The sequence below is a fragment of the Pseudomonas sp. BCA17 genome, assembly GCF_004519405.1.
Taxonomy (GTDB): Bacteria; Pseudomonadota; Gammaproteobacteria; order Pseudomonadales; family Pseudomonadaceae; genus Aquipseudomonas.
Genome location: NZ_SGWI01000003.1, coordinates 1 through 55,937, shown reverse-complemented (window position 1 = coordinate 55,937; position 55,937 = coordinate 1). Strand labels below are relative to the sequence as shown.

Sequence of the window (55,937 nt, the reverse complement as noted above, 5' to 3'; positions counted from 1 at the left end):
ATACGTACTACGTACCAGCACAAAGCAAATGGCCCATAATTGCCACGTTTGGCATGTTGATCACGGTGTACGGCCTGGGCGTGTGGTTCAACGACCTCAAAGCGGCACGCCCGGAGTCCCACGGGCCGTGGATCTTTTTCGTCGGTGGCCTGCTGCTGGCCTACATGCTGTTCGGCTGGTTTGGTGCGGTGATCAAGGAAAGTCGCGCCGGTTTGTACAGCTCGCAGATGGACCGCTCGTTTCGCTGGGGCATGACCTGGTTCATCTTTTCCGAAGTGATGTTCTTTATCGCCTTCTTCGGTGCACTGTTTTATGTACGGCACATGTCCGGCCCATGGCTGGGAGGTGAGGGCCATAAAGGCATCGCGCACATGCTGTGGCCGAATTTCCAGTTCACTTGGCCGCTGCTCAATAACCCGGACCCGAAACTCTTTCCGCCACCGGAAGGCACCATCAGCCCGTGGGGTTTGCCGCTGGTCAACACGATCCTGCTGGTCAGCTCCAGCGTGACCATCACCCTCGCCCACCATGCGTTACGTAAGGGCCACCGTGGCCCGCTGAAGATCTGGCTGGCGCTCACCGTGCTGCTGGGTTGGGCGTTCCTGGGCTTCCAGGCCGAGGAGTACATGCACGCCTATAAAGAACTGGGCCTGACCCTCGGCTCGGGCGTGTACGGCGCAACCTTCTTCATGCTCACGGGCTTTCACGGTGCCCACGTGACCATTGGCACCATCATTCTGTTCGTGATGCTGATGCGCATCCTGCGTGGGCATTTCAATGCCGAGCACCAGTTCGGCTTCGAGGCGGCCAGTTGGTATTGGCACTTTGTGGATGTGGTGTGGATCGGCCTGTTTTTCTTCGTTTATGTGCTGTGAGGCGCTTACCACGGCGCATGAGAAACCAGCTGGCCGCTGAAAAAGCCCCAGGCGATCAGGCCTACGGTGATCGCGGCCAGTACGACACGCACGGTCAAGGCCGTGACGAGGCGATTGGAGTTGCCCTCGTCCTTGACCAGAAAGAACAAGCCACTGAACAGGCTCACGACAGTCGCGATCAGCATCAGGGCAATGGCGGCTTTGAGCATGGTCTGGCTCCAGGGCTATAGCGGGAGGGGTGATGAAAACCAGTATAGCCAGTGCCATTCAGCGCTTTCGTCCCGGTATTGCGCCGACACTGGTGGTGCTGGTGCTGCTGCCGTTGATGGTGGGCCTGGGGTTCTGGCAGTTGGCTCGCGGTCATGAAAAACAGCTGCTGGTGGACCGTTATGCCGAGCGGCGCGTGGCCGAGCCGATCAGCAGTGTGCAGCTCAGTGACATGACCGATCCCGCTTTTTACCGGGTGCGCCTGCGCGGTCAATTTGACGCCGGACACAGCGTGCTGCTCGACAATCGCATGCGTGACGGCCGCGCAGGCGTGGAACTGCTGCAACCGTTTCATGACCAGGCCAGTGGCCTGTGGTTGCTGCTCAATCGCGGCTGGCTGCCCTGGCCGGACCGGCGCACGCCACCGCTTTTCACGACGCCTGAACAACCGTTGAATCTGGACGCCTGGGTGTACGTCGCCCCGGGCGAAACCTTCCAGTTGCATGCCGACCCAGCGACCAGCCAGTGGCCACGCCTGCTCACTGCCCTGCACCCGGATGCCTTATGGGCGGAGTTGGGTCGCAACGGTTTTGCCTACGAGCTGCGCGCCGAACCCGGTCCCGGTACGTACGACACCACCTGGGCGGTGGTCGCCATGGGCCCGGAAAAACACTTGGGGTACGCCGTGCAGTGGTTCGCCATGGCACTGGCGTTGCTGGCGCTTTACCTCTACCTCGGATGGCACAACAAAAAGGAGAAGTCCCATGGGAGCGGCCATGAATCCACCCAACATGTCTGAAGCGCCTGACCGGCGCAAAGGCCGCTGGCAGCTGATGTTGATTCTGATGATGGTGATCGGCCCGATGGCGCTCGCCACCTTCATGTACAAGCTGCAGTTCTGGGTGCCGGACAGTCGCAGCTACCACGGTGAAATGATCGGCAACGGCCAGACGCGCGCCGACATCGGCGTGCAGGCGGATGAGCAGCGCTGGCAACTGCTGGTCACCGCGCCCGCCACCTGCGCCGCCGATTGCCGGCAACTGGTGTACCTCGCACGCCAGCTGCAAATCAGCCTGGGGCGCGATGCTTCCCGCGCCAGCCACGCCCTCGCCAGTGCCCAGCCTATGAGCGCTGAATACGAGGCCAAGCTCAAGGCCGAGTACCCGCAACTGCAACGTTATGCGCTGGACCTGTCAACCTTCACCAAAGAGGCCGCTGCACCGGGCGATGCGCAACTGTGGATCGTCGATCCCCATGGCAACCTGGTGTTGCGCTACGACGCCAAGGTCAAGGGCAAGGACCTGCTCAACGACCTGCGCCTGCTGCTGAAACTGTCGAACATCGGATAAGGGCATCGTCATGGCCAAACCTGGATTTCGCCTCGCGTTGTTTGCCACCTTGCTGGCGCTGCTGGTCGTACTGCTGGGCGCCTATACCCGCCTGACCCATGCCGGCCTGGGTTGCCCGGACTGGCCGGGTTGCTATGGCTTTATCAGTGTGCCCAAGACCGAAGCCCAGTTGGCCCATGCCGAGCTGCATTTTCCCGATACACCAGTGGAGGCAGGCAAAGGCTGGGCTGAAATGACTCATCGCTACTTTGCCGGCACGTTGAGCTTGCTGATTGTGCTGCTGGCGGCGCGTTCATGGAGCCATCGACGTGACCCTGGCCAGCCGGTGAAATTGCCGCTGTTCTTGCTCGCGGTGGTGTTCGCCCAAGCGGCATTCGGAATGTGGACGGTGACGTTGAAGCTGTGGCCGCAGGTGGTCACGGGCCATCTGCTGGGCGGCTTTGCGACCTTGAGCCTGCTGTTTCTGCTGACGTTGCGCTTGTCCGGTGTGCTGCCCGCCTTGATCGTGCCCAGGCGCCTGCAATATTGGGCGACGGCGGGGTTGGTGCTGGTGATCGGGCAGATTGCGCTGGGCGGTTGGGTCAGTTCCAACTATGCGGCGGTGGCCTGTATCGACCTGCCGACGTGTCACGGTCAATGGTGGCCGGCGGCGGACTTTGCCAACGGTTTTCATCTGACCCAGCACATCGGCCCCAATTACCTGGGCGGGCAGCTTGATAGCGAGGCGCGCACGGCCATCCACCTCACCCACCGTATCGGTGCGATCATCGTCACCGTGGCGTTGCTGGGCCTGGCCTGGCAGTTGCGCGCCGTGGGCATGACCCGGCTGGCGGGCTTGCTGCTGATCGTCCTGGCGGCGCAAATCAGCCTGGGCCTGAGCAATGTGTTTTTTCATCTGCCGTTGCCGGTGGCCGTCGCGCATAACGCGGGCGGCGCGGCGCTGTTGCTGACGCTGGTGCTGGTCAATTACCACGCGCGTACCAGCCTGGTCCGGGTACGTAATCAGTTGCCGTTCGGTTGGCGCTTCATTCCACGCAAACACGTGTCGGGCCTCATTACCCTCAAGGGAGAAATGCCATGGCGACCTTGATCGGCGCACGTCACGATCAGGCGATCTGGCGTGACTACCTGGAGCTGACCAAGCCCAAGGTGGTGGTGCTGATGCTCATCACGTCCCTGGTGGGGATGTTCCTCGCCACCCGTGCGGGTGTGCCGTGGACGGTGCTGGTATTTGGCAACCTGGGCATTGCCCTGTGTGCCGGTGGCGCGGCGGCGGTCAACCATGTGGTGGATCGGCGGATCGACGCGCTGATGGCGCGTACCCATAAACGGCCGCTGGCCGAAGGGCGCGTGTCGCCTCTCGCGGCGCTGGCGTTCGCATTGTTTCTGGCGGTTGCGGGCCTGGCCCTGCTGCTGGTGTTTACCAATCCATTGGCGGCCTGGCTGACGTTGGCCTCGCTGCTCGGCTATGCGGTGATCTATACGGGCTTTCTCAAGCGTGCGACGCCGCAGAATATCGTCATTGGTGGCCTGGCCGGCGCTGCACCGCCGTTGTTGGGTTGGGTTGCGGTCACCGGGCATGTCAGCGCCGAGCCGCTGCTGCTGGTGCTGATTATTTTCGCCTGGACCCCGCCACACTTCTGGGCCCTGGCCATTCACCGCAAGGAGGAATACGCCAAGGCCGATATCCCGATGCTGCCGGTTACCCACGGCGAGCATTACACCAAGGTGCATATCTTGCTCTATACCTTCGCCCTGCTGGCGGTGAGCCTGATGCCTTATGTGATTCATATGAGCGGCCTGCTGTACCTGGCCTGTGCGCTGGTATTGGGCGGGCGCTTTCTGCAATGGGCCTGGGTGCTGTACCGTGGCAGCAAGCCGCACGCGGCGATCAACACCTTCAAGTACTCTATCGGGTACCTGTTTTTGCTGTTTATCGCCCTGCTCGTAGACCACTACTTACTGTTGAACCTATGACTCGAACTCAAAAAACCGTCTTTATCCTGGTGGCCATCGTCGCGTTGATCATGGGCCTGACCGTCAACAAAGTGCTGAACAGCAAAGGCCAGGGCGATCCCACCGCGCTGATCGACGCCGGCATCATCCTGCTGCCGCAAGCACGCCAATTGCCGCCGGTGACGATGACCAATCAGGACGGTCAGCCAGTGGTGGTCAATGAGCTCAAAGGCAAGTGGAGCCTGTTGTTCTTCGGCTACACCTTCTGCCCGGACATTTGCCCGACTACGCTGGCCCAGCTACGCCAGATCAAGAGTGAGCTGCCCAAGGACGCCGTGGATAAATTGCAGGTGATTCTGGTCAGTGTCGACCCGAACCGCGACACACCCGCCCAGCTCAAGCAGTACCTGGGCTACTTCGACCCGCAATTCGAAGGTCTCACTGGCGCGAATGTGGAGGATGTGCAGAAGGTCTCGAATGCCGTGAGCATCCCTTTCATCCCGGCCGATACCAGCAAACCGAACTACACCGTCGACCACAGCGGCAACCTGGCGTTGATTGGGCCGGATGGTACGCAGCGTGGGTTTATTCGGGCGCCGTTGAACAACCAGAAGTTGGTAGCGCAGTTGCCGGGGTTGTTGCAGCGTAAATAGCAGGCAGCGCAAACAAATGTGGGAGGGGGCTTGTTCCCGATCGCGCAGTTTCAGTCGATGCATACGCTGACTGATCTATCGCTATCGGGAGCAAGCCCCCTCCCACATTTTGGATCTACGGTGTCAGATCAGAACGCCGGCTTGATCGCGCCCTTGTACTTTTCTTCGATGAATTTCTTCACTTCAGGTGTGTGCAGGGCTGCAACCAGTTTCTTCACCGCATCCGAATCCTTGTTGTCTTCGCGGGTCACCAGGATGTTCACGTAAGGCGAGTCGCTGCCTTCGATGATCAGTGCATCCTTGGATGGGTCCAGCTTGGCTTCCAGGGCATAGTTGGTGTTGATCAGCGCCAGGTCGACCTGCGTCAGCACGCGCGGCAGGGTGGCGGCTTCCAGTTCGCGGAACTTCAGGTGTTTCGGATTGCCGGTGATGTCCTTGATGGTCGACAGGATGTTGGTCGGGTCCTTCAGGGTGATCAGGTTGTGCTTGGCCAGCAGCAACAGTGCGCGGCCGCCGTTGGTGGCGTCGTTCGGGATCACCACATTGGCGCCGTCCGGCAGGTCTTCCAGCTTTTTGTACTTGCTGGAGTACGCGCCCAGCGGCTCAAGGTGCACGGCGCCGGCGCTCACCAGGTGAGTGCCCTTGGCCTTGTTGAATTCATCCAGATACGGCTGGTGCTGGAAGAAGTTGGCGTCCAGGCGCTTTTCAGCCACTTGCACGTTTGGCTGCACGTAGTCGGTAAAGACTTTCACCTGCAGGTCCACGCCTTCTTTGGCCAGGGCCGGCTTCACGAATTCGAGGATTTCCGCGTGCGGCACTGGCGATGCGGCGACCGTGAGGGTCTCGGCAGCATGGGCGGAAAACGCGGCAACGGCGGCGAAAGCAACCAGTAGTTTTTTCATCCAGCAAGCTCCTTGTTCGGGCATGTGCCGGCGAGGCCGGCAATGGCCGTTATTTTCGAGAAAAGTGCACCACCAGCTTGTCGCCGACGGTTTGCAGAATTTGCACCAGGATCACCAGCATCACCACGGTGACCACCATTACATTGTCTTGGAAACGCTGGTAACCGAAACGGATCGCCAGGTCGCCCAGGCCACCGGCACCGACCACGCCGGCCATCGCCGTGTAGGACACCAGTGTAATCGCGGTCACGGTAATGGCCGCGAAAATGCCGGGGCGTGCTTCGGGCAGTAGGGCGTTGGTGATGATCTGGCGCGTCGTTGCGCCCATCGACATCGTGGCCTCGATGATGCCTCGGTCCACCTCACGCAGTGCGGTTTCTACCAGGCGTGCAAAGAATGGTGTGGCGCCGATAACCAGCGGTGGAATCGCGCCCGCAACGCCCAGCGTGGTGGCCTCATCCATGTATATGCCAGTGATCAGTTTGGTTAATGGAATCATCACGATCAACAGGATGATGAACGGCAGCGAACGCAGGATGTTCACGATCAGCGACAGAAAGGCGTACAAGCCTTTCTGTTCGAATAGCTGACGTGGGCTGGTCAAGAACAGCAGCACACCCATGGGTAGGCCCAGCACGACCGTGAAGAACAGCGAACCGAACAGCATGGTCATGGTATCGCCGGTGGCGAGCCAGATTTCGGACCAGTCGATGTCGGCAAAAAAACTCAGGAAAACGTCCATTAGCGCAGCACCTCCATATGAACGTCGGCAGCGGTGAAGCGCGCGAACGCGGCTTCCATGTCACCGCCAGTGACAGCGAGGGTCAATTGCCCGTAGGGGGTCTCTTTAATGTGGTCGATACGACCGGCAAGGATGCTGTAGTCCACCCCCGTTTCACGGGCGACGGTGCCCAGCAGCGGCGCGTAGGTCGCTTCGCCTTGGAACGTCAGGCGAATGATACGACCCGGCACGTGAGCGAAGTCATCACGTTGCTCGCTTTCATCGATCTGATCAGCTTCCTGCACGAAGCGCTTGGTGGTCGGGTGCTGAGGGTGCAGGAACACATCGGCCACCGAGCCTTGCTCGACGATCACACCGGCATCCATCACGGCGACCTGGTCGCATACGCGACGGATCACATCCATTTCATGGGTGATCAGCACGATGGTCAGCTTCAGTTCGCGGTTGATCTCGGCCAGCAGTTGCAGGACCGAGGCGGTGGTCTGCGGGTCGAGTGCACTGGTGGCTTCGTCGCACAGCAGGATTTTCGGCTTGGTGGCCAGGGCGCGGGCGATGCCGACGCGTTGCTTCTGGCCACCGGATAACTGCGCCGGGTACTTCTTGGCGTGGTCCGACAGGCCGACGCGGGCGAGCAGCTCGGCCACGCGCAGGTCGATTTCCTTGCGCGACAGTTCGCCGGCAAGGGTCAGCGGCAGCGCCACATTATCGGCGACGGTCTTGGAAGCCAGCAGGTTGAAGTGCTGGAAGATCATCCCGACTTGCTGGCGGAAGCGACGCAGGCCGTTGGCATCCAGGGCAGTGACTTCTTCACCGTCGACATTGATCTGGCCGCCGCTGGGTTGCTCAAGGCGGTTGATCAGGCGCAGCAGCGTGCTTTTGCCCGCACCGGAGTGGCCAATCAGGCCGAATACCTGGCCGTTTTCGACGCGCAGGCTGGTGGGGTGCAGGGCGGGGATTTCCTTACCGGCGACGCGGTAGGTTTTATGGACGTTATGAAACTCGATCACGTAGCGAACCTTGTGGGGCGCATGGAAAAGGGATCAGCGGTTAGCCGGGCGCGCATTTTAGCCTGTCCGTATAGCGTTTCTTAGCATTTATTTCGTATTCAACCAGCGATTTGGCAATAACGCGATCAAAGGTCATAAAAAGGGAACGGTGAAAAAAGGTATCAGTCACTACTTAAGCAATTCGAAATCCTGAGGTGCCGTGCCTGGGGATTGTTCTAGAAGAGCCAGGGATCGCTCTGGCCACTTAAGAAGGAGTTTTTGCCTGATGAGTACTAAAAAGCCAGTCACCCCGCCAAAGAGTGAACTTGCGGGGACCGATACCTTGGACCGTGGCAACACCAACGCCAAGCTGCAGGCTTTGGAGGAGTTTCGCTCGGACGCCACTGGCCAGGCCCTGCGCACCAACCAGGGCGTGAAGATTGCCGATAACCAGAACACCCTGAAAGTCGGCGCCCGTGGTCCGTCGCTGCTGGAAGACTTCATCATGCGTGAAAAGATCACGCATTTTGACCATGAACGTATCCCGGAGCGCATCGTGCATGCCCGTGGTACCGGTGCCCATGGTTATTTCCAGACTTATGAAAACCATTCGGCGCTGAGCAAGGCCGGGTTCCTGCGTAATCCTGAGCATAAAACCCCGGTATTTGCGCGTTTCTCCACCGTTCAAGGTCCGCGTGGATCGGGCGATACGGTACGTGACGTGCGCGGCTTCGCCGTGAAGTTCTTCACCGACGAAGGCAACTTCGATCTGGTGGGCAACAACATGCCGGTGTTTTTCATACAAGACGCCATTAAGTTTCCCGACTTCGTGCACGCCGTGAAGCCTGAGCCGCACAACGAGATTCCCACCGGCGGCTCGGCCCACGATACGTTCTGGGATTTTGTCTCGCTCCAGCCGGAATCGGCGCATATGGTGCTGTGGGCAATGTCCGACCGCGCTATTCCAAAAAGCCTGCGCGCCATGCAGGGCTTTGGCGTTCATACCTTCCGCATGATCAATACCGATGGTGAGTCGAGCTTCGTGAAGTTCCACTGGCGCCCTAAAGTGGGTACGTGTTCGCTGGTGTGGGACGAAGCGCAAAAGCTTGCGGGCAAAGATACCGATTACCACCGTCGCGACCTGTGGGAAGCGATTGAATGCGGTGACTACCCTGAGTGGGAATTGGGTGTACAGATCGTCGCGCAAGAGGACGAACACAAGTTCGACTTCGACCTGCTCGATCCGACCAAGATCATCCCCGAAGAGCTGGTGCCGATTACGCCGCTGGGTAAGATGGTGCTTAACCGCAACCCGGACAACTTCTTTGCTGAAGTCGAACAGGTCGCGTTTTGCCCAGGCCATATCGTGCCGGGTATCGACTTCACCAACGATCCGTTGCTACAAGGCCGTCTGTTTTCCTACACGGATACCCAGATCAGCCGACTCGGTGGTCCGAATTTTCATGAGCTGCCGATCAATCGCCCGGTCACGCCTTTCCATAATGGCCAGCGCGATGCTCAGCACCGTACCGTGATCGACAAGGGCCGCGCCGCGTACGAACCGAATTCGATTGATGGTGGTTGGCCGAAAGAAACACCTCCGGCGGCCCAGGATGGCGGTTTCGAGACCTATTACGAGCGCGTGGACGCCAACAAGGTACGTGAGCGCAGCGAGTCGTTTGGTGATCATTTCTCGCAAGCCACGCTGTTTTTCCACAGCATGAGCCATCACGAAAAAGAGCACATCATCGCGGCTTACAGCTTCGAGTTGGGCAAGGTGGAACGTGAGTTCATTCGTGCTCGCCAAGTCAATGAGATTCTGGCCAATATCGATTTGGAACTGGCCAAGCGCGTCGCGCAGAACCTGGGTCTGCCGGCGCCAACCAAAGGCACGGTGCCGCCGCGTGAGACGTCGTTGAAAGTGTCGCCCGCGTTGAGCCAGGTGAACCTGCTGTCGGGCGATATCAAGACGCGCAAAGTCGCGATTCTTGCGGCTAACGGTGTGGATGGCGCGGCGATTGCGACGCTGAAGGCGGCGCTGGAAACCGAAGGTGCACACGCCAAGTTGCTCGGGCCGACTTCGGCGCCGGTGAAGACCGCTGATGGCAAGAGCCTGGCGGTGGATGCGTCGATGGAAGGCATGCCATCTATTGCGTTTGACGCAGTGTTTGTCCCTGGCGGTAAAGAGTCGATCAAGGCGCTGAGCGGGGATGGCGTCGCGTTGCACTTCCTGTTGGAGGCATACAAGCATCTGAAGGCAATTGCCGTTGCCGGTGATGCCAAGCCATTGCTGGACCTGCTCAAGCTTGAAGTGGATGCGGGGTTGATCGTTGGAGCCGATGCCAAGGCCTTCAAGGCCTTCTTCGCGGCGATTGCCCAGCATCGCGTGTGGGAGCGTGAGCCGAAGGCCAAGGCTATTCCGGCTTAAGTGATCTGCTGTTAGTCGGATCGCTATCGGAAGCGAGCCCGTCCGCACTTGAATGTAATTATCTTCACGTGTGGGACGGGGTCGCTCCCGATGCTTTTACTGCGTCTTGCGTGGAATCAGCACAACCTGCGCGGCAATGTTCTTCAAAATCTGCCGGTGAATCTTCAGGTCATATCCCGAATCAATTCGCTTAACCCGTTTGGTGAGCAATGTGGCCAGCCATGGGTAATCCTGGGTGCGCGGCACTTGAATGCTCACGTCGCACTGGTAATTCACCAGGTCGGTGGCGATCGCATCCAGTTGGTGGCGAAGTTCTTCTATATCGGTGAGGTTCAGCGCCACGGTGGTGCTTTCTGCGGCCGGGTCGATGACTTTGGCGGCAGGCTTGGTTTCAGCGGCTTTCAGGGCGGCTTCGGCTTTTTCCAGTTCGGCTTTGCGGGCGTGGCTGATGGCGCTGTTTACGCCGCCTGTCAGTGCAGGCGCCTTAGGCATCAGCGCACGTGCGCGGCTCAGTGCCGTGGCGGCGGCGTTGACGTCACCCTTTTGCAGCACGATCTGGCTGCGTTGCAGATAGGCTTCGGCCAATTGGCGTTGGTAAGGTTCCAGAGCCGGGTCATCAGGCGACTGTGCCTGCAATGCGGCGAGCTGATCCTCAGCGGTGGCCAGTTCACTGCTGGCCAGGTTTTGCTCCAGTTGCGCGATGGCCGTAGCACGCGCATCCGGAGCATCGGGAGCGGCCGGCGGTGTGCTTTGGCAGGCGCCCAGCAGCAGGGAAAATGCGGCAAGGAGCAGATAACGGGAGTTGAACGGCTTCATTCCTGCGACTCTCTAATTGCGCAAAAAGCGAGCAAGTCTACACCCCTCGACGGGGCAGGACAAAACTCAGCAGAAACAGGGCGGCCGCCGTTACAACAATCGACGGTCCTGCCGGCGTGTCCTTGAACCAAGACAGTGCCAGGCCCCCGCACACTGCCAGCATCCCCAGCAGGCTGGCGCCTATGGCCATCTGCTCGGGAGAGCGGGCGTGGCGCTGGGCGGCGGCGGCGGGAATGATCAGCAGCGACGTGATCAACAATACGCCGACTATCTTCATCGCAACAGCAATCACCACCGCGATCAACAACATCAGGGCCATGCGCAGGGCCGGCACCGGCAAACCCTCCACCGTGGCCAGTTCTTCATGCACCGTAATTGCCAGCAACGGACGCCACAGGGCCACCAGTAAAACCAGTACGGCCGCGCTGCCGCCCAGTATCCATGCGAGATCACCCGGGCTGATCGCCAGTAAATCGCCAAACAGGTAGGCCATCAGGTCGATGCGAACTTCGTGCATGAAACTCAGCACCACCAGGCCCAGGGACAGGGTGCTCGGCGCCAGGATGCCCAGTAGCGTGTCGGAGGCGAGCGGCTGGCGCTGTTGCAGGGTTACCAGCAGCACTGCCAGTAGCAGGCAGCCTACGGTGACGGCGATGGTCGGGCTCACATCCAGTAAAAAGCCCAGGGCGACGCCCAGCAGGGCGGCGTGGGACAAGGTGTCGCCGAAGTAGGCCATGCGCCGCCAGACCACGAACGAGCCCAACGGGCCCGCCACCAGTGCCAAAGCCAAGCCTGCCAGCAGGGCGTAGAGCAGAAAATCAGCCATGCTTGCAGCTATCTCCATGGACGTGGGTATGAGGTTTGGCGGGATCATCCACGACAGCGCCATGCAAATCATGAGCGTGATCGTGATGGTGATGGTATATCGCCAGGCTCTGGGCGTTATTGCCGAACAACTCGACGAACGCCGGATCGCCGCTGACCTGTTCCGGGTGGCCGGAGCAGCACACATGGCGGTTCAGGCAGACGACCTGGTCAGTGGTGCTCATCACCAGATGCAGGTCGTGCGACACCATCAGCACGCCGCAGCCATGGCGGTCGCGCAGGCGGGTGATCAGGCGGTACAGCTCGGCCTGGCCAGCGACGTCGACGCCTTGTACAGGCTCATCCAGCACCAGTAATTCGGGCTCGCGCAACAGTGCGCGGGCCAGTAATACGCGCTGCATTTCGCCGCCGGAGATGCTCTGCACCGGGCTGTCGATGACCTGCTCGGCGCCGACTTCCCTGAGCGCAGCCTGTGCGCGGGCACGGTCGACACCCGGTACCAGGCGCAGAAAGCGCAGTACGGACAGGGGCAGCGTCGGGTCGACGTGCAGCTTCTGCGGCATGTAGCCGACGCGCAGCTTGGGTTTGCGCCATACGCGGCCGCTGTCGGGCTTGAGCAAACCGAGTACGGCACGCACCAGGGTGGTCTTGCCCGCGCCATTCGGGCCGATCAGGGTGACGATCTGCCCGGGTTCCACGCTCAGTGCGATGTTATCCAGTACGTTTTGCCCGGCGAACGTGACTGCGACCTGCTCCAGGCGGATTAACGCGTTGCTCATCAAGCCCCCTGGCAACCCGAGCAGAGCCCGACCACTTCGACCGTTTGCCCTTCAACCTTGAAGCCGACGTCGGCGGAGCTTTGGATGATGGCGTCGCTGATGCTTTTCTGTTCAAGCTCGATGGCGGCGTGGCACTCGCGGCAGATCAGGAACTGCCCCTGATGCGCGTGCTCCGGATGGCTGCAGCCGACAAAGGCGTTGAGGGACGCGATGCGATGCACCAGGCCGTTGTCCAGCAGGAAATCCAGCGCACGGTAAACCGTAGGTGGTGCGGCGCGGCGGCCGTCCTGCTCGCTGAGCACGCCAAGAATGTCGTAGGCGCCCAGCGGCTTGTGGCTCTGCCACACCAGCTCCAGCACCCGACGACGCAAAGCGGTCAGGCGCAAGCCTTTCTGCGCACACAGGGTGTCGGCTTCCGACAGCGCGGTATGCACGCAGTGGGAGTGGTCGTGGGGACGGCTGGCAAGCGGTGTTTTAGGCATGGGCGGCGACAGACATTTGATAGAGACGTTATTATGTTACCCGTTCCTACGCCATCGAGTGGTCATCGTGTTCCGACTTTTTCCCGTTTTTGTCGTATTTGTCACCAGTTTGTTCGTTGCCGGGGCTGCTCAGGCAGAGGTCAAAGTGTTGACCAGTATCAAGCCGTTGCAGCTGATTGCCGCCGCTGTGCAGGATGGCGTAGCGATCCCGGAGGTGTTGTTGCCGCCTGGCGCATCGCCGCACAACTATGCCTTGCGCCCATCCGACGTACGGCGCGTGCAGTCGGTGGACCTGCTGTATTGGATCGGTCCGGACATGGAGAGCTTCCTGCCGCGCGTGCTCAAGGGGCGCAACCTGCCGACCGTGGCCGTGCAGGACCTTCCAGGCATGAAACTGCGTCGTTTTGCCGAAGATAGCCACTCTCACGCTGATGAGGCCGACGAACATGACCATGATCACCGCCCGGGCAGCCTGGATGCGCACTTGTGGTTGTCGACAGTAAACGCGCGCGTGATCGCGGCACGCATGGCGTCTGATCTCAGCGCTGCCGACCCGGCCAATGCCGCACGTTATCAAAGTAACGTGAAAGCCTTCGATGAGCGTCTGGATGCTTTGGATGCGCGGTTGAAGGCGCGCTTGGCGTCAATCGGCGACAAACCTTACTTCGTGTTCCATGAAGCCTTTGATTACTTCGAAGACGCCTACGGGCTCAAGCACGCCGGCGTATTCAGCGTGGCTGCCGAAGTTCAGCCGGGCGCCCAGCACGTTGCGGCAATGCGTACGCGTTTGCAGGAAGTGGGCAAGACGTGTGTGTTCAGTGAGCCGCCATTGCGTCCGCGCCTGGCTGAGACGCTGGTGGCAGGCCTGCCGGTGAAGCTGGCGGAGCTGGATGCATTGGGGGGCTACACGCCGGCCACGGCGCAGGGTTACGAGCAGGTACTGGAGAAATTGGGCAATGATCTGGCGGGGTGCCTGGAGTCGCTCTGAAAGCCGGCACTACGCATCAACCCATGGGAGGGGGCACGCCCCCTCTCACATTTTTTGCGCTTAGAGGGCGAACGGCAGTTGGACAGTGACTTGCTGACGCTGCATAAGCCGACGCTCGAATTCCGCTGGGTCGTGAATCAACACATCCTGGCCGGCAAATGATTCAGCGGCGATCAGGCGCGACAGCCAGAACCGCACGCACGCTACGCGCAGCATGGTCGGCCAGAGTTCCGCTTCCCTGGCGGTAAACGGCCGCAGGCTCGCGTAGGCGCCCAGCAGCGCTCGGGCGCGCGGCCCATCAATCACGCCGTGCGCATCCGAGCACCAATCATTCAGGGCGATTGCCACGTCGTACAGCATCGGACCGGAGCAGGCGTTGTAGAAGTCGATCAGGCCTGTGAGATGCGTGCCTTCAAACATCGCATTGTCGCGGAAGAGGTCGGCATGCACGTTGGCGCGCGGCAAGGCAAGGATCCCGGCTTTGTGGGCTTCGATCTCGGTCAATGCGTCCTGCAGAAGGCGTTGTTGTGCGTGGTTCAGGTGCGAAATCAGCTGTGCACCTTCACTGAGCATCCAATCCAGCCCGCGATCGGTCTTGCGTTCCAGCACCTTCTCACCTTGGGTGGCCAGGTGCAGGTGGCCCAGCAGGTCACCGACCTGGGAGCAATGCTGGGCGTTGGCGTCCTTGATGTGTTTGCCGGCCAGGCGCGGCTGCAGCAGCGCCGGTTTGCCGGCCAGCGTGCGCAGGGCTACGCCGTCGGTGGTGCGTAGGGCATAAGGCACCGGCAGGTCGGCGTCGTGGAGTACGTCGAGCAACTCGATGAAAAATGGCATTTCCGCGACAGGGCCGCGCTCAACCAGGGTCAGGACGAACTCGCCCTGTTCCAGGCTGATAAAGAAATTGGTGTTTTCACTACCAGCGGCAATCCCCTGGAAATCAAGCAGGCGGCCGAGCCCGTAAGGGGCGAGAAAGGTTTCCAGCTCGGGCCGAGCCAGGGGGGTAAACACAGACATGGTTAAAACTGCCAGTACGGGCGCCGCGGTGCGCGGCGCCAATTGAAGTTAAGAAATCATTTCCATTCGAAGATCTTCCATGACGGGATCAGCATATCCGGCTGGTCAGAGCGGATGAAGTTCGCGTCAGTTCCGTCCGCGCGCACCAGGAAATAGGGCGGGGCACCCTTTACCGTGACCTTGATTGCGTACAGGAAACCGTTTTGGCGGTATTCCTGGATGGTTCTGTCGCCTTCCGTGCGAATGGTAACTTCCGGATCGCCCGAAGGGGCGCTGTCTGCCGCCATGGCAGCCATCGGAGCGAGTGCAATCAAGCCAGTGAGGAGCAGGCGATTGAATGTACGCATGATAACCTTGTCCCTTTGTCGTCATTGGTCCGGCTATTCTAGCGCCTGACCCGCCGAAAAGGTTGATACTGCTCATGAGCCAAGCCCCCCTCGTCCTGGTGGACGGTTCTTCTTACCTGTATCGCGCCTTTCACGCGCTGCCACCGCTCACCACGTCCAAAGGCCTGCCGACCGGTGCGGTCAAGGGCGTGTTGAACATGCTCAAAAGCCTGCGCAAGCAGTACCCGGACAGCCCCTTCGCCGTGGTGTTTGACGCCAAGGGTGGGACTTTTCGCGATGACATGTATGCCGAATACAAGGCCAACCGCCCGAGCATGCCTGATGACATGCGCCTGCAGATCGAGCCGTTGCACCAGAGCGTCATCGCCCTGGGCTTCCCGCTGCTGTGCGTCGAAGGCGTCGAGGCCGATGACGTGATCGGCACCCTGGCCCGCAGCAGTGCAGCTGCCAACCGACCGGTGGTGATTTCCACGGGTGACAAAGACATGGCGCAGTTGGTCGATGGGCACATTACCTTGGTCAACACTATGACCGGTAGTTCGATGGACATCGAAGGCGTAAAGGAGAAATTTGGCGTCGCTCCGGAGCAGATCATCGACTATCTGGCGTTGATGGGGGACTCGTCCGACAACATTCCGGGTGTTCCGGGCATTGGTCCGAAGACCGCTTCCGGCTTGCTGGTGGGCGTGAATGGCGGGATCAAAGAGCTTTATGAACAGTTGGATATCGTGCCAACCCTGCCCATCCGTGGGGCCAAGACCTTGCCGGCCAAGTTGGAAGAGCACAAGGAGATGGCGTTCCTGTCGTACCAACTGGCGACGATCAAGTGTGACGTGCCGCTGGACGTCGGCCTGGAAGACCTGCACCTGATCGAACCCGATCGTGAAAAGCTGCTGGAGTTGTACACGCTGCTGGAGTTCAAGAGCTGGTTTGACGAGATTCAGCGTGACGCCAAGCGTGTGGAGCTCAACACCGCTCCCGTCGCTGAAACTGCTATTGAGGTTGCCGTGGCTGCGCCTGTCGAGGCGACTTACACGACAATCCTTGACCAGGCGACCTTCGATACCTGGCTGAAGAAGCTCAATGACGCGAAGTTGTTCGCGTTCGACACCGAAACCACCGGCATCGACGCGCAGCAGGCGCAACTGGTCGGGCTCTCGTTTGCGGTGCAGCCCCATGAAGCGGCGTACATCCCGCTGACTCATTCCTACATCGGCGCGCCGTCGCAGCTGGATCGCGACACCGTGTTGCTCGCGTTGAAACCATTGCTGGAAGATCCGACCAAGCTCAAGGTCGGCCAGCACGCCAAGTTCGACATGAACATCCTGGCCAACTGCGCCATCGGTGGCGACCCGGCGCAAGGCATTACCGTGCGCGGCATCGCATTCGACACCATGCTCGAATCTTATGTGCTCAATTCCACTGCAACGCGGCACGACATGGATAGCCTGGCCAAGAAGTACCTGGACTACGACACCGTCAGTTTCCAGGACATCGCCGGCAAGGGTGCCAAGCAGCTGACATTCGACCAGATCCCGCTTGAGCAAGCCGGCCCTTACGCGGCTGAAGATGCCGACGTGACACTGCGTCTGCATCAGGCGTTGTACGCGCAACTGGCGGCCCTCCCAAGCCTGGCCAGCGTGCTGACCGACATCGAGATTCCATTGGTGCCGGTGCTGGCGCGCATCGAGCGCCAGGGCGCGTTGGTGGATAAGGACCTGCTGGGCGTCCAGAGCATCGAGCTGGGCAACAAGATGGTTGAGCTGGAGCGCCAGGCATTCGAGATCGCCGGTGAAGCGTTCAATCTGGGTTCGCCCAAGCAGCTTGGGGCGATTCTCTACGAGAAACTGGGCCTGCCGGTACTGAAGAAGACCGGCAAAGGCCAGGCGTCCACCGCTGAGGAAGTGCTGGCCAAGTTGGCCGAAGACGACTTCCTGTTGCCCAAGGTGCTGATGCAGTACCGCAGCATGAGCAAGCTCAAAAGCACCTACACCGACCGGCTGCCAGAGCAGATCAACCCACGTACCGGACGCATCCACACGTCTTATCACCAGGCGGTGGCGGCGACCGGGCGTTTGTCCTCCAGCGATCCGAACCTGCAGAACATCCCGGTGCGCACCGCCGAAGGGCGGCGGATACGTCAGGCATTTGTCGCGCCCAAGGGCTACAAACTGTTGGCGGCTGACTATTCCCAGATCGAGTTGCGGATCATGGCGCACTTGTCCAAGGACGAGGGCTTGATGAATGCCTTCCGCAACAACCTGGACGTGCACACGGCCACGGCGGCCGAGGTGTTCAAGGTGGAATTGGCTGAGGTCACGTCCAACCAGCGGCGCAGTGCCAAGGCGATCAACTTTGGCCTGATCTACGGTATGGGTGCACAGAAGCTCGGTAAAGACATCGGCGTCGACACCAAGACCGCCAAGGCCTACATCGATGTGTATTTCGCACGCTACCCGGGCGTTCGCGAATATATGGAGCGCACCCGCGCCCAGGCAGCCGACCAAGGCTATGTGGAAACCTTCTTCGGGCGTCGGCTGTATTTGCCCGATATCAACTCCAATAAGCCTCAGGAGCGCGCGGCCGCCGAACGCACGGCGATTAACGCGCCGATGCAGGGCACGGCGGCGGACATCATCAAGAAAGCCATGGTGCAGGTGGATAACTGGCTGACGGAGTCGGGCCTGGACGCCAAGGTTATCCTGCAGGTGCACGACGAATTGGTGCTTGAGGTGCGTGAAGATCTGGTGGCGCAAGTCAGCGAAAGGATCCGCGAACACATGAGCGCGGCGGCACAGTTGGATGTGCCGTTGGTGGTCGATGTGGGGGTGGGCGATAACTGGGACGAGGCGCACTGATATCGCGGCTCTGCCATTACCAACCGTGATGGCAGAGCGCTTTAGATCGGAAATCGATGCCAGTTATTTCCAATAGTTTTTTAATCTGCCGGAACTTAACCCGTGAACTGCCACTCAGAGTTACTGAATGGGTGGTGAAGCCCTTCAATGCTCCTATGTTGTGTTAAGTGTTGGCAGATATCTGGACCCCGCCCTAGCGGTCCGGAACTTGAACCCCGAACTTCCCCTCCCCATACGAAGTCCGGGGTTTTTTTTGCCCGCAGAAAAGCTATTCCGCGACTTCAGCGCCCTTGTCCGCCAACTCCATCCAGCCGGCCAACACGGTGTAAGCCTCTTCCAGGCCCATACGCTTGGGTGCCGAGAACAATTGGATGGTGATTGCATCACCCCAGCCTTTACGGATATCCGATTGGACCTTCAGCAGCGTGTTCTTGGCGGCGCCGTAGGTCAGCTTGTCTGCCTTGGTCAGCAGGATATGCATCGGCATGCCGCTGGCCATGGCCCAGTCCAGCATCAGCAAGTCGAAGTCGGTCATTGGATGACGGATGTCCATCATCAGAATCAAGCCCTTCAAACTCTCGCGACCGCCCAGGTAGGCCTCCAGGTGACGTTGCCAGTGCAGCTTCAGCGGGATGGGTACTTTTGCGTAACCGTAGCCCGGCAGGTCGACCAGACGCCGATCATCGTCTAGCTTGAAGAAATTGAGCAGTTGCGTGCGGCCCGGAGTTTTCGAGGTGCGCGCCAGGCTGGCGTGGGTCAGGGTGTTCAGTGCGCTGGATTTACCGGCGTTGGAGCGGCCAGCAAAGGCGACTTCAAAGCCTTCGTCATCGGGGCATTGATCAACTTTGGCGGCGCTGAGCATGAACGTGGACTGTTGGCACAGGCCGAGGATGGGATTCTTGAGTTGCATGAGATTTCCGATGTGGGCGGTGCCGATAAAGGGTGCGGCAAGCGGTGTCGTTTCCGTTTCAGTAGCGCCAGTATATAATGCCGCAGATTTTGTGTGTGCTTTGTCCCAGCGAAGGATGAAGTTCACGGGAGCGAAAGACCTTCATTGCGCATTAGAACGCAAAACGCTCTCAAACCCTGAAAAGGTCGATGTATGACCCGATGGTTGTTCGTTTTTGGTGTCCTGATTCCGCTTTATGGCGCTCAGGCTACACAGGAACCGGAAGCGGTGTACAACCGAGTTTGCGTGGCTTGCCATGCCGGCCAACTGCCCAGCGCCCCTAAACGGGGTGATCAGGCAGCGTGGGCGCCCAGACTGGCGCAAGGCATGGACACGCTGGTGCAACACGTAACCCAGGGTTTCAAGGCAATGCCGCCGCGTGGTTTGTGCATGGACTGCAGTACTGAGGATTACCAGGCCGTCATTGAGTTGATGGTGAGTAAACCCGGTAGATAACTCTTAAACCCTTAGCCGTAGTTGGATTAGCTGATGAACAAACTGATCGTGAGTCTGCTGTTGACCTTGGGCATCACCGGTGTTGCCCATGCTGCAGGCGACGCTACAGCGGGTCAGGCGAAAGCCGCCGTGTGTGGTGCTTGCCATGGGCCGGATGGCAACAGCCCGGCGCCGAACTTCCCCAAACTGGCCGGCCAGGGTGAACGTTACCTGACCAAGCAGATGCACGACATCAAGGACGGCAAGCGCACGGTGCTGGAAATGACCGGCTTGCTGACCAATCTCAGCGATCAGGACCTGGCGGATATCGCGGCATATTTTGCCAGCCAGAAAGGCAGCGTGGGAGCTGCCGATCCGAAACTGGTCGAAAAAGGTCAGGCGTTGTTCCGAGGCGGCAAACTCGCTGAAGACCAGCCTATTGGCGGCATGCCCGCGTGCAAGGCTTGCCACATCCCGGACGGCGGTGGTCTCGCCGCAGCAGGCTTCCCCCACCTGAGTGGCCAACATGCCCAATACACGGCCAAGCAACTGAAGGATTTCCGTGAGAAAGTTCGCTATATCGATGGCGACGCTGGTAACAAAATGATGACCGACATTGCCGCCAAACTCTCGGATAAGGATATCGAAGCGCTATCCAGCTACATCCAGGGTCTGCACTGATCGGCCCGGCAACGTTAACGCTCGATTAATCCATCGATGCAAGCATAAAAAGGGTGGCTTAGGCCGCCCTTTTTTGTGGCCGGTGCCGTTACACTAACGAACTCATGCCCGCGTAGACCTGTCACAACAAAGGTCGCGTGAGGCGACTTTATTTGTCCAGGAGTAAAGCATGCGTAATCTGATCCTCAGCGCCGCTCTCGCCGCCGTCAGCCTCTTCGGCATGACCGCACAAGCTGCCGACGTGCCGCTTGAAGCCGGTAAAACCTATGTCGAACTGGCTAATCCCGTACCGGTGTCGGTGCCTGGCAAGATCGAAGTAGTGGAGCTGTTCTGGTACGGCTGCCCGCATTGCTACGCTTTTGAGCCGACCATCAACCCTTGGGTTGAAAAACTCCCGTCCGACGTGAATTTCAAGCGCATTCCGGCCATGTTCGGCGGCCCATGGGATGCCCATGGCCAACTGTTCCTGACCCTGGAAGCCATGGGTGTTGAACACAAGGTCCATAACGCCGTATTCGAAGCCATCCAGAAACAAGGCAAGCGCCTGACCAAGCCAGAAGAAATGGCTGACTTCGTCGCTACCCAGGGTGTCGACAAGGACAAGTTCATCGCCACCTTCAACTCTTTCGCTATCCAGGGCCAGATCAAACAGGCCAAGGAACTTGCGCAAAAGTACGGCGTGCAAGGTGTACCGACCCTGATCGTCAACGGTAAGTACCGTTTCGACCTCGGCACTGCCGGTGGTCCGGAAGCCGTCCTGAACGTTGCGGACCAATTGATCGCCAAAGAACGCGCAGCCAAGTAAGGGGCTCACCATGCGCCGCCGGGGTACCGAACGCGTCGTTGGCCTGCACGAGCCGCGGGTCAACGAACACCACCTGGAATCCACTGGCTTGCCGGCTGACAGCCGCTTGCGCCTGCTCAGTTTCAATATCCAGGTGGGTATCAGTACCGAGAAGTACCGCCACTACCTCACCCGTGGCTGGCAGCACCTGCTGCCCCACAACGGGCGGGCCGGCAACCTGCAAAAGATCGGCAACCTGCTCAACGACTTCGATCTGGTCGCTTTGCAGGAAGCCGATGGCGGCAGCATACGTTCCGGCTACATCAACCAGGTGGAGCACCTGGCACAGCTGGGAGCCTTTCCCTACTGGTATCAGCAGCTCAATCGCAACCTCGGGCGCCTGGCGCAGCACAGTAATGGTGTGCTCAGCCGCCTGAAGCCTACCGTCATCGAAGACCATCCGTTGCCAGGCCCTAAAGGGCGCGGGGCGATTCTCGTGCGTTTTGGCGAAGGTCCGGAAGCCTTGGTGGTGGTGATGATGCATCTGGCGCTTGGAGGGCGTGCGCGCAACCTCCAGCTCGCCTACGTGCGTGATTTGATTGGCAACTACAAGCACCAGGTGCTGATGGGTGACATGAACACCCATGCCAATGACCTGTTGCAGAATTCCCCGCTGCGAGACCTTGCGTTACTGGCGCCGCAAGTCGAGGCCACGTTTCCCAGCTGGCGCCCGCAACGCTGTCTGGACCATATCCTGCTAAGCCCGACCCTCACGCTCGAAAGTGTGCAGGTTCTGGCGCAGCCAATCTCCGATCACCTGCCGGTCGCGGTAGAGATTCGTCTGCCGGGTTCACTCACGGCTGATGCATTACCCGTGTTGAGCCCCGGCCCTCACGGACCTCTTGCATGAGCGACGACGCCCAGCGCTGGAAAGAGAAATACCTCAAGAGTATCGAGCAACAAGACAAGCTCGAACGCCGCTGGGCCGCCCGTCTCGACCTGCTGCGCCGTGGGCTCGTGCGCAGTACGCTGGCCGCCGAGGGGACTGATCGCGCGGTCGACCAATGCATGAAAGAGATGCGCGATGTCGTGCGCACCGACGACATGGACGCCGCGCTCGCCGCCTTGCTGCCGCGCCTGGAAAAAGCCGTGCTGGACTCGGAGCAGCGCCGCGAAACTCGGGTCGACCAGATGAGCACCGCGCTCACTGCCCTGGTCGCCCAGTTGCAGAAGTTGCCGCTGCCCCGTGAAGTGGCGCGCCCGCTGAAAACCTTCGCCAAGCAGCTTGATGGTCGTGTCGGGCAGGCGCAGGAGATACCGTTGTTACTCAGTGAGCTCAGTAGCCTGCAAGGTCAGGCACTGAACAACCTGGAGCCGGACAGCGAAAGCCCGCGTTCAGGGCCCGGTCTGCTGCAGCGTCTATTTGGCAGTAAAGATGTTGCAACCGAAGCCAGCGAGCCCGTCCCGGCAGTTACGCCGCTGCCGGGCGCGCCAAAGCCTGCGCCCGAACCCCAGGAGCAGGTGCAATCCGAGGCGCTGGCCCAAGCACTGCGGGCATTCGAGCCATTACCGTCAGCCCCGGCGACGCCACAGCCTGAACCCGTTGTGCCGGTCACGAAGGCGGATGTCGCCAGCGAAACGTTTGTTTTCGAGGCGCCTGCGCAGTCGGCTGCTGCTGCCCTGCCCGTCGAGGCGACTGACATCGAGGCGCCCGAACAGCGCCTGGAAGAGTCTGCACCCGAAAGTGCACTCGCCGCTTTTATCGAAGCGCCTGCGGTACAGGTCGACATAGTGGAGGCGACGGCCATCGGCAGCCTGTCGCTCCCGCCGGTGTTGGAAAGCGCTGAGCCCGACCCTGATGCGCTGCAGGCGGACGGTGTCTATGCCCTACCCGACTCGCCAGAGCCGTCCTACAGCTCGGTCGCTAAACATATCGAAGACACCTTGCTTGGCTTGCTGGAAGACCTGGCCCTGCCCGAACGCCACCGACCCCAGGCCGAAGCCATGCGTGAGCGTCTGGCCCATGGTTTGAACTGGTACGAGCTGCTTCCGATCCTCGATGACCTGGCGGTGCTGATGCTGGCGGTCACCGACAGCGGCCAGCATGAATTCGAGGCTTACCTCAAGCAACTCAATGAGCGCCTCGAAGCGTTTCAAGGTCATTTACAGGTCGCCAGTGAAGGCCACGCCGACAGCCGCTCGGCCGCGCGGGAATTGGATACACAGATTCGTGAACAGGTCGATGGCCTGCAAAGCAGCGTGCAGGATGCGGCCGACCTGAACAGCCTCAAGCAGGTACTGGAAAGCCATCTTGAAGGGTTGCTCGGCACCATGGACGAGCATCAGCGGCAGCGCGACCAGCGTGAGCAGGAAGTGGCGGCACGTTTGAAAGGTTTGGCCGAACGGGTTGCTAGCATGGAGCAGGAGGCTCAAGGCTATCGTGAGCATCTGGAGGTGCAACGCCAGAAAGCCTTGATTGACCCCCTCACAGACCTGCCTAACCGCGCCGCCTGGAGTGAGCGCCTGGACCTTGAGGTCAATGCCTGGCACCAGCGCGGCAATAACTTGTCGCTGGCCATGCTGGATCTCGACCATTTCAAACGCATCAACGACGGTTACGGTCACTTGGCTGGCGACAAGGTGTTGAAGATCATCGCCAACGTGCTGCGCAAGCGCCTGCGCCCCAGCGACTTTATCGCGCGGTTTGGTGGTGAAGAGTTTGTCCTGCTGATGCCCGATTCGTCGTTGGCCGATGCCTTGGCCGTGGGCGAGGTGTTGCGTGCGGCGATTGAGGCGTGCCCGTTCCACTTCAAAGGCGAGCCGGTGACGATCACAATGTCCATGGGTGTTGCACAGTTTCAGTCGGGCGAGCGCAGCGACCTGGCGCTAAAGCGTGCCGACGAGGCGTTGTACCGGGCCAAGGCGGCAGGACGTAACAACGTGCAGGCCGCTTAAAAGATGTTTCCATTTTGTGATTTGACCGCTGCGCTACACTTCATACGTTACACTGTTGCATTATCGTCTTCAGCGTAACGTGATCTGCCATGAAATCCTTGTACATCGCCTTTGTGTTTCTTCTACTCGCCGGCTGTGCCAGCGGCCCGCGCCTGAACACCAGCCACCCTTCGGCGAACCACGACAACCGCGTGCAATTCGTCATCGTCCATTACACCTCCGCCAACCTCGAACGTTCCCTTGCCCTGTTGACCCACGGCCAGGTCAGCAGCCATTACCTGATCGGCGACGATGCCTCGGGCACCATCTACAAGCTGGTAGATGAGAGCCAGCGGGCCTGGCATGCAGGCGAGAGCGAGTGGATGGGGCGCACCTGGCTCAACTCCAGCTCCATCGGTATCGAAATCGTCAACCCCGGGTATCGCGACACGCCGACGGGCCGCGTGTGGTACCCGTACTCCGAAGCGCAGGTACAGTCACTGCTTGTGTTGCTCAAGGACATCAGCAAGCGCAACGGGATTGATCCGAAGAACATCATCGGCCATAGCGACATCGCGCCGCTGCGCAAACTTGATCCAGGCCCGCTGTTTCCGTGGAAGCGCTTGGCCGCTGAAGGCGTGGGAGTGTGGCCGGACGCGCAGGCAGTTGCTCGTTTCCAGGCGCAGTACGCAGCAGAGGTGCCGAGCGTGACCTGGTTCCAGGAAGAGTTGGCGCGCATGGGCTACCAGACACCACAAACCGGTGAGCTGGATGTCGCCACGCGGCATGTGTTGGCGGCTTTCCAGATGCATTTCCGGCCAGCATTGTTTGACGGCACGCCGGATGCTGAAAGTGCCGCGATCCTGCGGGTGTTGAACCGTCGATAGGGGTTAGAGCGGTAACGCCATATAGAACTGCGTACCCTGCCCTGGCCGTGAATACACACCCATGCGGCCACCGTGCAATTGCACGATCTCCTTGCACAGCGCCAGCCCGAGGCCGGCGCCGCCCTTCTTGCGGCCCACCTGTACGAAGGGCTCGAAGATTCGTCCCTGTTGGCCGTACGCAATACCTTCGCCGTTGTCCTCGACGCTGATAATCACCCGCTCACCGTGGCGACGGGCCTGCAGGCGAATCTGCCCGCCTTCGGCCGTGTGGCGCAGAGCATTGGCCAGCAGGTTGTCGAGCACGCGCTCCAGTTGAGCCTGGTCAGCGTGCAGTCGGGGCAAATCGGCTTGGGCTTCTACCAGCAACTCGATGTGTTGCGCATTCGCCGGTTCCGCAAACCGCGCCCGAGCATGTTCCAGCAAGTCAGTGATATCACACGGCGCCAAGGTGAGTTTCTGCAAGCCATTTTGGTAGCGCGAAAAATTCAGCAGGTCATTGATCAACTGCATCAGGCGCTGCATTTCTTCGTTGACCGTATCGAGCAAGTCCGCTTCCCGCGACTCAACAGGAAACTTTGCCCGCTCGCGGAACAAGCCGAAGGCCATGTGCATGCCGGTCACCGGCGTGCGTAACTCATGGGAGGCGCGCAGGACGAACTCGCTGCGCACCCGCTCAAAGGCTCTCTGTTCCGTAACGTCATGCAGCACCATGACCGCACCGAGAATATGCCCCTGGGTATGGCTTACGGGCGTCAGGCTGTAGGTCAGCAGGCGCAACTCGCCTTCGACTTCCACCTCCAGATCTTCCGGTGCCCGTTCCAGATTGCCGCCGCGCAACACCAGTTGCAGTTGTTCATCCATTTCCGGGCGACCCAGAGCCTCACCCAGACCCTGGCCGAGACGTTCCTCGTCCCATCCCAGTTGGCGCTGTGCCACCGGGTTGAGGTGCTCCAGGCAGCCTTGGCGGTCAATCATCAGCAGGCCGTCATCAATGCTGTCGAGCACCGCCTGCAAGCGTTGCTGGCCGGCCAGCAGCTCATCGACATTGGTCGCCTGATGCTGGCGCAACGCTTCGGCCATGATGCCGAAGCGACGCGTCAACTGGTTCATCTCTGCTGCCGAGGAGATGGGTAGTGTGACTTCAAAGTCGCCCTGCCCAATCTTGTCGGCGGCTTTAGCCAGCGCCTCGATAGGGCCACCGAAACGTCGGGCGATGCCATGGGCGGTGACGAAACCGATGATCAGCACCGCAAGGCCGACCAACCCCAGCAGGCCGGAAATCACCAGCGCACGCTCGCGGGATTTGTGTTCGCTGGTGCTGATGTTTTCCAATGCCTGCTTGTGATCGACGATCAAGCCATTGCGCAACACATTGAAGGTTTCGGTCAGTTGTTCTTTGCTGCCGGGCGGCGGTGATGGCTGCTGGTACTTGTCAAACGCTTGCAGAAGGTTCTGGTAGTCGATGCGCGCCTGGCTGAAACCGTTGCCGCTGCCGTTTTGCTGTTCATGGGCGATGCCCTGGTCCAGCAATTCAAAATAGCGTTGCTTCGAGGCTTGCAGCGCCTCGGAGTCGCTAGGGTTTTCCAGCATCATGATCAGCTGGTCGCCCAGGCTCTGCCGCAGCTTGAGCCCAAGGTCGAGGGTGATGAAACTGCTGCGGAGCAATGACTCCTGGGTCTTGGCCATTTGCATCACGCTGACCAGGCCCAGGATCAACCCCAGCAGGGCGACGGTGATCAGCGCCGAGATACTCAGGAACAACCGAGTGCGCAGTTTCATAGCAAGCTTCATAGGGTGCAGCTCACAGGTTGTACTGTTTGCGTTTGCGGTACAGGGTCGACGCGTCGATGCCAAGGGTGCGTGCCGCCTGATCCAGGGTATCGCTGGTGGCGAGTACGGCACCGATATGCGCTTTCTCCAGCTCGTCCAGGCTCAGCGCCGCGCCGATGCGTGGCGCATTATTGGTCGGTTGTTCGGCCATGCCCAGATGGCTGATCTCCACCTTCTCCTGAGGGCAGATGATGCTGGCTCGCTCCACCACGTTGCGCAGCTCACGGATATTGCCGGGCCAGCGATAGTTGAGCAGTGCTTCGCGTGCCTGATCGCTGAAACCCCGGGCGGGCCGCGCGTACTCCTTCACGAAGCGCGCCAGGAAACGGTCGGCCAGGGTCAGGATGTCTTCACTGCGCTCACGCAGTGGCGGCAGGTGCAAAGTGATGACGTTGAGACGGTAGAGCAAGTCTTCCCGGAAGCGGCCGTCGCGCACCATGTCTTCCAGATTCAAGTTGGTGGCCGCAAGGATGCGCACATCGGCACGTCGGGTTACCGGGTCGCCAACGCGCTCGTACTCTTTATCCTGGATAAAGCGCAGTAACTTGGGCTGCAATGTGAGTGGAAAGTCGCCGATCTCGTCGAGAAAAAGCGTGCCGCCGTCGGCCTGGTTGACGCGGCCCAACGTGCTCTCGCTGGCGCCGGTAAATGCGCCGCGGCTGTGGCCGAACAACTCGCTTTCCATCAACTCCGCTGTCAGCGACGGGCAGTTGATAGTGACGCAGGATTTTTTCGCGCGCTTGCTCCAGCCGTGAATGGCCCGGGCCAATTCACCTTTACCGGTACCCGACTCGCCCAGGATCAGGATGTTGGCGTCGGTACCGGCTACCTGGCGAGCGGTTTCCAGCACCACCATCATGGACGGGCTGTGGGAGTCCAGGCCGTCCTTGGATTTGCGCACTTCACCCTCCAGCGCCTCCAGGCGCGCCGACAATTGGCGCACTTCCAGCTGCTTCGCGGTGGCCAGGCGCAACTGGTCAGGGCTGCATGGCTTGACCAGATAATCGGCGGCACCGGCCTGGATGGCGTCGACAGCGGTATCCACGGCCGAATGCGCGGTGACGATCACCACACGCATCCACGGTGCCTGGATGCGCATCTGGGCCAATACGTCCAAGCCATTGTCTTCACCCAGGCGCAAGTCGAGGAAACACAGGTCGAATACCTGACGCTGCATCAAAGCATCGGCCTGGGCGGCGCTGTTGGCTGTTGCTACGGTGTAGCCTTCGTCTTCCAGGCAGTATCTGAACGTGCGCAGGATTGCGGATTCGTCATCCACTAAAAGAATGCGGCCTTGAAGTTCCTTGGCTGATTCCATCTGTCCCGCGCTCCTTAACTATGAATGATGGTGATTAGTCCCGGAATAATCGGGCAAGTTGCATGGTTCATTCTGATTGATAAAAAGCATCTTCGTGCAGCTATCTGCGCGCCTTCCTACAAACACGCTGAATGAGCAGCGCATTCATGCCTTTGTGCCACTTCGGCAACTCGACCAAGGCTTTTGATCCCTTCACCCGACCATTGGCTATCGTGCAATTCGCACGGCCCTGAGCGGGGCATCGTGCAGGATGCTGGGCGACGCATCTAGAGGCCTATTTTAACTATATGATTTTATTGAGTTTTTTTGTTTAAAGAAGCTGGCATGCACTCTGCAATAACTCTCTCAACAGTGTCATGAACGAATAATCAGAATTGCGGGAGAAATACAGCATGACTCGCCAACGCCTCAGCCAATTGCATATTTCGCCCCTGCGTTTGCAGCAAGGTCTTTTCGCCAGCCTGGCCCTGATGGTCACGCTGATTGCCGGGCAGCAAATGCAGCATTGGCAGCAGAGTCATGCGCAGCAAACTCCTCAATTCGAACGTCCGATGATGACGCAGACCCATTTCTCATCCTTTGAGAGCCGTTCTCTTAACAGCATGACTGCACCGCAGTTGAGAGTAGCCGACCAGGATTCCACCCTGGGCGAACTGCCCGTCCAAGAACGTTGGGTGTTCTAGGCAATGAAAGGTCGTTCGTGTTGAGCGGCTGCACGGTAATACCCCTGTTACCCCCTATAGAAGAAGCGTAAGGAGAATCACCATGTTGAGTTGGGCTATCACATTTCTGATCATCGCCATTGTGGCTGCTGTCTTGGGCTTCGGTGGTATCGCGGGCACCGCTACAGGTATCGCCAAGATCCTGTTTGTGGTTTTCCTGGTGATGTTCATCGCTTCGTTCTTCTTTGGTCGTCGCGGCCGAGGCTGACATGACCACGTCCTTTAAAACCCTGGCTGCCGTCCTGCTCATGGGCGGCAGTGCCTGGGCAATGGCCGCCAATGACGGCCAAACCCGGGCAAACGAATTGCTGAGTTCCGACTCGCAGTTTCGCGAGACCTGGCAAGGTGTGGTGAAGAAAGAAGAGCGCCTGCCGGATTGGGTTATGAACTTGTCGGGCGCGGCCGAACAGATGAACGCCGTTGAAGAGGACGGTGACAAGTACCTGGTGGGTCCGCTTTGTGAAACAGCGGACACCTGCCGGAATAAACGTCTGATCGTCGCATTCAGCTATGACAAGCAGCATGCCTACGCCATGTTGGTACAGGTTCCGGCCGGTCTACCGGCGGACAAGTCGCCGACGCGGCACGCCGACTACCGCTTTCTTGGCAAGCCGGATGAAGGTATGCAAAAGCTGCTGATGGAGCAGCTCAAGAAAGATCCGAATTGGTACTAGGTTTCGTCTGACGCTCTCAGCGTCTACGAAACCTTCATCCATAGAAAGAAGCCCCTTCGCTTCTTTCTGTTTGCATCGCTCGCCAAGGGCGATGCATGACCAAGGGGCCGGGTTGCTCTGATTAATCAAGATCGGCGTGACCTACGGGTACAGGGAGTACCTGCGCAAGGGCCGGGTCAGGCGAAAAGCTGCGACGCAAGTTCACAAGCGCTCATGCTTGCTGAACTTGCGGCGAGCTTATGCCTCTTATCATTCGCTCGCATGTCGCCTCCTCGCATACCGTACGTAGCAACTATTTTCTCTTTTGCCTCGGGCTAACCATTACTTGGTATTTCGGCTCGACCATCTATCGAGAAAATTTTGCGCGCGCCATAGGACATTTCTGGCGCCAGGTATTGGATTTTCCAGGTAATTCCGCCACCGCCCAAAAGTCGTCCAGCATCTCTGAGCGAGCCGGGTTTGGCAGGTTCACGGCATATTTGCCAGACAATCTGTCGCATTTGAACTGACCATTCGGACAGTTATTATTAAAAAACTCATGCCGATTCGGCATAGGGTAGGCGTTTACGGCATTAGACGTCGCTCCCTTGCATCGGAATAGTTGCGCCTTTTTTCGCCTGCCAGTAAGCCATTTCGGCCAAGCTGCGGTGACCTTCCATGGAGGCTGATGCACACACTTTTTCGCTCTCGAGCGTTCCAGCTGGCGCATTCGCCTGTAAGTCCACTTGAAGTAAGGGTAATGACATGAAGAAGGCAAAGCTAAGCCTCGCCTGGCAGATCCTCATCGGTTTGGTGCTGGGGATCGCAATCGGTGCAGTGCTCAACCATTTCAGTGCTGAGAAAGCCTGGTGGATCAGCAATGTGTTGCAGCCGGCGGGCGATATCTTTATCCGCCTGATCAAGATGATCGTGATCCCGATTGTGATTTCTTCGCTGATCGTCGGCATTGCCGGTGTCGGTGACGCGAAAAAGCTCGGCCGGATTGGTGTCAAAACCATTCTTTACTTCGAAGTTGTTACCACCATTGCCATCGTGGTCGGCCTGCTGTTGGCCAATCTGTTCCACCCTGGCGCAGGCATCGACATGAGTACCCTGGGTACCGTCGATATCTCCAAGTACACCGCCACCGCTGCTGAAGTGCAGCATGAGCATGCGTTCATCGAAACCATCCTCAACCTGATCCCATCGAACATCTTTGCCGCCGTGGCTCGTGGCGAAATGCTACCGATCATCTTCTTCTCGGTGCTGTTCGGCCTGGGCTTGTCGAGCCTCAAGCCTGAGCTGCGCGAGCCGCTGGTGACGATGTTCCAGGGCGTGTCCGAGAGCATGTTCAAAGTCACCCACATGATCATGAAGTACGCCCCGATTGGCGTCTTTGCACTGATCGCGGTGACCGTCGCCAACTTCGGCTTTGCTTCCCTGCTGCCGCTGGCCAAGCTGGTGATATTGGTTTACGTCGCTATCCTCTTCTTCGCCTTTGCGGTGCTGGGCCTGATCGCCCGCCTGTTTGGCTTCTCGATCCTCAAACTGATCCGTATTTTCAAGGATGAGCTGGTTCTGGCCTACTCCACCGCCAGCTCCGAAACCGTGTTGCCGCGTGTGATCGAAAAAATGGAAGCCTACGGCGCGCCGAAGGCGATCTGCAGCTTTGTGGTGCCGACCGGTTACTCGTTCAACCTTGACGGTTCGACGCTGTACCAGAGCATCGCGGCGATCTTTATCGCCCAGCTCTACGGCATCGACCTGTCGATCGGCCAGCAACTGATGCTGGTGCTGACCCTGATGGTCACCTCTAAAGGTATCGCCGGCGTGCCGGGTGTGTCCTTCGTCGTGCTGCTGGCCACCTTGGGCAGCGTGGGTATCCCGCTGGAAGGCCTGGCGTTCATCGCCGGTGTCGACCGTGTGATGGACATGGCGCGTACCGCACTCAACGTCATCGGTAACGCCTTGGCCGTATTGGTCATCTCCCGCTGGGAAGGCATGTACGACGACGCCAAGGGCGAGCGCTACTGGAACTCCCTGCCGCACTGGCGCAGCAAGGAAACACTGGCGGTCGGCGAGACCAGCCGTAGCTGATAGCAATATCATCTAAAACAAACCCCGGGAAATCCGGGGTTTGTCGTTTCTGTCAGCCCCGCTATCATTCGCCCCATCTTTCGGGGGATTCAACTGATGCTCAATGGCCTGTGGCTTGGCTTCTTTGTCGTAGCAATGGTGTCGGCACTGGCGCAATGGCTGGTCGGCGGTAACGCCGGGATTTTCGCAGCGATGGTGGAAAGCATTTTCGCCATGGCCAAACTGTCGGTGGAAGTGATGGTGCTGCTGTTCGGCACCTTGACGCTGTGGCTGGGCTTTTTGCGCATCGCCGAAAAAGCCGGCATCGTCGACTGGTTGGCCAAGGCTCTCGGCCCGCTGTTCCGCCGCCTGATGCCCGAGGTGCCCGCCGGCCACCCGGCCATTGGCTTGATTACCCTCAACTTCGCCGCCAACGGCCTGGGCCTGGACAACGCCGCCACGCCGATTGGCCTCAAGGCGATGAAGGCGCTGCAAGAACTCAACCCCATCCCCAACACCGCGAGCAACGCGCAGATCCTGTTCCTGGTGCTCAACGCCTCGTCGCTGACGCTGCTACCGGTGACCATCTTCATGTACCGCGCCCAGCAAGGCGCGGCGGACCCGACGCTGGTGTTCCTGCCGATCCTGCTGGCCACCAGCGCCTCGACCCTCGTCGGCCTGCTGTCGGTGGCGGTCATGCAGCGCTTGCGCCTGTGGGACCCGGTGGTGCTGGCCTACCTGGTTCCCGGCGCCTTGGTGTTGGGTGGCTTCATGGCGTTGCTGGCGACGTTGTCGGCCACGGCGTTGGCGGGCTTGTCTTCGATCCTCGGCAACCTGACGCTGTTTGGCCTGATCATGCTGTTCCTGGTGATCGGCGCGTTGCGCAAGGTCAAGGTGTACGAAGCGTTTGTCGAAGGTGCCAAAGAAGGCTTTGATGTCGCCAAGAACCTGCTGCCGTACTTGGTGGCGATGCTCTGCGCCGTTGGCGTGTTGCGCGCCTCCGGAGCGTTGGACTTCGGCCTGGAAGGCATTCGTCATGTGGTGGCCTGGACGGGCATGGACACGCGCTTTGTCGATGCCTTGCCGACCGCGATGGTCAAGCCGTTCTCAGGCAGCGCAGCGCGGGCGCTATTGATCGAGACCATGCAGACCAAGGGCGTGGACAGCTTCCCGGCACTGGTGGCCGCGACGATTCAGGGCAGTACGGAAACCACCTTTTATGTGTTGGCGGTGTACTTCGGCTCGGTGGGGATTCAGCGCGCCAGGCATGCGGTGGGGTGTGCGCTGCTGGCAGAATTTGCCGGTGTAGTGGCGGCTATTTCGGTGTGCTACTGGTTCTTCGGTTGAGGCCTAGATAGCTATTGGGAGCAAGCCCTTCCCACAGTTGATCGCGTTTTTTCAGGATGAATGCGGTCAACTGTGGGAGGCGGCTTGCTCCCGATAAGGCGCTCAGCGTTTCGACGCTGCATTGCCCTGCGCCACGACCCAATCCACCATTTGCCTGTTCAACTGGTCCCCCGCGAGCCCAAACGCGGTAACCACCGCAGGCACCTTGGTATCACTCACCGGCTGATGCACCTCAAATCGCCGGCTGGCAATAATCCGTTGATCACTCCCACGCACCAGCCGCGCATCCAGGCGGATCACCACCTCTACCGTATTGCCGCGGTATTCACTCTGAAACGCCTGCAGCTGTCCGCCCAGCTCATAGTCGGCTTGCAAGTTGGTCTCGTCGGTACTCAGCAGCGTCACCCGCCCATCGCGCTGGAAACCGTCCATGAAGCGATTGCGCAGCAACACTGGCGATGGGTCGCTCCAGCGTGAGTTGGCATAGCTGCTGATCAGGTTGCCATTGGGCACTACGGCAATGCGTGGGCTGTCGAGAAATTCGCTGGTTTGCGGTTTGGACACACGCAGCGACCAACTGACCGCTGCACCTTGGGTCGCCGTCTGGGCCGACGCCAGGCGGTACACGTCCGAAGGGTCGGGCTTGGGCAGGATCGAGCACGCGCTGACCAGCGCCAGGGCCAGAGGGACGATCATTTGGTAAGCACGCTTCATGGCGTGAACTCCTTGTTCTTGTCGCTGCCCAGCAAGTAACCACTGGGGTTGGCTTCCAGGCGACGGGAGATGGCGCGCAGCGAACCCAGGGTTTCGCGCAGTTCACGCACAGCCGGCGCCAGTTCGTTGAGGCCCTGCATGCCGCTGTTCACCGAGTCTTTATTGTTGGTCAGCAAGGTGTTGATGGTCGCGGTGCTTTGTTCAAGGGATTTCATCGCCTGCTCGGCGCTGCCGAAGGCTTGCTTGCCTTGCTCATTGAGCATGCCATTGGCGTTGCGCATCAGCGTGGTGGTTTGCTCCAGCGCGGCGCCGGCCTGTTTGCTCACCTGCAGCAATTGCTGCATCACTACCTTGATATCGCCACGCTGGTCGGCGATGGCACCGGTGGTTTGCTGCAAGTTGTCCAGGGTGTTGCTCAGGCGCTCGACGTTTTCGCGGGAGAACACGCGGTTGGCGTTGTGCAGCAACAGGTTAACGCTGGTCATCAGATCGTTGCTGTTGTTCAACAGGCGCGCGATGGGTGATGGCGAGGCGATGATTTCCGGCAGGTTACCGTCCTTGCCCTTGAGTTCCGGGCTTTGCGGTGTGCCGCCACTGAGCTGGATGATCGAGGTGCCGGTGATGCCGGTCAGGGCCAGCTTGGCCTGGGTGTCTTCCTTGATCGGCGTCTGCCCGGCCAGGCGGATGCGCGCGAGGACGCGGCGTGGGTCTTTGGGGTCCAGGCGCAGGCTGGTGACGTCACCCACCTTGATCCCGCTGTACTGCACCGAGCTGCCTTGGGACAGCCCGCTGACCGCCTCGTTGAACACCACCTCGTAATCCTGAAAGGCGCTGTCGACGCTGGACTTGGCCAGCCACAGGCCAAACAGCATCGCGCCGACCACCACGATTACGCTGAACAGACCGATCATCACATGATGGGCTCGGGTTTCCATGTCATACCTCGTTGAGCGATTGAGCGGCATCCAATGCCGCGCGGCCACGGGGGCCGTGGAAATATTCGTGAATCCAGGCGTCGTCCGTTTCCGAGACGATATCGATGGCGTCCGCCACCAGCACTTTCTTCTGGGCCAGCACCGCCACGCGGTCGGTGATGGTGTACAGCGTGTCGAGATCGTGAGTGACCAGAAACACGCTCAGCCCCAGTGCATCGCGCAAGGTCAGGATCAATTGATCGAATTGCGCCGCGCCGATCGGGTCGAGGCCGGCGGTGGGTTCGTCGAGAAACAGGATGTCGGGGTCCAGCGCCAGTGCCCGGGCCAGGGCCGCGCGCTTGATCATGCCGCCTGACAGTGAGGCCGGGTACTTGTCGGCCGCCGACAACGGCAGCCCGGCCAACGCCAGTTTGACCGCCGCCAGATGCTCGGCGTCGGCGCGGCTGAGGCCTGCGTGTTCGATCAATGGCAGGGCGACATTTTCGGTGACGGTCAGCGACGAAAATAGCGCCCCCTTCTGGAACAGCACACCAAAGCGCCGTTCCACCAGCGAGCGTTCATGTTCCGACAGGTTCGGCAGGTTTTTGCCGAATACGCGCACCTCGCCTTCGTTGGGCCGGCGCAAGCCGACGATGCTGCGCAACAGCACCGACTTGCCGCTGCCGGAGCCACCGACCACTGCGAGGATCTCGCCCTTATACAAATCCAGGTCGAGGTTCTCGTGCACGCTCTGGCTGCCAAAGCGGTTGCACAGACCCCGCACTTCAATCACCGCCTCGGTGGGCGCACGGTGTAGACGACTCACCACCCCATCTCCATGAAGAACATCGCCGCGACCGCATCCAGCACGATCACCACAAAAATCGATTGCACCACGCTGGAGGTGGTGTGGGCGCCGACCGACTCGGCGCTGCCACTGACCTTGAAACCTTCCAGGCAGCCGATGGCCGCGATCAGGAAGGCGAAGATCGGTGCCTTCACCATGCCCACCAAAAAGTGCTGAACACCGATATCCGATTGCAGCAGAGAGAGAAACATCGCCGGCGAAATATCCAGCGCCACCGCACACACGACGCCGCCGCCGACGATCCCCGAGAGCATCGCCAGGAAGGTCAGCATCGGCAGTGCCACTAATAGCGCCAATACACGAGGCAGTACCAGCAGCTCCATCGGGTCCAGGCCCAGGGTGCGGATGGCGTCGATTTCTTCGTTGGCCTTCATCGAGCCGATTTGCGCGGTGAAGGCACTGGCGGTGCGGCCGGCGATCAGGATCGCGGTGAGCAATACGCCGAATTCGCGCAGAAATGAGAATGCCACCAGGTCCACGGTAAACACCGTCGCGCCGAAACTTTTGAGCACAGTGGCCCCGAGGAACGCCACCACAGCCCCCACCAGAAAAGTCAGCAAGGCCACGATAGGCGCCGCGTCGAGGCCGGTTTGTTCGATATGCGCGACCATGGGCGTCACGCGCCAGCGTTTGGGTCGAAAAATGCCACGGGCGAAGGTTTCGAGGATCAGGCCGATAAAGCCCAGCAATTTCATGGCGTCCTGCCACACCGTGTCGACCGCACGACCGATGCGCGCCAGCACTTGAATGCCGGCGGCCTCTTCCGGTTCTTTGATCGGCACGCAGAAATCATTCAAGGAGTGGTAGACGGTCCTGAGCAAGGCGCGGTCGGCGGCGGACAGGCTGCAATCGGCCTGCTCGGCGGATTGCCCGATCCGGTCCGGGCCCAACAGTTCCACCAGCAGCGATGCGCCGGCGGTATCCAGGGCGCCGAGACCATTGAGGTCGATGCGGGCACCGGCGTCGTATTGACCGTCGAGCGTGTTCGACAACTTTTTCAGGTCTGTGTAGTGGGCAAGCGTCCAGTCCCCCGTGACCCTGAGTAACGGCGGAGTGGTGGACGTATCGAGGTGGGCTGTGCCGGCCGTCGTACTGGTGGTCATAAGCTCCGAGCTTGTTTGGTTATCCACAATTCCTACGTAATAGCACGATCCACCCTACTTTGGGTTGTCCGTTTGTGCGGTGTCAGTGACTTTGAAACGCAACACGCCGATGACTTGTCCGTCTTCGGTCAGCACGCGTACCTGCCAGCGGCCCACCGCATCTGCCGGGAAATTCTGCTTGTGGGTCCAGGCGCGATAGCCTTCCTTGCGCCCGCCATGGATATCCAGGGCAATGCGGTCGACCTCTTTGCCGTTGAATTTCCACACGTGGTAGATCCGCTCATCCAGCCCTCGCGGCGCGTTGATCGCGGTGTAGGCGTACAGCCCGTCGCTGCGCAGTTGGGCGGCGCTGACTTCCTTGAGGTCATCGCCCGGCGTGCGGTCTTGCAATTGGGTGCTGATCGCCACTTCAGTCATCCACAGCGTGGCCGGCGGCACCCAGGTGCGCAGGAACCAGCCGGCGCAACCAATGGCTGCCGTCACCCCCAGCAGCATCGCCCAGCCTTTGGCGCTGCGCAGCGGCAAGCTGGCGGCCAGGCTTGGGATCGACAGCAGCATGGCTACACCCAGGGCCAATTTGTAACTCTCGGCGGTGGTCAGGTGCAGGATGATCGGTAGCGCAGTGAGCAGCGCAGCGAACAGGGTCAAAGTGTGCAGCGCGAGGAACAGCGAACGCTTGGGGGCCAGCCACTTGTAGTACAGCGGGTCGGTGATTGACACCAGCGCCGCCGCGCCGAGCAAACCGGTGAAGATCAATTGGCCGCTGTTCCATGTGGTGGTGATGAAGAAAAACGGCAACACAAAAAACAGACTTTCCTGGTGGATCATCTGGGTGGCGTAACGCAGCAGGGGTTCGGGGATTTCCCGGTTGAAGACCTTGGCAAACAACTGGTTAAAGCTGTTCTCCAGCATCAGCCACAACCAGCTCACCAGCATGATCACCGCGATCCAACTGGCCATGCCCTGCTGGCGATCCACCAGGATGAAGCTGCATACGCCCGAGATAAAGCCGCCGAGTGCGATCACCCCAGGATAGCGCTTGATCAGTTCGAGAATGCGCTGGATAAGGGGTGGCAGGTTTGGCATGGGCGATTCACAGTTGAAGTAGGAAATATCCGAGACAGAATAACGTCTTAGCCATGTGTCCGGTGCTTCATTGCGCGACTCGTGTGCGATAACGCCGAAGGCCGATCAACAACATGGCAATCAGCCCGAGCACGCCGGCACCGATCCACGTCAGGGCGTCATAGCTCAATAGGGGTTTTTCGATGCGCCAGTAGCCCGGCTGGTTGAGCACTTGACGCATGGCCTGGTTGGCCTGCTCAAGGTTAACCGCCTTGATGCGTTTGACCGGGTCGCTGAAGTGGCCATCGGCGTAGTCACCCGATGCGCTCCAGTAATAGTCAGCCAATGCGCTGTTGCCTTGCACGGCCCAGGCTTGGCGCGCGATGGCGGCTTGTTGCAGGCGATTGAAGGTGGCGGGGTCGAGACCGTCCTTTAGCAATTGCGCCTTGAGGTCTTGCAGCACCTGTTCGGCTTTGCCGAGGTTGTCCCGCTCAAGGTCGGCATTCATGCTCAGAAAACCTACGCTGCCGAGCACTTCGCGCTCACTCCATGGGCCGTAGGACAAACCGTGCTTGAGGCGTAATTGGCGGTATAACGCCCAGTCGAGATAGTCCTTGAGCAGGTCGTAGGTTTCATCATGCTGATCGTCCAGCACCGGCTCCGGGAACAGCCAGTGCAACTTGGCGCCGTCACCGACCCAGCCATGGATCAAATCACGCTGGCTGGCGGCGGCATGCTGGATTTCCGGCAGTGGCCGATGCTCGCTCGGCTCCACCGGGTCAAGTTGCCCATAGGTGCGTTCCAGATAAGCCGGGAGCAACTTGTCGAGCTCGCCTACGATGATCAGAGTCATATTGTTGGGCGCGTACCAATCTTTGCGCAGTTTCTCCAGCTGATCGCGTGTCAGGTGGTTGACCTGAGCCCGCTCGGCGCACTTGAGCCCCAGTTCGACAGCCAGTTGATTGCTGGCGCTGTGGCCGAGGTCCTGGCGGTCGAGCAGGCGTTGCAGGTGCGAATAATGACCGCCGTCTTCGCGTTCCACTACCTGTTTGGCGGCATTGATGTGTGCGTCGGTCAATTGGGTGCGGGTGAGGATCGCCAGCAGCAGGTCCAGCACCTTGCGCTGGTTTTGTGCCGGAGCCTCCATAACAAAGGTGGTGTCGGCGTTGCTGGTATAGGCGTTCCACTCGCCGCCGAGGGCTTGCATACGGTCTTCGAGGTCGCCCTCGCCTGCACCGTCGATACCGCTGAAGAGCAAGTGTTCGAGCAGGTGCGGCAGCTCTTTGTCTTCACAACTGAAATCATCCAGGCCGACGCCCACCACCAGGCGGATGGCCACATGCCCGCGCTCGGTGCCCGGTTTGAGCAGCACTTGCAGGCCGTTGGGCAGGGTGTAGCCCTCGACGTGCAGGCGGTCAAAGGCAAAGGTGTATGCCGAACCCATGAGCAGGCAGGCGAATAACAGGCGACGCATAACAAGCTTCCCGGCGGGTGAGGTCCACTGTTAACTGACTTCACGGGCCATCGTACGTTCAGGGCGAATGGGTTATGTCGGCAATTTCTTCGGCGGAGAGTGCACCAGTGTCAGAGGTTTCCAACACTACATAAGCGCTGCTGCAAAACAACGAGTTGAGGCGTTTCATGTCGGCAATCAGTTCCAGGTGCAGGGAGCTGGTCTCCAGGCTTTGTACGATTTTGCGTTGCAGGCGGCTGACATGAGCGTGAGCCAAACGCCGTTCCTGGGCGCGAAAGCGGCGCTTCTCACGCAGCAACTGCCGGGCACTTTCCGGGTCGCCGCTGAGGAACACCGACAGGCCCAGGCGCAGGTTGGCGATCAACTGGCCGTGCAGGTCGGTCAATTCTTCCAGGCCCACCTCGGAGAACTGTCGGCGTTGGGAGGTTTTCTGCTGCTGGACTTTGCGCAACATGCGTTCGATCAGGTCGCCGGCCAGTTTCAAGTTGATCGACAATTCGATGATCTCGGCCCAGCGACGGCTGTCCTGTTCACTGAGGTCTTCACGGGGCATTTGGGCGAGGTACAGCTTGATCGCGCTGTAGAGCGCTTCGACGTCATCGCTGAGGCTGCGCATTTCCTGAGTGATGGCGGTCTGTTTGCCGCGCAGCACTTCTTGCATTGCGGTGAGCATGTTGTCGATCAGGTCGCCCAGGCGCAAGGTCTCTCGGGCGGCGTTGGCCAGGGCCAGGCTGGGTGTGGCGAGGGAGGCCGGGTCCAGGTGGCGCGGCTTGGCCTTGCCATTGGTCTCCGGTTGTTCCGGCAGCAACCAGGCGCAAAGACGGGCCATCGGGCCGATGCTGGGCAACAGGATCAGGCAGCGGCTGACGTTGTAGAGCAGGTGGAACGTGATGACCATGCCCTGGGCGCTGTAGTCCAAACCGTCCATCCAGCGTACGAGGGGGTCGAGTATCGGAATGATCAGCAACAGGCCGATCAGTTTGTACAGCAGGCTGCCCAGGGCCACCTGGCGCCCGGCGGCGTTCTGCATATTGGTACTGAGGAAGGCCAGCACGCCGCTGCCGATGTTGGCGCCGATCACCAGACCGATGGCCACATGCAAGCCGATCACGCCGGCACCGGCCAGGGTGGCGGTCAGCAGCACCGCGGCCAGGCTGGAGTAGGAAATCATCGCGAACAGGGCGCCGACCAAGGCATCGAGCAAGATATCGCCGGTCAGCGAGGCAAAGATGACTTTGACGCCCTGGGCATGGGTAATCGGCCCGGCGGCTTCGACGATCAATTGCAGTGCCAGAATGATCAGGCCCAGGCCGATGCCGACGCGGCCCATCTGCCCCGCCCGTGTCTGTTTGCGCGACAGGAAGAAAATCACCCCGAGAAAAATCAGCAGCGGCGAAAGCCAGGACAAATCGAAAGTCAGTACCCGCGCCATCAACGCAGTACCGACGTCGGCACCAAGCATGGTTGCCAGGGCGGGCGTCAACCCCATCAGGCCCTGGCCGACGAACGACGTCACCAGCATGGCCGTGGCGTTACTGCTCTGCACCATGGCCGTCACCAGGATACCGGCGACAAATGCCAGCCAGCGTTTGGACATGTTCTGCCCGATGACTTGGCGCAAGTTGGAACCGTAGACCCGCAAGATGCCGGTACGGACGATGTGCGTGCCCCAGATCAGCAGGGTCACGGCGGAAAGCAGATTGAGCAAGGTCAGCATGCTCGGCCCCCCGTGTGGGTGCGCCCCAACCGGGGCGAAGGAAAGTTGCCGCGTGCCGTTCTACGTCTTGTAGTTAAGCTGTAGTTGGCGAATGGGTTCTGCGCCAGCATCGCATAGCTGAAGTGAGGATTGAAACAAAACTGTCATCTCCAGGAGCGAGCTGCTCGCGAAAAATTCAAGGACACCGCGTTTATCAGATGACACGCGTTATCGTTGGCGTTCTTCGCGAGCTAGCTCATTCCTACAGATTTATTGACCCGGGATGTCCTTGCGCAGTTTCACCGGATCCTGCTGTTTCTTCTTTTTCGCGATGGCGGTGCGCATCTTGATGTTGATCGCTTCAACCGCCAGCGAGAACGCCATGGCGAAGTAGACGTAGCCTTTTGGCACGTGCACGTCGAAGGATTCGGCGATCAGCACCGTACCCACCACCAGCAGGAACGACAACGCCAGCATCTTCAGCGACGGGTGCTTGTCGATGAAGTCGCTGATGGTGCCGGCAGCCATCATCATTACCAGTACGGCCACGATGATTGCAGCAACCATGACCGGCACATGGGACACCATGCCGACAGCGGTGATCACCGAGTCCAGGGAGAACACGATGTCAATGATCGCGATCTGGATGATGGTGTAGATGAACTTGCCACCGCCGCCCTTTGGCTCGTCGTGGGCTTCGTCCTCACCTTCCAGCGCGTGGTACATCTCCTGGGAGCTTTTCCACAGCAGGAACAAACCACCGAAGAACAGGATCAGGTCGCGACCGGAAATGCCTTGACCAAACACCACGAACAGATCGGCGGTGAGTTGCATCACCCAGGTGATCGACAGCAGCAACAGGATTCGCGTGACCATGGCCAGGGCCAGGCCGAAGATTCGGGTGCGCGCCTGCATATGCTTGGGCATGCGGCTGACCAGGATCGAAATCATGATGATGTTATCGATGCCCAGGACGATCTCGAGGGCCGTCAGGGTGAAGAAGGCAATCCAGATCTCCGGATTGGTCAGCCATTCCATGTGTATTCCTTTGAGCGAGTGTTAAACCGCGCCAGCTGCAGCGCCGCGCGGCGGGGGTGTCACGGTTATAGAGTGCTGAACAGCGGGAAAATCCCCATCAGTAAAGCGGCGAACATTATGCACAGGCATACCAGCACTGCCCACTTGAGGGTGAAGCGCTGGTGATCGCCAAACTCGATGCCGGCCAGGGCCACCAGCAGATAGGTCGAGGGTACCAGCGGGCTCAGCAAATGTACGGGTTGGCCGACAATGGAGGCCCGGGCCATTTCCACGGCGGTGATGCCGTAGTGGCTGGCGGCTTCGGCGAGTACCGGCAGTACGCCGTAGTAGAACGCATCGTTGGACATGAAGAAGGTAAACGGCATGCTCACCAATGCGGTGATCACGGCCAGGTACGGACCCAGTGCATCCGGGATGACTGCCAGCAGGCTCTTGGACATGGCGTCGACCATGCCTGTGCCCGACAGGATGCCGGTGAAGATGCCGGCGGCGAAGATCAGTCCGACAACTGCCAGCACACTTCCTGCGTGGGCCGCGACGCGGTCCTTTTGCTGTTGCAGGCACGGGTAGTTGACGATCATGGCGATACTGAACGCCACCATGAACAGCACCGGAAGCGGCAACAGGCCGGCGATCAGGGTGCACATCAGGGCGAAGGTCAGCGCGCCGTTGAACCAGATCAGCTTTGGACGACGAGCGTCCGGGTATTGCGAGACGCTGATCTCGCTGTGGTCGATCTCGTCGCCCTGCAGGTGCAGTTCACCCAGGCGGGCACGCTCACGCTTGCCGTACAGGTAGGCAATCACCAGGATCGCTACCACACCGGCGGCCATGGCCGGGATCATCGGTACAAATATGTCCGATGGGTCCACATGCAGCGCACTGGCGGCGCGCGCAGTCGGGCCACCCCAAGGGGTCATGTTCATCACGCCACCCGCGAGGATGATCAGGCCGGCCATGATTCGCGGGCTCATGCCAATGCGCTGGTACAGCGGCAGCATGGCGGCCACGCAGATCATGTAAGTGGTGGCGCCGTCACCGTCCAGGGACACCACCAGGGCCAGTACGGCGGTGCCGACCGAGACTTTCAGTGGGTCGCCCTTGACCATCTTGAGGATCTTGCGCACGGCCGGGTCGAACAGGCCGGAGTCGATCATCAGGGCAAAGTAGAGAATGGCGAACATCAGCATCACGCCGGTCGGCGCGAGCTTGGTGATGCCCGCGAGCATCATTGGGCCTATCTCCGGTGCGAAGCCCCCAAACAGGGCGAACAGGATCGGCACGATGATCAAGGCGATCAGCGCGGACAGGCGCTTGGTCATGATCAGGAACATGAACGTGATGACCATGGCAAAGCCAAGGAAAGTCAGCATAGGGAAAACTCCAGGCGTAGCGCGGCTAGGGAATGGCGAACCGGGTGGGGTCAGCGCAGAACGAAAAGCACGAGGCGTACGGGGGAGTCGGGCTGAACAGGCGGGTACGGACGGACATCGGGAATCACCATTGTTGTTGTTAACAGTCGGTCTGTTGCCGACAGTGGGGCGATCCTAGACGCGTAAGCTTTCAGCCAGCTTTCGTTGGGTAGGGGAATGACACACGGTCTTGAAGTTTATGCAGATCAGAATGTAAGAGGTTTCAGGGAAGTTCGAGGCCACCGGCGGCCTTGTGCAGCTTGCGCAGATGTTCGCCCATCTGCTTGAGGTTGGCTTCGCAGGCGGCAATCTCGTTGGCGCGGGAAGGATCCAGCAGCGCCCTCACCTCTTTATCCAGATCGCCGGTCAACGATTGCAGTTGCTTCTGGCGCTCGGCGCTTTCCGATTCCAGGCGTTTGGCTTCCGACGGTTGCGGCAGGCCGTAGCCACCGCTGTCCAGCAGTTCAGCCGGGCGGCTGAGGAAGCCACTGTTGGCGAGGATTTGCTGCAGGGTGTTGTTGGCTTTTTCCATACCGCCATTTTTCAGCTCGCGGGCGTTGAGATAGCGTTGCTTGACCTCGTCCTGGGCCAGCATCAGTTGTCTGCGATAGCTGGCTTGTTCCAGCAATAGCAGCGCGGCGCTGGTGCGCAAGTCGGCCTGGCTGAACCACTGGCGTCGTTCGGCCGCATCGAGGGACAGCCAGTCTTCGACTTGGGTCTGCTTGATCGGCAGACGCTTGCGCAACACATCGAACATGGCCTGGTAGCGCTCGCGGAACGAGTCGAAGTGATAACCCAGGCGCAGCGCCTCGCGCTTGTCGTTGAGTACGCTGGTATCGGCCAGGCCGCGGGCGCTGAGCACTTCCAGCAAGCCGTTGGGGGTGATGTTGTCCAGGCCGGTCAACTGCGGATTGGCGCTGCCGCTGCGCAACAGCTTCAGGCTTTCCACTGCGCAATTGTTGGAAATGAAGAAATAGTTGCCATCGTAGCTCCAGTGCATTTCGGCAGCGTGCTCGACGGTGTCGTTGATTTCCTGGCGGTTGAGCTTCAGTGGCACCGAGGCAAGACCGCGCAGCTCGGTTTTGGTGTATTCATCGATCACTTGGGCCAGGGGCAGTACGAACAAGCGCGACGGGTATTTGCCGATCAGGCCGTCCCAGCTCGACAGTTGCACGTCACCGACGAAGGCGCGATAGGACAGTACCAAGTGCTGGTCCAGGTCCAGGCGGCAGTCCGGGCCGCGCGGGCGACCGGGAGCGCAGATCACCAGGCGCAACATGCTGTGGCCCCAGCGGCTCACCAGGTTCTGGTTGGCTTCGGCCAGCAGGTAGTCGATTTCGTAGACGCGCTCGGGGTCGATCTGGCCCAGCGGCGTCTTGGCGAAGTCGTTGCCGGCGTTCAGGAACGCGTAGGTCTTGGCGCAGGTGTCCTGCGCAGGTGGCGCCCAGCCGAAGTGTTCCTTGTAGTAGCGGAACAGCGCGGGTCGGCGGCAGGCGTAGCTGGGGTCGAGGAGAAAATACTCCATGTTGACCGCCACGAACTCCAGCGGGCTGGTGGTTTCGTAGATATCCGGGCTGCGGGCAACTTGATGGTTGTGCTGTTCTCGCTCGCCACGGCGGCCGACGTATTGCGGCCAGCCGGCAAGGTCCAGCAGGCGTGGGTCGTCGCTGAGTGTAAAGCGGCGGTCATGCTGGCCACGGCACTGGTCGGGCAGGCCGATCAGGCCGGTGATGCTGTTTTGGCGACTGCACCTATTGATCAGTGCACGGTCATCTTTGGACCAGAGACGTGCGCGGTCATAGATGTGGGTCAGTTCATGCAGCACGGTGGCGAGCATTTCGCGACGCACGGTGCCGTGGGGGCGATTGGTTTTCTGGGTGGCGGCGCTGCCATCGGTCAGGCTGGCGAGCAGGTTCCGGTTAAGGTCCAGTTCGGACACCAGAGAAGCTTGGCCGTAGGCGTTTTCAGGCATTTTGTCGGTCCAGCCGACATCGATGCGCCGGTCCAACTGCTCGATAAAGCGCGGCGGCAAGGAGCGCATCGCTTCATCGAGCAACGCCTGGCTGGCCTGCTGTTCGGCCGGGCTCAAACCATCGGTTATGAGCCGCAGTTGCAGGCTGGCCTGGGCGGCGCCTGCACAGAACAGTACAGCCCCGGCCAATAGCCAGGCGGCGACGCGCCTCACAGTGCGAGGATGGCTTCGGCGAGAGTCTGGTCACTGGCATCGCGGGCTTCCGGCACGCGGGTTCGCAGGGTATCGAACGCGGCTTCCAGCTGTGCACCGCGGATTTCGCCATTGGAGGCGACGAAGCTGGCGGCGTCATCGTGAGCTTCACGCACGATCTTGGAGTCGCGGATGGAGGTGGTGGTGTCCGAGGTGAAATCAATGGTGCGGGCCGACGCACGTACGATGATGTTGCTGGTGGCCTTCAGGGTTTGTGCGTGGGCAACATCGGCCAACAACAGCAGGCCGAGAGCGGCGGCGATCAGCGGGCTACGCATGAAATAACTCCAGAATACAAAGATGATTATTGGACGAGAATTGCTTGCGCCAGTTCAAGGTCGCTGGCGTTAAGTTTTGGCCGGGTGCGGCGCAGGTAATCCAGTGCGGATTCCAGTCGTGCGCCCCGCCATTGGCCGTCTGTGGCTATAAATACGGCAGCGTCGTCCTGGGCGGCCAGTAACCTTTTTCTGTCAAAGGGCGCTGATGTCACCTTGCTGGTGGCATAGGCACTTATGACGGTGCTCTGGGTGGACACATCAAAGGCTGAAGCCAGTGGTGGCCAGCAAGCGCAGATCAAAACAGGAACAAACAACAGGCGGTATGAAAAAGCCATGGGTCTCGACAACTGAAAGCGAGCGCCAAGGCTAGCGCAATGCCCGGGCGAGAGCCAGCGCCGAGGTGCCCGGCAGCGGCTCGCGCTGCCGGGATTTCATCTGTTATCAGATCGCCAGGATCGCCTGGGCCAACTGAGCATCAGTCGCCGCATTCAACTGTGGCGCTTGTTGGCGGATATGGGCCAGAGCGCTCTCCAGTTTCACGCCACGGATGGCGCCTTCACTGGCGACGAAGCTGGCAGCATCGTCACGGGCGGCTTGTACCACCTTGTGGTCACGCAGGGAGGAGGTCGCATCGGAGCTGGCGTCGGAAGTGGCTTTGAGCGCGCCGACGATCGAGTCGGTGGTCACGATGAGGCTGCTTGCATTGGCGTTGGCAGCGAGGGCCAACAAGGCAGCAGCACTCAGCAGGCGTAGACGGGACATGGGATAACTCCTGTAGATAAACAAATAAGGCGGCGCAGAGCGGCCACTGTGAAACGGACATGGGTGCTATTGGGCATCAGACGCCTGTTCTACAAAGTTCGCCACGTGGTGGGTGGATATTAAGCCGTCGTCTGTCCGTTCGGAAGTGTGCGATTTAACTGTACTGGTCAATTTTTATTTTAGTGAAACTGTACCAATCCGCCTCAGACCGGCCAGCAAAGGCCCGGAAATAACAAAGCCCGCCTCCGGTTTCCCGGGGCGGGCTTTGCTTTACAAATCAGGGTGCTGGCGGTGGACCCGGCGGGTCAGGGCCAGCGGGCGCCAATTAGCGCCAGAACGGCTTGCTCAGCTCTTCGTAGCGTTGAGCTTCGCTGATACCGGCGTCAGCCAGCAGACGCGAATCCAGACGAGCCAGTTGATGGCGGCTGGAGATGCGGCGCTGCCACAACATCAGGTTGGCAAGAACGCGCAGAGGCAGGGAAGCCTGGGTGTTTACAGCTTTTTCTTCGAAGAACAGTTCGGAACTGAGTGTACGTTCCATGATGACATCCTTCCGCTTGTGGCGGGATTAGGTAGTGGTTTAACTGATGCCAATGATCCTCCTCCTGCGCAAGACTCTGTAGATACAGTTCACCTGTATTGTGAGAGGCCAGTTAACTGTTTATAGGTGCTGTACTGTACGGAAATGGGGCAACTGTACCTGTCTGCCCTGAAATAGTGCGAAATAGGCATTTTCGGTAGAGGAGGTAGGATAATTCGGTAGGAAAAGAACGGTACAGTAGTACAGTTTATTAAAGATGTGCTTGTGGACATGCCGGGCTGATGAAACTGTGTTTGCATCAGCCCAGGTCTGTATCGATCAAGCCTTGAGCATATGCCCGGTTTCCTCCAGGTTGATGTGCCAACTCAGTGCTTCGCGCAGGATGTGCGGAGTATGCCCGCCGACGGCGCAGGCCACGTCGAAGTAACTGTTCAGCGCATCGCGGTAGGCTGGATGCACACAGTTGTCGATGATGACGCGGGCCCGCTCCCGCGGCGCCAGGCCACGCAGGTCGGCCAGGCCGACTTCCGTCACCAGGATGTCGACATCATGTTCGGTATGGTCCACATGGCTGACCATCGGTACCACGCTGGAAATCGCGCCGCCCTTGGCGATCGACTTGGTTACGAAGATCGCCAGGTGTGCGTTGCGTGCGAAATCCCCGGAACCGCCGATACCGTTCATCATCCGCGTGCCGCAGACGTGGGTGGAGTTGACGTTGCCGTAAATGTCGAATTCCAGCGCGGTATTGATACCGATAATGCCCAGGCGGCGCACCACTTCGGGGTGGTTGGAGATCTCTTGCGGGCGTAATACCAGCTTGTCTTTATAGTGTTCCAGGTTGCCGAACACATCGGCGTTGCGTCGTTCCGACAGTGTGATCGAACTGCCGGATGCAAAACTCAGCTTGCCGGCGTCGATCAGGTCGAAGGTCGAATCCTGCAACACTTCCGAGTACATGGTCAGTTCTTCGAACGGTGACTCGATCAGGCCGCACATCACGGCGTTGGCAATATTGCCGATGCCGGCCTGCAGAGGGCCGAGTTTGTTGGTCATGCGCCCAGCGTCCACTTCCTGCTTGAGGAAGTTGATCAGGTGATTGGCGATGCCTTGAGTGTCGCTGTCGGGCGGAGTCACGGTTGAGGCGGAGTCTGCCTGGTTGGTGATCACGATGGCGACGATTTTCTCCGGTGGGATCGGAATCGCAGTGCTGCCGATGCGGTCGTCGACTTTGACCAGCGGGATCGGCGTGCGCGTCGGCCGGTAGGTCGGGATATAGATGTCGTGCAGCCCTTCCAGGTTCGGGTTGTGCGCCAGGTTGATCTCGACGATGACCTGCTTGGCGAAAATTGCAAAGCTGGCCGAGTTACCCACGGACGTGGTGGGTACGATATGTCCTTGTTCGGTGATCGCAACGGCTTCGATCACGGCGATGTCCGGCAACTTGAGCTGGTTGTTGCGCAGTTGCTCGACAGTTTCCGACAAATGTTGGTCGATAAACATGACTTCGCCTGCGTTGATCGCGCGGCGCAGGGTGCTGTCGACCTGGAATGGCATGCGGCGGGACAGCACGCCGGCTTCGGTCAATTGTTTGTCGAGGTCGTTGCCCAGGCTGGCGCCGGTCATCAGGGTGATTTTCAGTGGCGAGGTCTTGGCGCGTTCCGCCAGGGCATGGGGTACGGCCTTGGCTTCACCGGCACGGGTGAAGCCGCTCATGCCGACGGTCATGCCGTCTTCGATCAGTGCGGCGGCATCTGCCGGGCTCATGACCTTATTCAACAGCGAAGGCAAGCGGATACGATCACGGTACATGAATGGTTATCTCAGGCTACGGAAGCAAGGTGCGCAGTTTAGTGATTTCGAAAAAATTCGGCCCGCTACCATGGTCGAATGCCGGGCGGCGATTTAGAGCCTTTGGTCGGGTTTCATCACACCAATAAAAAACCCCAGCCTACCGGAGGCCGGGGTTTTGGGTATTGCGCTGGCGCAGTGTTATTCGACGGCCTTGACCATATCTTCGATGACCTTCTTGGCGTCGCCGAAGACCATCATGGTCTTATCCAGGTAGAACAACTCGTTATCCAGGCCGGCATAACCGCTGGCCATCGAACGTTTGTTGACGATGATCGTCTTGGCCTTGAACGCTTCGAGGATCGGCATGCCGGCAATCGGCGAGTTCGGATCGTTCTTGGCGGCCGGGTTGACCACATCGTTGGCACCCAACACCAACACCACATCGGCCTGGCCGAATTCGGAGTTGATGTCTTCCATCTCGAACACCTGGTCGTAAGGCACTTCAGCTTCGGCGAGCAGCACGTTCATGTGCCCTGGCATCCGACCGGCCACGGGGTGGATCGCGTACTTCACGGTTACGCCATGGTGGGTCAGCTTCTCGGTCAGTTCCTTGAGCGCGTGTTGTGCCCGAGCCACCGCCAGGCCGTAGCCCGGAACGATGATCACGGTGTCGGCGTTGGTCAGCAGGAACGTCGCGTCGTCGGCCGAGCCGGACTTCACTGGGCGCGCTTCCTTGGAACCAGTCGCCGCCGCTGCGTCCGAAGTATTGCCGAAACCGCCCAGCAGTACATTAAAGAAGGAGCGGTTCATCGCTTTGCACATGATGTACGACAGGATCGCACCGCTGGAGCCCACCAGGGAGCCGGCGATGATAAGCATCGAGTTGTTCAGGGAAAAGCCGATACCCGCCGCCGCCCAGCCTGAGTAGCTGTTGAGCATCGACACGACCACCGGCATATCCGCGCCGCCAATCGGGATGATGATCAGCACGCCGAGCACGAACGCCAGGGCCAGCATCAGCGCGAACGCTGTGAGGTTGCCCGTGAACATGAATGCCAGGCCCAGACCCAGCGTCGCGAGGCCTAGTACTAGGTTGAGCTTGTGCTGGCCACCGAACTGTACGGGTGCGCCCTGGAACAGGCGGAACTTGTACTTGCCCGACAGTTTGCCGAACGCGATCACCGAGCCAGAGAAGGTAATCGCACCGATGGCTGCACCGAGGAACAGCTCCAGGCGATTGCCGGCAGGGATCGAGTCGCCCAGATGTTTGACGATACCCAGGGATTGCGGCTCGACCACGGCGGCAATGGCGATGAACACCGCAGCCAGACCGATCATGCTGTGCATGAAGGCGACCAGCTCCGGCATCTTGGTCATTTCAACGCGTTTGGCCATGATCGACCCGGCGGTGCCACCAATCAGCAAGCCAACAATCACGTAGCCAATACCCGCAGTGGCCAGCTCAGCGCCAAGCTTATAGATGAGGCCCACAGTGGTCAGCACTGCCAGTGCCATGCCAAGCATGCCGAACAGGTTGCCGCGTCGCGAGGTGGTTGGGTGCGACAGGCCCTTGAGAGCCTGGATGAAGCAGATCGACGCGATCAAGTAGAGCGTCGTGACGAGATTCATGCTCATTACTTAGGCGCCTCTTCTTTTACTTTCGGGGCTTTCTTCTTGAACATCTCAAGCATCCTGCGGGTCACCAGAAATCCACCGAACACGTTGACTGCTGCGAGCGCCACGGCCAGGGTTCCCATGGTCTTGCCCAAGGGCGTGACGGTGAGTGCCGCGGCCAGCATGGCGCCAACAATCACAATGGCAGAGATCGCGTTGGTCACCGCCATCAGTGGCGTGTGCAGCGCGGGGGTTACGTTCCAGACCACGTGATAACCGACATAAATCGCCAGCACAAAGATGATCAGGTTGTAGATACCGGGGGAGATAAGCTCTTCCATCGTCTGAATCCCTGCTTAGGCGTTTTTGCGGATGACTTGGCCGTCGCGGCACATAAGGCACGCGGCGACGATGTCGTCTTCGAGGTTGATTTCAAACTGTCCTTCCTTGGTGAAGACCAGCTTCAGGAAGTCCAGCAGGTTGCGCGCATACAAAGCGGAAGCGTCGGCGGAGACGGCGCCGGCGAGGTTGGTTGGGCCGCAAATAATCACGCCGTTCTCTACCACCACCTGGTCGGCGACGGTCAGCGGGCAGTTGCCACCCTGGGCTGCGGCGAGGTCGATGACCACCGAGCCGGGTTTCATTTGTGCAACGGTTTCGGCGCTCAGCAGAGTGGGGGCTTTACGGCCCGGAATCAAAGCGGTGGTGATGACGATGTCGGCCTGTTTGGCGCGTTCATGCACAGCCAGAGCCTGTCGTTGCATCCAACTGCTCGGCATCGGACGCGCATAGCCGCCTACACCGACGGCGCATTCGCGCTCTTCATCGGTTTCGTACGGCACGTCGACGAACTTGGCGCCGAGGGATTCGATCTGTTCTTTCACGGCCGGGCGCACGTCGGACGCTTCGATCACCGCACCCAGACGTTTCGCCGTCGCGATAGCCTGTAGGCCGGCAACGCCAGCACCCAGTATCAGCACGCGGGCAGCCTTCACGGTACCTGCGGCGGTCATCAGCATGGGCATGAAGCGCGGGTAGTGATGAGCGGCGAGCAACACGGCTTTATAGCCGGCAATGTTGGCCTGGGAGGACAACACATCCAGGCTCTGAGCCCGGGAAGTACGCGGAGCAGCCTCGAGTGCAAATGCGGTAATGCCGCGTTCGGCCAGCTTGGCGATGGTTTCGTTGCTGAACGGATTGAGCATGCCCACCAACACGGTGCCGCTTTTGATCAGCGCCAGTTCGCTGTCGCTGGGGGCAACCACCTTGAGAATCAGTTCGGCACCAAACGCATCGTTGGCGCTGCCAATGGTTGCACCTGCCGTTTCATAGGCACTGTCGACGATGCTGGCTTTGACGCCTGCTCCGCTTTGTACAGTGACCTTATGGCCCTGGCCGATCAGCTTCTTGATGGTTTCCGGGGTGGCAGCCACCCGCGTTTCACCGGTCTGGGTTTCGAGAGGAACACCAATGTGCACGTCAAATCTCCTGCATGATCTTTTTGCTTTTGATCTTTTTGTAAAAAGGCCAGTGCGCCGTGAGTGGTGCATCTGGGGCGGCCGATCAGCACGATCCCGCTGAAATGACAGCGGGGCGCGGCATTTTGCAGGCGAACTTTACGGCCTTCAAGGGATTATGACGGGTGACGAAAAATTAACTACAAGTCACCCTGTGACTGATTGTCGCAATGCCATGAAATAACCTCTTTAAATACAGGTGTTTATAGGCCTTCAGGGATTTATAGAGTCATTTTGCATCGTTGCTGTGAATGGTCGCGTATTGGCCGGTAATAGTCGCTGTAAGCCATGTGGATTATGACTTTGAAGCCTATTTTTGATTAATCGGTACAGTCTGCTTGAATGCGACATATACGTATATCTGTAGTTATTTTTAATATTTGACTACAAGGTCAGTAATTTCTCTATGGCCCTTAGTTACAGGGGCTGTAGCGGTTTGATTGATCGATTAACCAGTCCCTGAATGCGTGAAGTGATGCAGATTCGACTTTTCTCTCAGGAATCATCAGGTAGTAGGCCTTCGAGCTGCTCAGTGCTTCCGGGCTGGCAATCACCAGTTGGCTCTCGTCCAGCTCGCGCTGGATGAGGAAAGGCGGAATCAGAGCGATACCCATGTCATGCATGGCTGCCTGGGACAACATCGAGAATAGCTCGTAACGCGGGCCCGTCATGTCGCGAGGTATATTCAGGTGCTGAGCGTTAAACCATTGGCGCCAGGCGTAGGGTCGAGTGGTTTGCTGCAGCAGCGGCAGTTCTGCGATCTCCTGAGGGCTGAAGTGATCACGGGAGCCCAGTAAGCGCGGGCTGCACACGGGAACCGGGTTTTCTCCCATCAGTCGATGGGATTCGGTGCCTGACCAATCGGCATCGCCAAAGTAAATCGCGGCGTCGAACTCGGTATCAGCAAACAGGAAGGGACGCGTGCGGTTGGTAAGGTTGACCGTGACCTCCGGGTGCTGGCGTTGAAAGTCTTTGAGCCGGGGGATCAGCCATTGGGTGCCGAAAGTGGGGACCACGGCCAATTCGATGACGTTGGCGCCCTGCTGCCCCATGACAGACAAGGTGTCGCGCTCCACGGCATCCAATTGCATCGCGACGCGACGGCTATAGGACAGCCCCGCTTCCGTCAGTTTTACCCCTCGCCGAGAGCGCCGAAACAGCTCGACACTTAAAAACTCTTCAAGGCTTGCGATCTGGCGACAGATGGCGCCCTGGGTGATGGAAAGCTCATGCGCTGCCTTGGTAAAGCTCTCGTGGCGGGCCGCAGCTTCAAAACTGACGAGGGCAGTGGTGCTGGGAATTTTTCTGCGCATGTACGTTGTACTCACTTCTTAAACGCGTGGGCGACGTTTTTGGTCATTTCGAAGTGAGAAATTAGCACAACCCTATGCGGAAACCTCGTTTGCCCTCTGCGCCTGCCCGGCCTAGGCTCCATCCACGACTTCTGATTTTCCACGAGGACTCATTCATGGCTGGCAAGGCAAGCTTCAACTGGATCGATCCACTGCTGTTGGATCAACAGCTCACTGAAGAAGAGCGCATGGTGCGTGACAGCGCTGAGCAATTTGCTCAGGACAAGCTGGCGCCGCGTGTGCTCGAAGCTTTCCGTCATGAAAAAACCGACCCTGCGATCTTCCGCGAGATGGGAGAGACAGGTCTGCTGGGCGCGATGATCCCTGAGCAGTACGGTGGCAGTGGCTTGAACTACGTCAGCTATGGGTTGATTGCGCGTGAAGTGGAACGTGTCGACTCCGGCTATCGCTCGATGATGAGTGTGCAGTCGTCACTCGTCATGGTGCCGATTAACGAATTTGGTACCGAAGCGCAGAAGCAGAAATATCTGCCGAAATTAGCCTCTGGTGAATGGATTGGCTGTTTTGGTCTGACCGAGCCCAATCATGGGTCTGACCCGGGTGCGATGATCACCCGTGCGCGCAAGGTGGATGGCGGCTACAGCCTGACGGGCGCCAAAATGTGGATCACCAATAGCCCCATTGCCGATGTTTTTGTGGTGTGGGGCAAGGACGATGCCGGTGATATCCGTGGTTTTGTCCTGGAGAAAGGCTGGAAAGGTCTGAGCGCTCCGGCGATTCACGGCAAGGTTGGGTTGCGTGCGTCCATCACTGGCGAAATCGTCATGGACAACGTGTTTGTGCCGGAAGAGAACATCTTCCCGGATGTGCGAGGTTTGAAAGGGCCTTTCACCTGTCTTAACTCTGCACGCTACGGTATTTCCTGGGGGGCGTTGGGGGCGGCTGAATTCTGCTGGCATACCGCGCGTCAATACACCCTCGATCGTCAGCAGTTCGGCCGCCCATTGGCGGCAACTCAGCTGATCCAGAAGAAGCTCGCCGATATGCAAACCGAGATCACGCTCGCCCTGCAAGGCTGCCTGCGTCTGGGGCGTATGAAGGATGAAGGTACGGCGGCGGTCGAGATCACTTCGATCATGAAGCGCAACTCATGTGGCAAGTCCCTGGACATTGCGCGTATGGCGCGAGACATGCTGGGTGGCAACGGTATCTCCGATGAGTTCGGGGTGGCGCGCCACTTGGTCAACCTGGAGGTGGTGAATACCTATGAAGGTACTCATGACGTACATGCCTTGATCCTGGGGCGTGCGCAGACGGGTCTTCAGGCCTTTTATTAATAGGAGCACGGCATGGGCGCGCTTTCGCATCTGCGGGTGCTGGACTTATCGCGAGTACTGGCGGGGCCTTGGTCCGGGCAGATTCTTGCGGACCTTGGGGCAGAAGTGATCAAGGTCGAGCGGCCAGGTGTTGGTGATGATACGCGTGCGTGGGGGCCTCCTTTCCTTAAGGATGCTGACGGCGAGAACACCAGTGAGGCGGCGTATTATCTGTCGGCGAATCGTAACAAGGAGTCGGTGACCATCGACTTCACGCGGCCGGAGGGGCAAAAGCTGGTGCGCGACCTGGCGGCCAAGTCCGACATCCTGATCGAGAATTTCAAAGTGGGCGGGCTGGCAGCGTATGGGCTGGATTATGAGTCTCTCAAGGAGATCAATCCGGAACTGATCTATTGCTCGATAACAGGCTTTGGTCAGACGGGGCCTTATGCGACGCGGCCAGGCTACGACTTCATGATTCAGGGGTTGGGCGGGCTTATGAGCCTGACCGGTCGGCCTGAGGGTGATGAGGGAGCCGGGCCGGTGAAGGTTGGCGTGGCGTTGACTGACATCCTGACCGGGCTTTACTCAACGGTAGCGATCCTGGCTGCGCTGGCTCATCGGGACCATGACGGTGGCGGGCAGCATATCGACATGGCGCTGCTGGATGTACAGGTGGCATGTCTGGCTAACCAGGCCATGAATTACCTGGCGACCGGAGTGTCACCAAAGCGTCTTGGTAATGCGCACCCAAACATCGTGCCTTATCAGGATTTCCCCACGGCTGATGGCGACTTTATCCTGACCGTGGGTAACGACGGCCAGTTTCGTAAATTCGCTGAAGTGGCTGGCCAGCTGTGGTGGGCTGATGATCCGCGCTTTGCAAGTAATAAGGCGCGAGTGGCTAACCGTGCCGAGCTGATTCCGTTGATTCGTCAGGCTACGGTCTTCAAGACGACCGCTGAGTGGGTGTCACGGCTGGAGCAAGTGGGCGTGCCGTGTGGGCCGATCAATGATTTGGCACAGGTGTTCGCCGATGCTCAGGTCAAGGCGCGTGGATTGGCGATCACGCTACCTCATGGTTTGGCGGGGACTGTGCCTCAGGTTGCCAGCCCGATCCGGTTGTCCAAGACTCCAGTGGAGTACCGGAGTGCGCCTCCTTTATTGGGGGAGCATACCTTCAAGGTGTTGCAAGACGTTCTGGGATTGATGCCGGCTAGTGTCGCGGCTTTAAGGGAAGCGGGGGTTATCTGAACCATCCTCTCTATATAGAGGGAGATTGGAGTCAGTGCGCTTGGTGTTTTTTGGCCAGTCTCAAGAGTTTGATAGGAAAGAGAAATTAAGTGTTGACGGCGAATTATATCTGTCTATAATTCGCCCCACTTCCGGCGCAGTCGAAACTGAAAACTCCTTGCTAAACAAGAGGTTACGCAGAATCAGGCAGCGAAAGGCTTCAGTTCATCGAAGCCCC

General features: G+C 59.5%; 54 protein-coding genes (1 of these 54 running past the window's edge). 22 read left to right on the top strand and 32 right to left on the bottom strand.

Features of this window, described 5'->3' with window-relative positions; translation table 11 throughout:
- Positions 1–875 carry the 3' portion of a cytochrome c oxidase subunit 3 gene (locus tag EXW71_RS12770; RefSeq protein ID WP_134661083.1) on the top strand. It extends 13 nt beyond the left edge of the window, so 875 of the gene's 888 nt are visible here — the last part of the coding sequence; its start codon lies beyond the left edge, outside the window; it ends in the stop codon at positions 873–875.
- Between the two features lie 5 nt (positions 876–880).
- Here the strand turns inward: EXW71_RS12770 and EXW71_RS12765 are convergent, their stop codons facing one another.
- The gene (locus EXW71_RS12765; protein WP_016969525.1) at positions 881–1,084 is read right to left on the bottom strand and encodes a twin transmembrane helix small protein; all 204 of its coding nucleotides are present in this window, start codon (positions 1,082–1,084) and stop codon (positions 881–883) included.
- A gap of 32 nt (positions 1,085–1,116) precedes the next feature.
- Between EXW71_RS12765 and EXW71_RS12760 the strand changes: the two genes are divergently transcribed.
- From EXW71_RS12760 to EXW71_RS12740, 5 genes are read left to right on the top strand one after another with little or no spacing between them, the layout of a single operon-like run.
- Entirely contained in the window at positions 1,117–1,881 is a 765-nt protein-coding gene (locus EXW71_RS12760; RefSeq protein ID WP_134661082.1) for an SURF1 family protein, read from the top strand.
- Positions 1,847–2,431 (top strand): hypothetical protein, encoded by a 585-nt coding sequence (locus EXW71_RS12755; RefSeq protein ID WP_134661081.1) that lies wholly within the window; start codon positions 1,847–1,849, stop codon positions 2,429–2,431. Before EXW71_RS12760 ends, EXW71_RS12755 begins: the two co-directional genes overlap by 35 nt.
- Before the next feature lie 10 nt (positions 2,432–2,441).
- Positions 2,442–3,521: a heme A synthase gene (locus tag EXW71_RS12750; RefSeq protein WP_134661080.1), complete on the top strand. Its 1,080-nt coding sequence runs from the start codon at positions 2,442–2,444 to the stop codon at positions 3,519–3,521.
- Entirely contained in the window at positions 3,509–4,408 is a 900-nt protein-coding gene (cyoE, locus tag EXW71_RS12745; protein ID WP_123716718.1) for a heme o synthase, read from the top strand. The genes EXW71_RS12750 and cyoE overlap by 13 nt, the downstream gene beginning before the upstream one ends.
- The gene (locus EXW71_RS12740) at positions 4,405–5,040 is read left to right on the top strand and encodes an SCO family protein (protein WP_134661079.1); all 636 of its coding nucleotides are present in this window, start codon (positions 4,405–4,407) and stop codon (positions 5,038–5,040) included. The genes cyoE and EXW71_RS12740 overlap by 4 nt, the downstream gene beginning before the upstream one ends.
- A 128-nt stretch (positions 5,041–5,168) precedes the next feature.
- Here the strand turns inward: EXW71_RS12740 and EXW71_RS12735 are convergent, their stop codons facing one another.
- From EXW71_RS12735 to EXW71_RS12725, 3 genes are read right to left on the bottom strand one after another with little or no spacing between them, the layout of a single operon-like run.
- Positions 5,169–5,942, bottom strand: a complete 774-nt coding sequence (locus tag EXW71_RS12735) for a MetQ/NlpA family ABC transporter substrate-binding protein (RefSeq protein ID WP_123716720.1) — start codon at positions 5,940–5,942, stop codon at positions 5,169–5,171.
- Between the two features lie 49 nt (positions 5,943–5,991).
- Positions 5,992–6,684, bottom strand: a complete 693-nt coding sequence (locus EXW71_RS12730) for a methionine ABC transporter permease (protein ID WP_134661078.1) — start codon at positions 6,682–6,684, stop codon at positions 5,992–5,994.
- Positions 6,684–7,691: a methionine ABC transporter ATP-binding protein gene (locus EXW71_RS12725; RefSeq protein ID WP_134661077.1), complete on the bottom strand. Its 1,008-nt coding sequence runs from the start codon at positions 7,689–7,691 to the stop codon at positions 6,684–6,686. The genes EXW71_RS12730 and EXW71_RS12725 overlap by 1 nt, the downstream gene beginning before the upstream one ends.
- 265 nt (positions 7,692–7,956) lie before the next feature.
- Between EXW71_RS12725 and katE the strand changes: the two genes are divergently transcribed.
- Positions 7,957–10,098 carry a catalase HPII gene (gene katE, locus EXW71_RS12720; RefSeq protein WP_134661076.1) on the top strand — a complete coding sequence of 714 codons (2,142 nt, stop codon included), beginning with the start codon at positions 7,957–7,959 and terminating at the stop codon, positions 10,096–10,098.
- 96 nt (positions 10,099–10,194) lie between these two features.
- On the opposite strand, the gene EXW71_RS12715 is transcribed toward katE, so the two are convergent.
- From EXW71_RS12715 to EXW71_RS12700, 4 genes are read right to left on the bottom strand one after another with little or no spacing between them, the layout of a single operon-like run.
- The gene (locus EXW71_RS12715) at positions 10,195–10,914 is read right to left on the bottom strand and encodes a PA5502 family lipoprotein (protein WP_134661075.1); all 720 of its coding nucleotides are present in this window, start codon (positions 10,912–10,914) and stop codon (positions 10,195–10,197) included.
- A 37-nt stretch (positions 10,915–10,951) separates the two neighbouring features.
- Positions 10,952–11,740: a zinc ABC transporter permease subunit ZnuB gene (gene znuB / locus EXW71_RS12710; RefSeq protein WP_071494781.1), complete on the bottom strand. Its 789-nt coding sequence runs from the start codon at positions 11,738–11,740 to the stop codon at positions 10,952–10,954.
- Positions 11,733–12,518: a zinc ABC transporter ATP-binding protein ZnuC gene (znuC, locus tag EXW71_RS12705; RefSeq protein WP_134661074.1), complete on the bottom strand. Its 786-nt coding sequence runs from the start codon at positions 12,516–12,518 to the stop codon at positions 11,733–11,735. The genes znuB and znuC overlap by 8 nt, the downstream gene beginning before the upstream one ends.
- Positions 12,518–13,000: a Fur family transcriptional regulator gene (locus EXW71_RS12700; RefSeq protein ID WP_123716726.1), complete on the bottom strand. Its 483-nt coding sequence runs from the start codon at positions 12,998–13,000 to the stop codon at positions 12,518–12,520. The genes znuC and EXW71_RS12700 overlap by 1 nt, the downstream gene beginning before the upstream one ends.
- A 58-nt stretch (positions 13,001–13,058) precedes the next feature.
- On the opposite strand from EXW71_RS12700, the gene EXW71_RS12695 reads away from it, so the two are divergent.
- Positions 13,059–13,988, top strand: a complete 930-nt coding sequence (locus EXW71_RS12695) for a zinc ABC transporter substrate-binding protein (protein ID WP_134661157.1) — start codon at positions 13,059–13,061, stop codon at positions 13,986–13,988.
- A gap of 60 nt (positions 13,989–14,048) precedes the next feature.
- Here EXW71_RS12695 and EXW71_RS12690 read toward each other — a convergent pair whose 3' ends face one another.
- Positions 14,049–15,002 carry a homoserine kinase gene (locus tag EXW71_RS12690; RefSeq protein ID WP_134661073.1) on the bottom strand — a complete coding sequence of 318 codons (954 nt, stop codon included), beginning with the start codon at positions 15,000–15,002 and terminating at the stop codon, positions 14,049–14,051.
- Positions 15,003–15,058: 56 nt separating this feature from the next.
- Positions 15,059–15,349, bottom strand: coding sequence for a DUF2782 domain-containing protein (locus EXW71_RS12685; RefSeq protein WP_060756492.1), 291 nt, complete (start codon positions 15,347–15,349; stop codon positions 15,059–15,061).
- A 74-nt stretch (positions 15,350–15,423) separates the two neighbouring features.
- Between EXW71_RS12685 and polA the strand changes: the two genes are divergently transcribed.
- Entirely contained in the window at positions 15,424–18,207 is a 2,784-nt protein-coding gene (gene polA, locus EXW71_RS12680) for a DNA polymerase I (RefSeq protein WP_134661072.1), read from the top strand.
- A gap of 268 nt (positions 18,208–18,475) precedes the next feature.
- Here polA and yihA read toward each other — a convergent pair whose 3' ends face one another.
- Complete coding sequence (yihA, locus tag EXW71_RS12675; protein ID WP_134661071.1) at positions 18,476–19,117, bottom strand: ribosome biogenesis GTP-binding protein YihA/YsxC; 642 nt, start codon at positions 19,115–19,117, stop codon at positions 18,476–18,478.
- 192 nt (positions 19,118–19,309) lie between these two features.
- On the opposite strand from yihA, the gene EXW71_RS12670 reads away from it, so the two are divergent.
- The 6 genes from EXW71_RS12670 (at position 19,310) to EXW71_RS12640 (ending at position 24,877) form a co-directional block, all read left to right on the top strand.
- The gene (locus EXW71_RS12670) at positions 19,310–19,612 is read left to right on the top strand and encodes a cytochrome c5 family protein (protein ID WP_123716731.1); all 303 of its coding nucleotides are present in this window, start codon (positions 19,310–19,312) and stop codon (positions 19,610–19,612) included.
- 33 nt (positions 19,613–19,645) lie between these two features.
- On the top strand, positions 19,646–20,272 hold the full coding sequence (locus tag EXW71_RS12665; RefSeq protein ID WP_134661070.1) for a cytochrome c4: 627 nt from the start codon (positions 19,646–19,648) through the stop codon (positions 20,270–20,272).
- 169 nt (positions 20,273–20,441) lie between these two features.
- Positions 20,442–21,077, top strand: a complete 636-nt coding sequence (gene dsbA / locus EXW71_RS12655; protein WP_134661069.1) for a thiol:disulfide interchange protein DsbA — start codon at positions 20,442–20,444, stop codon at positions 21,075–21,077.
- A 10-nt stretch (positions 21,078–21,087) separates the two neighbouring features.
- Positions 21,088–21,966 carry an endonuclease/exonuclease/phosphatase family protein gene (locus tag EXW71_RS12650; protein WP_123716733.1) on the top strand — a complete coding sequence of 293 codons (879 nt, stop codon included), beginning with the start codon at positions 21,088–21,090 and terminating at the stop codon, positions 21,964–21,966.
- Positions 21,963–24,011 carry a GGDEF domain-containing protein gene (locus tag EXW71_RS12645; protein WP_134661068.1) on the top strand — a complete coding sequence of 683 codons (2,049 nt, stop codon included), beginning with the start codon at positions 21,963–21,965 and terminating at the stop codon, positions 24,009–24,011. Before EXW71_RS12650 ends, EXW71_RS12645 begins: the two co-directional genes overlap by 4 nt.
- A gap of 89 nt (positions 24,012–24,100) precedes the next feature.
- On the top strand, positions 24,101–24,877 hold the full coding sequence (locus EXW71_RS12640; RefSeq protein WP_134661067.1) for an N-acetylmuramoyl-L-alanine amidase: 777 nt from the start codon (positions 24,101–24,103) through the stop codon (positions 24,875–24,877).
- A gap of 3 nt (positions 24,878–24,880) precedes the next feature.
- On the opposite strand, the gene EXW71_RS12635 is transcribed toward EXW71_RS12640, so the two are convergent.
- Positions 24,881–26,668 carry an ATP-binding protein gene (locus EXW71_RS12635; RefSeq protein WP_134661066.1) on the bottom strand — a complete coding sequence of 596 codons (1,788 nt, stop codon included), beginning with the start codon at positions 26,666–26,668 and terminating at the stop codon, positions 24,881–24,883.
- Positions 26,669–26,678: 10 nt separating this feature from the next.
- Positions 26,679–28,025 carry a sigma-54-dependent response regulator transcription factor AlgB gene (gene algB / locus EXW71_RS12630; RefSeq protein ID WP_123716736.1) on the bottom strand — a complete coding sequence of 449 codons (1,347 nt, stop codon included), beginning with the start codon at positions 28,023–28,025 and terminating at the stop codon, positions 26,679–26,681.
- Positions 28,026–28,417: 392 nt separating this feature from the next.
- Here algB and EXW71_RS12625 point away from each other — a divergent pair, with 392 nt between their 5' ends.
- The 5 genes from EXW71_RS12625 (at position 28,418) to EXW71_RS12605 (ending at position 32,823) form a co-directional block, all read left to right on the top strand.
- Positions 28,418–28,708, top strand: a complete 291-nt coding sequence (locus tag EXW71_RS12625) for a hypothetical protein (RefSeq protein ID WP_134661065.1) — start codon at positions 28,418–28,420, stop codon at positions 28,706–28,708.
- Between the two features lie 82 nt (positions 28,709–28,790).
- Positions 28,791–28,955 (top strand): DUF1328 domain-containing protein, encoded by a 165-nt coding sequence (locus EXW71_RS12620; RefSeq protein ID WP_003170804.1) that lies wholly within the window; start codon positions 28,791–28,793, stop codon positions 28,953–28,955.
- Between the two features lies 1 nt (position 28,956).
- The gene (locus EXW71_RS12615) at positions 28,957–29,421 is read left to right on the top strand and encodes an inhibitor of vertebrate lysozyme family protein (RefSeq protein WP_134661064.1); all 465 of its coding nucleotides are present in this window, start codon (positions 28,957–28,959) and stop codon (positions 29,419–29,421) included.
- A 744-nt stretch (positions 29,422–30,165) separates the two neighbouring features.
- Positions 30,166–31,497: a glutamate/aspartate:proton symporter GltP gene (gene gltP / locus EXW71_RS12610; RefSeq protein ID WP_123716739.1), complete on the top strand. Its 1,332-nt coding sequence runs from the start codon at positions 30,166–30,168 to the stop codon at positions 31,495–31,497.
- Positions 31,498–31,593: 96 nt separating this feature from the next.
- Positions 31,594–32,823 (top strand): nucleoside recognition domain-containing protein, encoded by a 1,230-nt coding sequence (locus EXW71_RS12605; RefSeq protein ID WP_123716740.1) that lies wholly within the window; start codon positions 31,594–31,596, stop codon positions 32,821–32,823.
- 102 nt (positions 32,824–32,925) lie between these two features.
- Here the strand turns inward: EXW71_RS12605 and EXW71_RS12600 are convergent, their stop codons facing one another.
- From EXW71_RS12600 to EXW71_RS12510, 19 genes are all read right to left on the bottom strand, one after another.
- Positions 32,926–33,537: an ABC-type transport auxiliary lipoprotein family protein gene (locus EXW71_RS12600; protein WP_134661063.1), complete on the bottom strand. Its 612-nt coding sequence runs from the start codon at positions 33,535–33,537 to the stop codon at positions 32,926–32,928.
- Positions 33,534–34,472, bottom strand: coding sequence for an MlaD family protein (locus tag EXW71_RS12595; protein ID WP_134661062.1), 939 nt, complete (start codon positions 34,470–34,472; stop codon positions 33,534–33,536). The genes EXW71_RS12600 and EXW71_RS12595 overlap by 4 nt, the downstream gene beginning before the upstream one ends.
- A 1-nt stretch (position 34,473) precedes the next feature.
- The gene (locus EXW71_RS12590) at positions 34,474–35,277 is read right to left on the bottom strand and encodes an ABC transporter ATP-binding protein (RefSeq protein ID WP_060756476.1); all 804 of its coding nucleotides are present in this window, start codon (positions 35,275–35,277) and stop codon (positions 34,474–34,476) included.
- Positions 35,274–36,422, bottom strand: coding sequence for an ABC transporter permease (locus EXW71_RS12585; RefSeq protein ID WP_134661061.1), 1,149 nt, complete (start codon positions 36,420–36,422; stop codon positions 35,274–35,276). Before EXW71_RS12585 ends, EXW71_RS12590 begins: the two co-directional genes overlap by 4 nt.
- A 54-nt stretch (positions 36,423–36,476) precedes the next feature.
- On the bottom strand, positions 36,477–37,508 hold the full coding sequence (locus EXW71_RS12580; protein WP_134661060.1) for a DUF5924 family protein: 1,032 nt from the start codon (positions 37,506–37,508) through the stop codon (positions 36,477–36,479).
- A 67-nt stretch (positions 37,509–37,575) separates the two neighbouring features.
- Positions 37,576–38,961, bottom strand: coding sequence for a pitrilysin family protein (locus EXW71_RS12575; RefSeq protein WP_134661059.1), 1,386 nt, complete (start codon positions 38,959–38,961; stop codon positions 37,576–37,578).
- Between the two features lie 58 nt (positions 38,962–39,019).
- Positions 39,020–40,678: a Na/Pi cotransporter family protein gene (locus EXW71_RS12570; protein ID WP_134661058.1), complete on the bottom strand. Its 1,659-nt coding sequence runs from the start codon at positions 40,676–40,678 to the stop codon at positions 39,020–39,022.
- A 249-nt stretch (positions 40,679–40,927) separates the two neighbouring features.
- Complete coding sequence (locus EXW71_RS12565) at positions 40,928–41,695, bottom strand: TerC family protein (protein ID WP_134661057.1); 768 nt, start codon at positions 41,693–41,695, stop codon at positions 40,928–40,930.
- 65 nt (positions 41,696–41,760) lie between these two features.
- Positions 41,761–43,068 carry a CitMHS family transporter gene (locus EXW71_RS12560; RefSeq protein ID WP_060756470.1) on the bottom strand — a complete coding sequence of 436 codons (1,308 nt, stop codon included), beginning with the start codon at positions 43,066–43,068 and terminating at the stop codon, positions 41,761–41,763.
- A gap of 262 nt (positions 43,069–43,330) precedes the next feature.
- Positions 43,331–45,292, bottom strand: coding sequence for a DUF4105 domain-containing protein (locus EXW71_RS12555; protein WP_134661056.1), 1,962 nt, complete (start codon positions 45,290–45,292; stop codon positions 43,331–43,333).
- Positions 45,289–45,609: a DUF2388 domain-containing protein gene (locus EXW71_RS12550; RefSeq protein WP_060756468.1), complete on the bottom strand. Its 321-nt coding sequence runs from the start codon at positions 45,607–45,609 to the stop codon at positions 45,289–45,291. The genes EXW71_RS12555 and EXW71_RS12550 overlap by 4 nt, the downstream gene beginning before the upstream one ends.
- Positions 45,610–45,635: 26 nt before the next feature.
- The gene (locus EXW71_RS12545) at positions 45,636–45,944 is read right to left on the bottom strand and encodes a DUF2388 domain-containing protein (protein ID WP_123716748.1); all 309 of its coding nucleotides are present in this window, start codon (positions 45,942–45,944) and stop codon (positions 45,636–45,638) included.
- 106 nt (positions 45,945–46,050) lie between these two features.
- A complete protein-coding gene (locus EXW71_RS12540; RefSeq protein ID WP_123716749.1) occupies positions 46,051–46,371 on the bottom strand; it encodes a DUF2388 domain-containing protein in 321 nt (106 codons plus the stop codon).
- 325 nt (positions 46,372–46,696) lie between these two features.
- Positions 46,697–46,912, bottom strand: a complete 216-nt coding sequence (locus tag EXW71_RS12535; protein WP_003187413.1) for a DUF1127 domain-containing protein — start codon at positions 46,910–46,912, stop codon at positions 46,697–46,699.
- Between the two features lie 318 nt (positions 46,913–47,230).
- The gene (locus EXW71_RS12530; RefSeq protein WP_134661055.1) at positions 47,231–48,724 is read right to left on the bottom strand and encodes an acetyl-CoA hydrolase/transferase family protein; all 1,494 of its coding nucleotides are present in this window, start codon (positions 48,722–48,724) and stop codon (positions 47,231–47,233) included.
- A 180-nt stretch (positions 48,725–48,904) separates the two neighbouring features.
- Positions 48,905–50,341: an NAD(P)(+) transhydrogenase (Re/Si-specific) subunit beta gene (locus tag EXW71_RS12525; protein ID WP_123716752.1), complete on the bottom strand. Its 1,437-nt coding sequence runs from the start codon at positions 50,339–50,341 to the stop codon at positions 48,905–48,907.
- On the bottom strand, positions 50,341–50,661 hold the full coding sequence (locus EXW71_RS12520; RefSeq protein WP_003187417.1) for an NAD(P) transhydrogenase subunit alpha: 321 nt from the start codon (positions 50,659–50,661) through the stop codon (positions 50,341–50,343). Before EXW71_RS12520 ends, EXW71_RS12525 begins: the two co-directional genes overlap by 1 nt.
- 15 nt (positions 50,662–50,676) lie before the next feature.
- Entirely contained in the window at positions 50,677–51,798 is a 1,122-nt protein-coding gene (locus tag EXW71_RS12515; RefSeq protein WP_123716754.1) for a Re/Si-specific NAD(P)(+) transhydrogenase subunit alpha, read from the bottom strand.
- A gap of 452 nt (positions 51,799–52,250) precedes the next feature.
- Positions 52,251–53,150, bottom strand: a complete 900-nt coding sequence (locus EXW71_RS12510; RefSeq protein WP_123716755.1) for a LysR family transcriptional regulator — start codon at positions 53,148–53,150, stop codon at positions 52,251–52,253.
- Between the two features lie 155 nt (positions 53,151–53,305).
- On the opposite strand from EXW71_RS12510, the gene EXW71_RS12505 reads away from it, so the two are divergent.
- Both EXW71_RS12505 and EXW71_RS12500 read left to right on the top strand, forming a co-directional pair.
- Complete coding sequence (locus EXW71_RS12505) at positions 53,306–54,487, top strand: acyl-CoA dehydrogenase (RefSeq protein ID WP_003187423.1); 1,182 nt, start codon at positions 53,306–53,308, stop codon at positions 54,485–54,487.
- A gap of 12 nt (positions 54,488–54,499) precedes the next feature.
- Entirely contained in the window at positions 54,500–55,720 is a 1,221-nt protein-coding gene (locus EXW71_RS12500) for a CaiB/BaiF CoA-transferase family protein (protein ID WP_134661054.1), read from the top strand.
- The last annotated feature ends 217 nt before the right edge of the window (positions 55,721–55,937 follow it).

Excerpts from the sequence above, each read along its gene's own strand:
- EXW71_RS12765 (WP_016969525.1), bottom strand. The coding sequence starts at position 1,084 with ATGCTCAAAGCCGCCATTGCCCTGATGCTGATCGCGACTGTCGTGAGC.
- EXW71_RS12760 (WP_134661082.1), top strand. The coding sequence starts at position 1,117 with ATGAAAACCAGTATAGCCAGTGCCATTCAGCGCTTTCGTCCCGGTATT.
- EXW71_RS12755 (WP_134661081.1), top strand. The coding sequence starts at position 1,847 with ATGGGAGCGGCCATGAATCCACCCAACATGTCTGAAGCGCCTGACCGG.
- EXW71_RS12750 (WP_134661080.1), top strand. The coding sequence starts at position 2,442 with ATGGCCAAACCTGGATTTCGCCTCGCGTTGTTTGCCACCTTGCTGGCG.
- cyoE (WP_123716718.1), top strand. The coding sequence starts at position 3,509 with ATGGCGACCTTGATCGGCGCACGTCACGATCAGGCGATCTGGCGTGAC.
- EXW71_RS12740 (WP_134661079.1), top strand. The coding sequence starts at position 4,405 with ATGACTCGAACTCAAAAAACCGTCTTTATCCTGGTGGCCATCGTCGCG.
- EXW71_RS12735 (WP_123716720.1), bottom strand. The coding sequence starts at position 5,942 with ATGAAAAAACTACTGGTTGCTTTCGCCGCCGTTGCCGCGTTTTCCGCC.
- EXW71_RS12730 (WP_134661078.1), bottom strand. The coding sequence starts at position 6,684 with ATGGACGTTTTCCTGAGTTTTTTTGCCGACATCGACTGGTCCGAAATC.
- katE (WP_134661076.1), top strand. The coding sequence starts at position 7,957 with ATGAGTACTAAAAAGCCAGTCACCCCGCCAAAGAGTGAACTTGCGGGG.
- EXW71_RS12715 (WP_134661075.1), bottom strand. The coding sequence starts at position 10,914 with ATGAAGCCGTTCAACTCCCGTTATCTGCTCCTTGCCGCATTTTCCCTG.
- znuB (WP_071494781.1), bottom strand. The coding sequence starts at position 11,740 with ATGGCTGATTTTCTGCTCTACGCCCTGCTGGCAGGCTTGGCTTTGGCA.
- znuC (WP_134661074.1), bottom strand. The coding sequence starts at position 12,518 with ATGAGCAACGCGTTAATCCGCCTGGAGCAGGTCGCAGTCACGTTCGCC.
- EXW71_RS12700 (WP_123716726.1), bottom strand. The coding sequence starts at position 13,000 with ATGCCTAAAACACCGCTTGCCAGCCGTCCCCACGACCACTCCCACTGC.
- EXW71_RS12690 (WP_134661073.1), bottom strand. The coding sequence starts at position 15,002 with ATGTCTGTGTTTACCCCCCTGGCTCGGCCCGAGCTGGAAACCTTTCTC.
- EXW71_RS12685 (WP_060756492.1), bottom strand. The coding sequence starts at position 15,349 with ATGCGTACATTCAATCGCCTGCTCCTCACTGGCTTGATTGCACTCGCT.
- polA (WP_134661072.1), top strand. The coding sequence starts at position 15,424 with ATGAGCCAAGCCCCCCTCGTCCTGGTGGACGGTTCTTCTTACCTGTAT.
- yihA (WP_134661071.1), bottom strand. The coding sequence starts at position 19,117 with ATGCAACTCAAGAATCCCATCCTCGGCCTGTGCCAACAGTCCACGTTC.
- EXW71_RS12670 (WP_123716731.1), top strand. The coding sequence starts at position 19,310 with ATGACCCGATGGTTGTTCGTTTTTGGTGTCCTGATTCCGCTTTATGGC.
- EXW71_RS12665 (WP_134661070.1), top strand. The coding sequence starts at position 19,646 with ATGAACAAACTGATCGTGAGTCTGCTGTTGACCTTGGGCATCACCGGT.
- dsbA (WP_134661069.1), top strand. The coding sequence starts at position 20,442 with ATGCGTAATCTGATCCTCAGCGCCGCTCTCGCCGCCGTCAGCCTCTTC.
- EXW71_RS12650 (WP_123716733.1), top strand. The coding sequence starts at position 21,088 with ATGCGCCGCCGGGGTACCGAACGCGTCGTTGGCCTGCACGAGCCGCGG.
- EXW71_RS12645 (WP_134661068.1), top strand. The coding sequence starts at position 21,963 with ATGAGCGACGACGCCCAGCGCTGGAAAGAGAAATACCTCAAGAGTATC.
- EXW71_RS12640 (WP_134661067.1), top strand. The coding sequence starts at position 24,101 with ATGAAATCCTTGTACATCGCCTTTGTGTTTCTTCTACTCGCCGGCTGT.
- EXW71_RS12635 (WP_134661066.1), bottom strand. The coding sequence starts at position 26,668 with ATGAAGCTTGCTATGAAACTGCGCACTCGGTTGTTCCTGAGTATCTCG.
- algB (WP_123716736.1), bottom strand. The coding sequence starts at position 28,025 with ATGGAATCAGCCAAGGAACTTCAAGGCCGCATTCTTTTAGTGGATGAC.
- EXW71_RS12625 (WP_134661065.1), top strand. The coding sequence starts at position 28,418 with ATGACTCGCCAACGCCTCAGCCAATTGCATATTTCGCCCCTGCGTTTG.
- EXW71_RS12620 (WP_003170804.1), top strand. The coding sequence starts at position 28,791 with ATGTTGAGTTGGGCTATCACATTTCTGATCATCGCCATTGTGGCTGCT.
- EXW71_RS12615 (WP_134661064.1), top strand. The coding sequence starts at position 28,957 with ATGACCACGTCCTTTAAAACCCTGGCTGCCGTCCTGCTCATGGGCGGC.
- gltP (WP_123716739.1), top strand. The coding sequence starts at position 30,166 with ATGAAGAAGGCAAAGCTAAGCCTCGCCTGGCAGATCCTCATCGGTTTG.
- EXW71_RS12605 (WP_123716740.1), top strand. The coding sequence starts at position 31,594 with ATGCTCAATGGCCTGTGGCTTGGCTTCTTTGTCGTAGCAATGGTGTCG.
- EXW71_RS12600 (WP_134661063.1), bottom strand. The coding sequence starts at position 33,537 with ATGAAGCGTGCTTACCAAATGATCGTCCCTCTGGCCCTGGCGCTGGTC.
- EXW71_RS12595 (WP_134661062.1), bottom strand. The coding sequence starts at position 34,472 with ATGGAAACCCGAGCCCATCATGTGATGATCGGTCTGTTCAGCGTAATC.
- EXW71_RS12585 (WP_134661061.1), bottom strand. The coding sequence starts at position 36,422 with ATGACCACCAGTACGACGGCCGGCACAGCCCACCTCGATACGTCCACC.
- EXW71_RS12580 (WP_134661060.1), bottom strand. The coding sequence starts at position 37,508 with ATGCCAAACCTGCCACCCCTTATCCAGCGCATTCTCGAACTGATCAAG.
- EXW71_RS12575 (WP_134661059.1), bottom strand. The coding sequence starts at position 38,961 with ATGCGTCGCCTGTTATTCGCCTGCCTGCTCATGGGTTCGGCATACACC.
- EXW71_RS12570 (WP_134661058.1), bottom strand. The coding sequence starts at position 40,678 with ATGCTGACCTTGCTCAATCTGCTTTCCGCCGTGACCCTGCTGATCTGG.
- EXW71_RS12565 (WP_134661057.1), bottom strand. The coding sequence starts at position 41,695 with ATGGAATGGCTGACCAATCCGGAGATCTGGATTGCCTTCTTCACCCTG.
- EXW71_RS12560 (WP_060756470.1), bottom strand. The coding sequence starts at position 43,068 with ATGCTGACTTTCCTTGGCTTTGCCATGGTCATCACGTTCATGTTCCTG.
- EXW71_RS12550 (WP_060756468.1), bottom strand. The coding sequence starts at position 45,609 with ATGCGTAGCCCGCTGATCGCCGCCGCTCTCGGCCTGCTGTTGTTGGCC.
- EXW71_RS12545 (WP_123716748.1), bottom strand. The coding sequence starts at position 45,944 with ATGGCTTTTTCATACCGCCTGTTGTTTGTTCCTGTTTTGATCTGCGCT.
- EXW71_RS12540 (WP_123716749.1), bottom strand. The coding sequence starts at position 46,371 with ATGTCCCGTCTACGCCTGCTGAGTGCTGCTGCCTTGTTGGCCCTCGCT.
- EXW71_RS12535 (WP_003187413.1), bottom strand. The coding sequence starts at position 46,912 with ATGGAACGTACACTCAGTTCCGAACTGTTCTTCGAAGAAAAAGCTGTA.
- EXW71_RS12530 (WP_134661055.1), bottom strand. The coding sequence starts at position 48,724 with ATGTACCGTGATCGTATCCGCTTGCCTTCGCTGTTGAATAAGGTCATG.
- EXW71_RS12525 (WP_123716752.1), bottom strand. The coding sequence starts at position 50,341 with ATGAGCATGAATCTCGTCACGACGCTCTACTTGATCGCGTCGATCTGC.
- EXW71_RS12520 (WP_003187417.1), bottom strand. The coding sequence starts at position 50,661 with ATGGAAGAGCTTATCTCCCCCGGTATCTACAACCTGATCATCTTTGTG.
- EXW71_RS12510 (WP_123716755.1), bottom strand. The coding sequence starts at position 53,150 with ATGCGCAGAAAAATTCCCAGCACCACTGCCCTCGTCAGTTTTGAAGCT.
- EXW71_RS12505 (WP_003187423.1), top strand. The coding sequence starts at position 53,306 with ATGGCTGGCAAGGCAAGCTTCAACTGGATCGATCCACTGCTGTTGGAT.
- EXW71_RS12500 (WP_134661054.1), top strand. The coding sequence starts at position 54,500 with ATGGGCGCGCTTTCGCATCTGCGGGTGCTGGACTTATCGCGAGTACTG.